Annotated in this window: 45 protein-coding genes and 4 tRNA genes (2 of these 49 running past the window's edge); 22 read left to right on the top strand and 27 right to left on the bottom strand. The window is 34.8% G+C overall.

All coding sequences use genetic code 11. The annotated features are described in order from the left end of the window. From J3U59_RS05790 to J3U59_RS05760, 7 genes are all read right to left on the bottom strand, one after another. On the bottom strand, window positions 1–1104 hold the 5' portion of the coding sequence (locus tag J3U59_RS05790) for an ABC transporter permease (protein WP_267333485.1). 39 nt of this gene lie to the left of the window's left edge; the window shows 1104 of its 1143 coding nt (coding positions 1–1104); the start codon lies at window positions 1102–1104; its stop codon lies beyond the left edge, outside the window. A gap of 19 nt (window positions 1105–1123) precedes the next feature. Beyond that, entirely contained in the window at window positions 1124–2413 is a 1290-nt protein-coding gene (locus J3U59_RS05785; protein WP_267333486.1) for an ABC transporter permease, read from the bottom strand. 21 nt (window positions 2414–2434) lie between these two features. Beyond that, window positions 2435–3685 (bottom strand): Fe-S-containing protein, encoded by a 1251-nt coding sequence (locus J3U59_RS05780; RefSeq protein WP_267333487.1) that lies wholly within the window; start codon window positions 3683–3685, stop codon window positions 2435–2437. A gap of 102 nt (window positions 3686–3787) precedes the next feature. After that, window positions 3788–4351 (bottom strand): iron transporter, encoded by a 564-nt coding sequence (locus tag J3U59_RS05775; protein ID WP_065634676.1) that lies wholly within the window; start codon window positions 4349–4351, stop codon window positions 3788–3790. A 128-nt stretch (window positions 4352–4479) separates the two neighbouring features. After that, the gene (locus J3U59_RS05770; RefSeq protein ID WP_267333488.1) at window positions 4480–5676 is read right to left on the bottom strand and encodes an FTR1 family iron permease; all 1197 of its coding nucleotides are present in this window, start codon (window positions 5674–5676) and stop codon (window positions 4480–4482) included. Between the two features lie 12 nt (window positions 5677–5688). Then, entirely contained in the window at window positions 5689–6318 is a 630-nt protein-coding gene (locus J3U59_RS05765) for a nitroreductase family protein (RefSeq protein WP_267333489.1), read from the bottom strand. A gap of 365 nt (window positions 6319–6683) precedes the next feature. Continuing rightward, on the bottom strand, window positions 6684–8102 hold the full coding sequence (locus tag J3U59_RS05760) for a hypothetical protein (RefSeq protein ID WP_267333490.1): 1419 nt from the start codon (window positions 8100–8102) through the stop codon (window positions 6684–6686). Window positions 8103–8966: 864 nt separating this feature from the next. Between J3U59_RS05760 and J3U59_RS05755 the strand changes: the two genes are divergently transcribed. Next, the gene (locus J3U59_RS05755) at window positions 8967–9893 is read left to right on the top strand and encodes a TIGR01212 family radical SAM protein (protein ID WP_267333491.1); all 927 of its coding nucleotides are present in this window, start codon (window positions 8967–8969) and stop codon (window positions 9891–9893) included. Window positions 9894–10487: 594 nt separating this feature from the next. Here the strand turns inward: J3U59_RS05755 and J3U59_RS05750 are convergent. After that, on the bottom strand, window positions 10488–11426 hold the full coding sequence (locus J3U59_RS05750) for a DMT family transporter (RefSeq protein ID WP_267333492.1): 939 nt from the start codon (window positions 11424–11426) through the stop codon (window positions 10488–10490). 735 nt (window positions 11427–12161) lie between these two features. Between J3U59_RS05750 and J3U59_RS05745 the strand changes: the two genes are divergently transcribed. Genes J3U59_RS05745 through J3U59_RS05735 form a run of 3 tightly spaced genes read left to right on the top strand, consistent with a single transcriptional unit; the run spans window position 12162 to window position 15732 of the window. Beyond that, a complete protein-coding gene (locus J3U59_RS05745; protein WP_267333493.1) occupies window positions 12162–13292 on the top strand; it encodes a glycosyltransferase family 4 protein in 1131 nt (376 codons plus the stop codon). Next, window positions 13279–14082 carry a lipopolysaccharide core heptose(I) kinase RfaP gene (rfaP, locus tag J3U59_RS05740; protein ID WP_267333494.1) on the top strand — a complete coding sequence of 268 codons (804 nt, stop codon included), beginning with the start codon at window positions 13279–13281 and terminating at the stop codon, window positions 14080–14082. The genes J3U59_RS05745 and rfaP overlap by 14 nt, the downstream gene beginning before the upstream one ends. A gap of 15 nt (window positions 14083–14097) precedes the next feature. After that, window positions 14098–15732 carry a DUF2813 domain-containing protein gene (locus tag J3U59_RS05735; RefSeq protein WP_267333495.1) on the top strand — a complete coding sequence of 545 codons (1635 nt, stop codon included), beginning with the start codon at window positions 14098–14100 and terminating at the stop codon, window positions 15730–15732. 111 nt (window positions 15733–15843) lie between these two features. On the opposite strand, the gene J3U59_RS05730 is transcribed toward J3U59_RS05735, so the two are convergent. The 5 genes from J3U59_RS05730 to nfsB all read right to left on the bottom strand — a co-directional run bounded on the left by J3U59_RS05730 (window position 15844) and on the right by nfsB (window position 24729). Further along, a complete protein-coding gene (locus J3U59_RS05730; RefSeq protein ID WP_267333496.1) occupies window positions 15844–17436 on the bottom strand; it encodes a hypothetical protein in 1593 nt (530 codons plus the stop codon). A 411-nt stretch (window positions 17437–17847) separates the two neighbouring features. Then, window positions 17848–19515, bottom strand: a complete 1668-nt coding sequence (gene ettA / locus J3U59_RS05725; RefSeq protein WP_267333497.1) for an energy-dependent translational throttle protein EttA — start codon at window positions 19513–19515, stop codon at window positions 17848–17850. A 445-nt stretch (window positions 19516–19960) separates the two neighbouring features. Then, a complete protein-coding gene (locus J3U59_RS05720) occupies window positions 19961–21595 on the bottom strand; it encodes a hypothetical protein (protein ID WP_267333498.1) in 1635 nt (544 codons plus the stop codon). Window positions 21596–22109: 514 nt separating this feature from the next. Next, window positions 22110–23660: a hypothetical protein gene (locus J3U59_RS05715; protein ID WP_267333499.1), complete on the bottom strand. Its 1551-nt coding sequence runs from the start codon at window positions 23658–23660 to the stop codon at window positions 22110–22112. 424 nt (window positions 23661–24084) lie between these two features. After that, window positions 24085–24729 carry an oxygen-insensitive NAD(P)H nitroreductase gene (gene nfsB / locus J3U59_RS05710; protein WP_267333500.1) on the bottom strand — a complete coding sequence of 215 codons (645 nt, stop codon included), beginning with the start codon at window positions 24727–24729 and terminating at the stop codon, window positions 24085–24087. A gap of 343 nt (window positions 24730–25072) precedes the next feature. Here nfsB and J3U59_RS05705 point away from each other — a divergent pair, with 343 nt between their 5' ends. The 6 genes from J3U59_RS05705 (at window position 25073) to J3U59_RS05680 (ending at window position 32629) form a co-directional block, all read left to right on the top strand. Next, complete coding sequence (locus J3U59_RS05705) at window positions 25073–26725, top strand: hypothetical protein (RefSeq protein ID WP_267333501.1); 1653 nt, start codon at window positions 25073–25075, stop codon at window positions 26723–26725. 319 nt (window positions 26726–27044) lie between these two features. Beyond that, on the top strand, window positions 27045–28592 hold the full coding sequence (gene leuA / locus J3U59_RS05700; protein ID WP_267333502.1) for a 2-isopropylmalate synthase: 1548 nt from the start codon (window positions 27045–27047) through the stop codon (window positions 28590–28592). Between the two features lie 62 nt (window positions 28593–28654). Continuing rightward, complete coding sequence (gene leuB / locus J3U59_RS05695; RefSeq protein WP_065633829.1) at window positions 28655–29734, top strand: 3-isopropylmalate dehydrogenase; 1080 nt, start codon at window positions 28655–28657, stop codon at window positions 29732–29734. A gap of 64 nt (window positions 29735–29798) precedes the next feature. Next, window positions 29799–31208: a 3-isopropylmalate dehydratase large subunit gene (leuC, locus tag J3U59_RS05690; RefSeq protein ID WP_267333503.1), complete on the top strand. Its 1410-nt coding sequence runs from the start codon at window positions 29799–29801 to the stop codon at window positions 31206–31208. An 11-nt stretch (window positions 31209–31219) separates the two neighbouring features. Then, window positions 31220–31822 carry a 3-isopropylmalate dehydratase small subunit gene (leuD, locus tag J3U59_RS05685; RefSeq protein ID WP_267333504.1) on the top strand — a complete coding sequence of 201 codons (603 nt, stop codon included), beginning with the start codon at window positions 31220–31222 and terminating at the stop codon, window positions 31820–31822. Window positions 31823–31864: 42 nt separating this feature from the next. After that, a complete protein-coding gene (locus J3U59_RS05680; protein WP_267333505.1) occupies window positions 31865–32629 on the top strand; it encodes a class I SAM-dependent methyltransferase in 765 nt (254 codons plus the stop codon). Between the two features lie 35 nt (window positions 32630–32664). Here J3U59_RS05680 and J3U59_RS05675 read toward each other — a convergent pair whose 3' ends face one another. The 9 genes from J3U59_RS05675 to manD form a co-directional block, all read right to left on the bottom strand. Then, window positions 32665–34080: an RNA polymerase factor sigma-54 gene (locus J3U59_RS05675; RefSeq protein ID WP_416379581.1), complete on the bottom strand. Its 1416-nt coding sequence runs from the start codon at window positions 34078–34080 to the stop codon at window positions 32665–32667. Beyond that, a complete protein-coding gene (gene lptB / locus J3U59_RS05670) occupies window positions 34080–34805 on the bottom strand; it encodes an LPS export ABC transporter ATP-binding protein (protein WP_267333507.1) in 726 nt (241 codons plus the stop codon). Before lptB ends, J3U59_RS05675 begins: the two co-directional genes overlap by 1 nt. Window position 34806: 1 nt before the next feature. Then, a complete protein-coding gene (lptA, locus tag J3U59_RS05665; RefSeq protein ID WP_267333508.1) occupies window positions 34807–35358 on the bottom strand; it encodes a lipopolysaccharide transport periplasmic protein LptA in 552 nt (183 codons plus the stop codon). A 3-nt stretch (window positions 35359–35361) separates the two neighbouring features. Continuing rightward, window positions 35362–35925, bottom strand: a complete 564-nt coding sequence (lptC, locus tag J3U59_RS05660; protein ID WP_267333509.1) for an LPS export ABC transporter periplasmic protein LptC — start codon at window positions 35923–35925, stop codon at window positions 35362–35364. 99 nt (window positions 35926–36024) lie between these two features. Continuing rightward, on the bottom strand, window positions 36025–36303 hold the full coding sequence (gene yccX / locus J3U59_RS05655) for an acylphosphatase (protein ID WP_267333510.1): 279 nt from the start codon (window positions 36301–36303) through the stop codon (window positions 36025–36027). A 502-nt stretch (window positions 36304–36805) separates the two neighbouring features. Then, a complete protein-coding gene (locus J3U59_RS05650) occupies window positions 36806–37489 on the bottom strand; it encodes a GntR family transcriptional regulator (protein ID WP_267333511.1) in 684 nt (227 codons plus the stop codon). 137 nt (window positions 37490–37626) lie between these two features. Then, the gene (locus J3U59_RS05645) at window positions 37627–39108 is read right to left on the bottom strand and encodes a mannitol dehydrogenase family protein (RefSeq protein WP_267333512.1); all 1482 of its coding nucleotides are present in this window, start codon (window positions 39106–39108) and stop codon (window positions 37627–37629) included. A 26-nt stretch (window positions 39109–39134) separates the two neighbouring features. Further along, window positions 39135–40469, bottom strand: coding sequence for an MFS transporter (locus J3U59_RS05640; protein WP_267333513.1), 1335 nt, complete (start codon window positions 40467–40469; stop codon window positions 39135–39137). Window positions 40470–40500: 31 nt separating this feature from the next. Beyond that, entirely contained in the window at window positions 40501–41715 is a 1215-nt protein-coding gene (gene manD, locus J3U59_RS05635; RefSeq protein WP_267333514.1) for a D-mannonate dehydratase ManD, read from the bottom strand. Between the two features lie 288 nt (window positions 41716–42003). Here manD and J3U59_RS05630 point away from each other — a divergent pair, with 288 nt between their 5' ends. Both J3U59_RS05630 and pabB read left to right on the top strand, forming a co-directional pair. Then, a complete protein-coding gene (locus tag J3U59_RS05630) occupies window positions 42004–42573 on the top strand; it encodes an anthranilate synthase component II (protein ID WP_267333515.1) in 570 nt (189 codons plus the stop codon). Window positions 42574–42581: 8 nt separating this feature from the next. After that, complete coding sequence (gene pabB / locus J3U59_RS05625; RefSeq protein WP_267333516.1) at window positions 42582–44327, top strand: aminodeoxychorismate synthase component I; 1746 nt, start codon at window positions 42582–42584, stop codon at window positions 44325–44327. Between the two features lie 49 nt (window positions 44328–44376). On the opposite strand, the gene J3U59_RS05620 is transcribed toward pabB, so the two are convergent. Genes J3U59_RS05620 through J3U59_RS05610 form a run of 3 tightly spaced genes read right to left on the bottom strand, consistent with a single transcriptional unit; the run spans window position 44377 to window position 47859 of the window. Further along, a complete protein-coding gene (locus J3U59_RS05620; protein ID WP_267343939.1) occupies window positions 44377–44961 on the bottom strand; it encodes an ABC-type transport auxiliary lipoprotein family protein in 585 nt (194 codons plus the stop codon). Then, window positions 44961–46598, bottom strand: a complete 1638-nt coding sequence (gene pqiB, locus J3U59_RS05615; protein ID WP_267333518.1) for an intermembrane transport protein PqiB — start codon at window positions 46596–46598, stop codon at window positions 44961–44963. Before pqiB ends, J3U59_RS05620 begins: the two co-directional genes overlap by 1 nt. 10 nt (window positions 46599–46608) lie before the next feature. Continuing rightward, window positions 46609–47859, bottom strand: coding sequence for a PqiA/YebS family transporter subunit (locus J3U59_RS05610; protein WP_267333519.1), 1251 nt, complete (start codon window positions 47857–47859; stop codon window positions 46609–46611). 473 nt (window positions 47860–48332) lie between these two features. On the opposite strand from J3U59_RS05610, the gene recA reads away from it, so the two are divergent. The 10 genes from recA to rarD all read left to right on the top strand — a co-directional run bounded on the left by recA (window position 48333) and on the right by rarD (window position 55986). Continuing rightward, window positions 48333–49379, top strand: a complete 1047-nt coding sequence (gene recA, locus J3U59_RS05605; protein ID WP_267333520.1) for a recombinase RecA — start codon at window positions 48333–48335, stop codon at window positions 49377–49379. A 2-nt stretch (window positions 49380–49381) separates the two neighbouring features. Then, window positions 49382–49885: a regulatory protein RecX gene (locus tag J3U59_RS05600; RefSeq protein WP_267333521.1), complete on the top strand. Its 504-nt coding sequence runs from the start codon at window positions 49382–49384 to the stop codon at window positions 49883–49885. Window positions 49886–50091: 206 nt separating this feature from the next. Next, the gene (alaS, locus tag J3U59_RS05595) at window positions 50092–52725 is read left to right on the top strand and encodes an alanine--tRNA ligase (RefSeq protein WP_267333522.1); all 2634 of its coding nucleotides are present in this window, start codon (window positions 50092–50094) and stop codon (window positions 52723–52725) included. Window positions 52726–52866: 141 nt separating this feature from the next. Further along, window positions 52867–53067 (top strand): carbon storage regulator CsrA, encoded by a 201-nt coding sequence (gene csrA / locus J3U59_RS05590; RefSeq protein WP_065633847.1) that lies wholly within the window; start codon window positions 52867–52869, stop codon window positions 53065–53067. Window positions 53068–53191: 124 nt separating this feature from the next. Next, window positions 53192–53284: transfer RNA gene (locus J3U59_RS05585), tRNA-Ser, on the top strand. A 21-nt stretch (window positions 53285–53305) separates the two neighbouring features. After that, window positions 53306–53382: transfer RNA gene (locus J3U59_RS05580), tRNA-Arg, on the top strand. 19 nt (window positions 53383–53401) lie between these two features. Beyond that, window positions 53402–53478 (top strand) — tRNA-Arg (locus J3U59_RS05575). Between the two features lie 19 nt (window positions 53479–53497). Further along, a tRNA-Arg gene (locus tag J3U59_RS05570) sits at window positions 53498–53574 on the top strand. A 154-nt stretch (window positions 53575–53728) separates the two neighbouring features. Further along, window positions 53729–55021, top strand: a complete 1293-nt coding sequence (gene serS / locus J3U59_RS05565; protein WP_267333523.1) for a serine--tRNA ligase — start codon at window positions 53729–53731, stop codon at window positions 55019–55021. A 68-nt stretch (window positions 55022–55089) separates the two neighbouring features. Beyond that, window positions 55090–55986: an EamA family transporter RarD gene (rarD, locus tag J3U59_RS05560; protein ID WP_267333524.1), complete on the top strand. Its 897-nt coding sequence runs from the start codon at window positions 55090–55092 to the stop codon at window positions 55984–55986. 44 nt (window positions 55987–56030) lie between these two features. Here the strand turns inward: rarD and pflA are convergent, their stop codons facing one another. Next, complete coding sequence (gene pflA, locus J3U59_RS05555; RefSeq protein WP_267333525.1) at window positions 56031–56807, bottom strand: pyruvate formate lyase 1-activating protein; 777 nt, start codon at window positions 56805–56807, stop codon at window positions 56031–56033. 255 nt (window positions 56808–57062) lie between these two features. After that, window positions 57063–57671 carry the end of a formate C-acetyltransferase gene (gene pflB, locus J3U59_RS05550; protein ID WP_267333526.1) on the bottom strand. 1674 nt of this gene lie beyond the right edge of the window, so only the last 609 of its 2283 coding nucleotides appear in the window; its start codon lies off the right edge, out of view — the gene reads right to left on this strand; the stop codon is at window positions 57063–57065.

Raw genomic sequence — 57671 nt, 5'->3', positions numbered from 1 at the left:
AGCACGTTTTACCGGAATTAAACATGCTATTACCGTAACAAGAGCAGAAATAATAATTGTTGTTGGAATAAGATAAAACTCAATAATTATTGATCGCCCAAAGACATTAGTACTAATAACTTGTGCAAAAACAAGCCCACAAACTACACCTATCATGCCACCAATGATACCTAATACCAACCCTTCAGCTAAAAACTCTTTAGCTATGCTTTGATTATTTGCCCCAATTGCTTTTTTGAGTCCAATTTCTTTACGGCGCTCCATCACAACAGTCATCATCGTTGTCGCAACGCAAATCATAGTAAGCACTAACACCACAAAAGTGACCAAATAAAGTAATGATGAGAGTTTACCTAAAACTGAAGACTCTGATTGTGTTACCCATTTTATTAAATGGGGATCGATAGTATTAATGTGGCTTTTGATTGTTTCAACATAGTGTTTTAATTCTGCTTCAGTAGCAGTTATACTCACTTCAACCACTTCAGCCTGATCGGATTCTTCAAGTAGCACTTCTAAATCATGTAAATCAATAAATATAAATCCATCTTCGGCTCGCCCTGTTTTAATAATGCCTGTAATTTTAAGATCTTCATCAAAGCGCGAATCTTGTTTAGATTTACCCGAAATCGGCATCGTACTGCCAATTTTCAGTTTGGTAAAATTAGCAATATCGGTACCAATCATGATTTCATTCGGATTTTTAGGTATGCTTCCTTCGATTTGCCAATAAGGGCTAGTTTTGGTCACTTGTTCGAAGTTAGTACCCACAATGGTATAAGGATGCTGATTGCTACGAATAGCATCATAACGAAAAGGCGTGACGCCTAAAAGCTTGTCTTGAGGAAGTAAATTTACTGCTTGTTTCACATCAGCAAGTGGCATAGTCGGTTGATTATTAGCGGGCATAAATAATAAATTTGCGCCATAAGAACGAAACTCTTGCCCCATTTGACGCGGAATATCATAGCATAGTGTTATCATTCCAAGTAAAACAGTAGCACCAATAGCAACCCCTAGCAATGCAATCATAATTCGCGAACGGCGACGAATGAGTGAGCTAAAAATGGTTTTGATAATAAAGCGTCTATTTTTATTCATCATAAGCGACTTACCTTTGTTTTTATCGACCATGTAATACATCTGTTGGACGTAAAAACATCATTATTCGTAAAGCGGGTAAACTACCGACAAAGGTAATTAAACCGACCATAATTAATACTAACGGAATAATAATCATTTTCGGCTCGACAAATGAACCAAATACCGTGTGACCAATAATTTGAGCAAACCCCAAGCCAATAAAGTAACCAAAAACTCCACCTAACAAGGCAATAATCAATATTTCAGTTAATATCAGCATTGCGACCGCTGTATTTGTTGCCCCTAATGCTTTAAGTAAACCAATTTCAGTGCTTCGCTCAATAACATTGGCAGTAACTAAATTTGAAATTGCCAACGCCGAGCAAATTAACGATAAAATGGTTAATAGCAACATAAGTAATTGTGTTTTTTGCAGTATAGAACCTTCAGATTCAGCGACTTGCATAATCGCTTTAACCCGAACATCAGGCATTAATTCTTCAAGTTGATAAGCAATTGAACTAATGTAAGCGGTACAATACCAAGTATCCCATTCAGTTCTTGATAAACTATTTGGATCTTGTGCTGCTTTACGTGCCAATTCGTTTTCTGGTGTGGTTAATGCACTCACTTCAACTCGTTCAACAAGCCCTTCTTTATTTGCTAACTTTTGGACCACCGGCAAGGAAACATAGAGCTGTGAATCTTCTACGCCACCACTGTGGAAAATATTATTAACTGTTAACGTTAATGAATTATTTGTTTGTGGAGAGGTAATATTGATGGTATCACCTAACTTTAAATTCCACTGTTTAGCGACAGTTTCGCCCACCATGACACCTTGTAAATTATCATCTTTCATGGTGTTACCTTCAATTGTCCACCATGATTTCATGGCTAACATACCGGTATCAACTTCATCCCCAGTTGGAATAGTCAGGTGTTTATTAAACCAAGTGCCCACAATGGTAATAGGTTTGCCATTCAAATTAGCTTGAGCTGTTAGATAGGGAGCAAAATCGACAATGTTATAAGCCCAGAAGATCATCTTAATTTTGACTAAATCATCTTGTTTAATGTACTGCATAGCTTGTTGTTTGCCATTATTATCGTCGAGTTGGTACATTTCACTAACAAGCGCTGTTCCGCGAGGGACAATATTTAAATTAGCACCATAAGCCTTTAACTCTTGATTCACTTTATCACCAACATCAAACATAACATTTAACATGGCTGTTGCAAGTGAAACACCAAGTGCTACTGTCAAAGCAATTAAAAATAATTTCTTTTTTTGACGCACTAATACACTAATTAACATTCTGCGAAACATAAACTCTTCCTTTGGTAACCTTTACTTAAAGCGTGCTTTTTCCGCTTCTAGGTTTGCGGGACGAATAACCATATTCCCATTAATAATTTCATACTTAAGTGGAACAGGATTACAACCACCTGAAAAACCAATCGTTGCAATATTCATCACGACATCACATAAAATACAGACAACTTGATTACCGCGTTGATAGTAACCACTTGCACCGCAAATATCACAGGCATCAAAACCCACACCATAGGCGTTTTCGCTTTTTTTAATCACAATAAAACGAACTAATGTACCATCGGTAGCCTTGTAACCATATCGATGTAAATTACCATCATTGACATTATCTAATGGAATAACAATTAAACCATCGGCATTAGGGGAAACTGGTTCAGCAGGCGTAAGTTCAACACCTTTTTCAAAAATGTAACGTGCTCTTGTTACCGTATAAGCAGTTATTGCTGCACCAGCAATTAGTAATAACGAAGTACGTCTATCACTACGTAACTGTGCGTTAAGTTTACGAATTTGCGCTGGATTGCTGCCAACTAATGACGTTGTTTTGGATTGGATATATAACGCTATGGCTAATAACAACACTATTGCCATAAAAATAAAGATAAAGAAATTAACGTGACCTAATACAAAAATCACCAATTCCATCATCCATTTTTGTGGTTTAATAAATCGCCTTACAATTAAAATTTGGATCAGATTGATACTATTTTGAATCGTAAATATAAGCAAAGCGATCAGAATCGTTGTTTGAACGAATTTATTTGATAAACGCCTACATAGACGGAAGGTAAATACAGCGATTAATCCAGCAATGAGTAAAGCAAAGCAATAACCAACCCATTTGAATAAATAATCGTTATTAAAGATAGACTCCATCCCAACTGAAAATTCAAAGGGATAAAGCATTAAATTCGGTAAAAATTGTGCAGCAATTAATCCAATAGCAAGCACAGATAGTAGGGTAAATAAAATTTTGCCGAGCTGGCAATTGATTGGTGTTTTTAGTATTGCGCAGATAAACAACGGTATCGCAATTATCATCCACAAGGTGATGATGCCAAGGTCATAAAACTCACGAACAGCAAAACCTGTATTTCGCTTCAAAATAGCATAAATTAATGCTGCAAGTAGTCCTATTATAAAACCGAAGGTAAAAATTTTGTTATTATAATTAGGTATTGCTCTAACTATCATCGCACTTAACAGTGCTAATACAACAATGGGAACAAAAGTATTATCGGTGATTTTTATAAGGTATTGAAGCATATTAATTGCCTAATGGTTACAACCTATTATGGCGAGTGAAAACCTCGCCATAATAAATACTACAAAATATTAAGTATAACTGATACTATTTTTTAAATATCATTACCATGCTCGAGGAATATAATCAAAATCCCAAGAAACTTCAATTGGTTTAGTCCAAAAACGTCCTTCGACTCCGGTTTCTTTATCTACATGCAATAAATAACCTTGTTTTTCTGGATTTTCGATAGTAAATGTGACTTTATATTTACCTGCACCATCAAGTTTAATATTGTTACCATAATGCGGACCATCTGATGCGTTCATTGGCATAAAGTTACCTTCGATGGCTTTATCACTACCTTGTTTTTGGATCTTATATTTAACCGTTAAGTAAGGAACAAAATCGCCAACACCATAACCAAGTTTATTGCCTTCTGCTGCTGAAATATCTGCTTCAATGTGCATATCAGATTTTGATGCAGGTAAACCACCCATGCCAGCTGGCTCCATATCTACAGGTTGAAAATAAACCGCACCAATATGTAATGGTCCAACTGTCACTTCATCACCGATTGGAAACTCTTCAAAACCTTTTTGTTCACCTGGAGCAGGTGCTGCTGCATACGCAACAGATGATAATGCAAGTATTGACGAAATACCCGCAACTAGTACTAATTTTTTCATTGAAAACTCCTTTACTTTTATTTAATTACTTATCATTAAAGCAATCACTACTTTCTTTGCTATTTAAATTGACTTCGAAATATCATTAATCAACATCTAACCAACTTTTAAGCAACAAATTAAATGGATCAAACGTTTTGTTTATTATGTTTAGCTTTTAAATAAACCACTGATATGATAACAACTAATATCATAAATATTTGTGGTATTAACGTTTCAATGGTTGGATAAATCCCTAAAATATCGATTGAATGCACAAAATCAACCGGCGTTACAGGAATTATATCGGCTTCTTGTAACTCTTTTACTCCACCTCCAGCAAAAGCTATAGCCATAATATACATTAGTGTACTTGTGCCAATAAAAAATGGTCTAATTGGTAATTTCATGGTACCAAAACGAATTAGCATAAAGATAATAGCAAGCACAATACAACCTACAGCTAAACCATACCACACCATATCCATATGATCTTTAGCTTCAGCCAACATTGCTTGGTAAAATAAAATAGTTTCAGCACCTTCACGGAAAACAGCTAAAAAGGCGGCAAATCCCAATGCAAAACGACTACCCGATGAAACTGCCGTTTGCACTTTACCTTCAACATAGTTTTTCCATGCTTTTGCTTCAGCCTTTGAAAACATCCAATTACTGACAAAAAATAGCACGACGGTGGCAAGTAACATTGCAACACCTTCTATCATTTCTTGATTAGCGCCACTAATATCAAAAATAGAGTGAAGCGCAATTGCCGCTAAAACACTGGCAAATATTGCAAACAACGAGCTCATGTAAACAACTTTAACCATAGGTAAGTTGCCTGAACGCACTAAATAGGCCGATATAGCAGCAATAACTAAAATAGCCTCTAATCCTTCACGGAAAATAATAATAAATGAAGCTAATAAAATACTCCAACCGCTCTCTTTTTTACCATCGAGCTCATTGGCATCTTCATGTAGCATTTTTAATAAAACGTCGATTTCTGCTCGTACTGTTTTATTTGGTGCACCATCAGTCATTAAACGTTTTATTTTAGCAAATTGGTATTCGGTATCGGTACCACGTTTGCCAGAAATATATGACATCACAGCCCTTTCGACACCATGCTTTTCATAAAAACCAAAATAGGCGTTATTTACGCGCTCTTTTGCTCTATCACTGTCTTTCATAAAATAGATATCGTAGGAATCATTGAGTATGCTATCCATTTCATCAATGATAGCATTCCAGCTTTGATATTTTTTTTCAGCAGCGTAAGAAGAGGGAGCAAAAACAATCACACTTGTAATTATCAACAATACTACTGCAAGAAATCGTTTCACTTTTTATTCCTTTTATTTTCCTAGTAACATAATACCAATTGGTTTACTATTTTCAGGCAATTGCAACGCTTGGGATATGGCATCTGGTTTAATAGAATGGATATATCTGGCGCTTAATTTTAACGCAGCAGCACTAAGGTAGATGTTTTGACTCATTGCACCCACAGCTATTTGGGCAAAATCATTAGCTTGATCTGCTGGCGTATCTGTAAGGGAGTTTTGATCGAACACAAAAATTAAAGAATAAGCTGCACGCTTGGTAAAGTTTTGCATCGCAATATCGGCACGGATGTCTTTATTATTAATTTCACGTAAATATTGACCATCCCATTCATATAAAAAGGTCCCTTTTTCACTAGCAACATACAAACGAACATAAGGCGCTTTACCATTCGCCATTGGTACCGTCCACCCTGTTTTACCACGATTTAAGCCACTTGCAGCCCAAAGCACTGTGGATAATTCATCATCGGATAAATTACCTATAGGAAAACCACCACCGGGGGTTGAAGCTCGTTTTTTTAGACTTTCAAATAGCCCCATTCCATCTTTGGTTTGAGGATTGGGTAAAGAAATATCTCCATAACATAACGATATTGAAAATATTGATGACAATAAAACAATAACTAATTTGCGCATCATGCAAGGCACAGTCCACCTCTAGCTAACTTGTAATGATTGCGATATCTTATTGCTAATAATGTTAATGATCAACAACAAATAATAATAATTATCATTTGACAATCAAAAAATAGTTATAATTTATTTTTAATAAGATAACTTAATATTTCAGTGGGAATTTTTATTTGATTTGATTTTCAATGTTTTACTTATACCTATCAATACTTGAATTGGTTATATTTTAACCTTAATTTGCGATTTGCTCCGACGCCAATATGGCTTTTATACCAATTTTTGCTATGCAAAAATTGGTATAACGTCGCAAATAAACCGATAGATAATGTAACTAAATTAGCTAAATTAAAAGAAATAACATAACTATTGAATTACCAATCCATCCAATCTGGGGTAAAACAAAAAGTAGAATAAATAATTGTTTGACCTAACTGCGCCGATATATTTCCATCTCTTGGACGAACAACTAAATAGTCCCAATCATCAATAGTTTTTTGTTGAAGCCTTCTACCTGTCCAATAATAATTATCTAAATTAACATTTAAACCGTAATTGGTTAAATTTCCCCATTCACTAAAAACACCACCATTAATATGACGCCAATAACGCCCACCATCTGTTGTTGTATGAATATTCGGATTATTTAACCCAGATATATATCTTGTTACACCTTCAAACATGAAAGAACCAGATGCAGTCGTAAAGTCAACCGGATCGGGTAAACGATATTCTTGAGCCGTTATTGTTTCTTGGCGACCTGGTTGACCATCAAGCGCAAAACACCAGTTAGCTTGTCCAGCACTCGTTTCTAGTTTATCTTTATCGCGAACAACAAACCATTTTTGTAATTCAAATCCATATTCAACCACCTTCACACCATTCAAATTACCTTGTATTTTAAAATTCGCAGGTAACACCGAGGGTTTACGTGCAGTTGCACCATGTTCACTAGAGGTCGGTGCAGGCCCATTTAATGTTACCCTTACACTGTCTTTTGTAATATTACTTACAGTTGCAGTAATATCACCCACTTTTACTGTTGGCCAATTTAAATTATCCATCCCATTGGTTATTAATAAATCGAAATACACACCATTTCCAGCTAAAGTAGGGAAATTTTGATTATAATTTCTTGATAAACCCGATTGTGTTATAAATCCTTTTGATGTATCCCACATATTGATTGGACCAGCAAAAATACCCGTGCTATTTTCCATACTACCCGGCCTAGCATAACAAGCATATGGCTGAGTATCATGAGGATAGATATAATATACAGCAGAGTCTTTTACATACGTTTTTTGATTTGGAATTCCAAAAGCAGTTTTTAGTTGAACACCATCATTCGAATCAATTGTTATGGTCAGTTTATAAGGGGCAAAACATTTTGAAGGTAATTCATTTAAATCAGAGGCTTGTAATTGTAAACCATTTTTATCTTGCCAATTGGCATTTATCGCACCTGATATTGTAAAATCGCCATCACCATCAATATCTTGTGCTAAATTGGTACCTAAAGTATAGTTTACCGTATCGGGTGTTACAATGGTTTGAACACTTTTAAACGTATCGCCTGGATTATTAAAATAAATGGCTTGGACTCTATCCCAATTACCATTTTCGTTTAATTTCATCATATTTCCAGCTGGATCACTTAAATAAACATCATTACCAATTTTGATAGTTAATAAATTATCATTAATACCGTTAAATAAAATAAATGGAGAAGATCCTCTGATAGTGGAAGAAGTTTTAGCGGTTAATGCATCGACAATTGGCGTATTAAACATCCATAAACAAAAACAAATAACAAGTGAAACTATTTTAAGGGTAGACCAACTAACTGAGAATACTAATGTGTTGAAAGAGGAATGAAAATTTGTTGTTTTAACAATTTGATTACGACAAATTACTAAAAAGATTAAATCATCAAAATTAACGATGCCCGATGCCCGATGCCCGATGCCCGATGCCCGATGCCCGATGCCCGATGCCCGATGCCCGATGCCCGATGCCCGATGCCCGATTTTGAATATATTTTATCATACTTTTCCCAATCAGTATATTTATTTAATATTTCTTATGAAAATTCAAGTAAGTAAATTGAAAGCAATATTATCGTTTTAATACAAAATAATTAAATAATCATTTTGAACTATCATAAATCAAACTAAATTTATTGTAATAAACTTTTGTGTAAAAATTTGTAAGCTATTTTGTAATCTACCTTATTATTCATATAATTCGATAATTGGCTTTTTTTCATATTGATTAGTTAAAAAATATTTAATTTTAAGACTTATATTGTTAATGAACTTTTTCGATGAATAAAATGTTTAACATTGTTAGTAACAGCAAGCAATATATTGGTTAACTCGTTGTATTATAAAGCCATAACGAACTCCTCACGTTTCTGTACTTATAAATCTCATTTGTGACTTTTTTAATTGATTTATAAAAATTCTTTGCTTTTAATACTGATTATATTATCTAAATAAACTCAAATCTGCCTTTGACACAAGCTTTAAGTAACGCTCATTGGTTAAGTAAAATGGGTTAGAGCTAACCAGATTATTACATTGGGATTTTTGTTATATCTTGATGTTCAATAGCTATCTTCGTAGAATGGGCAAAATTTTTATTTTGGGTTTGTTATGCAATTACATTTAGTGGTTAATACCTTTGGCGCTGATTTGCAGCGACGTTATGGTGAAAAAATTTACAAACTCACGTTACATGGTGGATTTACCTGTCCTAACCGTGACGGTACTATTGGTCAAGGAGGGTGTACATTTTGTAATGTCGCCTCCATTATTGATGAGTCAATTCAAGTTAAGTCGATTGCAGATCAGTTAACTTCACAAGCTCAGCAAATGAAAAAATCGAAACGTTACCTTGCCTACTTTCAAGCTTATACCAGTACTTATGCCGAAGTTGAAATCTTAAAAAATATGTATGAAGAGGCGCTAAATAGTGCTGATATTGTTGGGCTTTGTGTGGGAACCCGCCCTGATTGTGTACCCAATGAAGCACTTAATTTATTAGCTAATTATCAAGCTAAAGGCTATGAAGTTTGGCTAGAGCTAGGTTTACAAACCGCACATGATAAAACGTTGCATGCAATTAATCGTGGACATACCTTTACTGATTATCAGCAAACAGTACAAAAAGCACGTAAGCTGGATATTAAAGTGTGTACCCATTTAATTATTGGTTTACCAAAAGAGAGTAAACAAGATAATTTAGTGACTTTAGATCAAGTGCTTAATTCTGGTGTGGATGGTTTAAAACTGCATCCGTTACATATTGTCGAAGGCAGTATTATGGCTAAAGCGTGGCGTGCAGGTCGGCTTGATGTATTATCTTTGGAGCAGTATGTCGATATTGCAGGTGATGTTATCAGGCAAACCCCAGCGGATATTTTATATCACCGCATCTCGGCTAACGCCAGAAAACCGACCTTACTTGCCCCTGATTGGTGTGAAAACCATTGGCAATCGATGAATGCTGTCGATCAAAATTTACGTCAATTTGGCGTGCAAGGAAGTGCCATTGGTGACAGTTATTGTTTTAAAGCATAAAAGAGTTTAATGGATAATATCCAGATAGTTAAACATGCATTAAGTGATTTACTAACCGAAAATATTGCTATTAATTAATTGTAAAATATTTTGCCAGCAATTATCAGTAAACCATAGATGGAAAACGATTAGCTACAGTGAATTTATTGCCCATAGGCAATTACTGCATAGTGTAGTCAAATAATTGTCGTTATAGATGCAATAAGTCAATCCGGGGATCAGGTTTACACCCATCATTTTGTTAAAGTGACAAAATAGACAAACGTATCAGTAAATTTGAGGTTTTTACTTTATTTGAGATCGCCAATCACAAAATCATCATTTGTAATGAATAAACTCGGTAATTTTGTGGTAATAGTGATGATAAAGATCTAGGTGCCTAACATTGATTTTAGGTTGGTTAAAATATTGAGTTCAATCACCATAAAAATAACTAGGCGGCGAGTTATCTTTTTTGTTAATCAATGAGATCGGCTTAAGGCAATTATGTTTAACAATTGGTATAAAACATTCGGCACACAGGCCGAATGAGTATAATGCTTCAATTCCAGCAGTATAACTATCTCAAATTTTATTGAAAAAATTCGTTAATCTTTATTGATTATCTGCTGTTTTTCCTCGCGTTATTAACTTTTTAAAAATGCTGAGCGGTAATTTAGTTATAGCAAAACCACATAACATAATGATTGTACAAATAATAAAACGGGTTGAAATGATTTTATGCTCATAAATAGAGGAAATCAAAATTGCAACGACTGGAAAAATAATAAAAATGAATGATAAAACAACAGGGCTCATTCTTTTCAACAAAAAGAAATAAGCAATAAAACCAAACACCGAAGCAAAAATACCTAAATAAATTAATGCGAGCCAACTAGTTAAAGAAATAAGTTGGAAATTGTTTTCTTCAAACAAGAAACTTAACAAGCACAGTACAATTCCAGCGACGCCGATAGGTAAGGTATTAAAAGTAAATACATTGATGCCTGCACCTGCTTTTTTGGAGTATACATACAAAAAACCATGCATCAATGCTGCTAAAAGTATTGATATAACACCTAAAAAATCGGTATACGAAAGAATAAATCCTTCAGAAACTAAAATATATATTAAGCACAAAAAGCCTACTGTAATACCGATTAATTGATTCAAATAAATCTTATCTTTTAAAATTATTTTAGCAAAAATAATAGAAAAAATAGGCATAGTACTAAATAGAAGTGATGTTAAACCTGACGATACATACTGTTCACCAAAACTAATTAAGAAATAAGGAATAGTAAAGTAAAATAGGGTTAATAACAGGAAAAAATGTAATGATTTTCGAGGAAACAATATTGGTGATTTAGCGATAATAGTAATTAATACTAAAAACGGAAATGCAATAACAAAACGTAAACCAGCCGCTAACAGTGGGTTAACGGTTTCAACAGCAAACTTAATGCCAATCCATGTTGTTCCCCATGTAAAACAGACAACAATAAATAACAATAAAATAATATATTTATTGTTAAAAAAAACGTCCTTATTCATTTTAAATTTTACTAACCAGATTATATGTAATAGATTTGGCAATATAATATAAAATGCATAAGATTGTAAACATCAAAGTATCTCAAGAATTAATAAGCATTTTTTACGGTCAAACGTTTTACTTTCGTTAACTTTGTATCGATAAGCAAATGGTGATTGAGTTATTTTGTTTTTAAATATTTGGCAATTAAAATTCTTTCACTAAATTAGTGGATATTTAGATCAACTGAGAATAAACAAGATAAATCGTCTAAAAGCAAGTCTTGCTTTAACCAGATTCAAGCTAAATATACGTTCATTTTAATTAGATATTAATCATCATTAACTTCTTTTTACCCGTTAAAAATAACTGATTTTTCAATACCAATAAAAGATTATGGTTAAGTTTGATCATAAGCTGCAACATAGAATGACACTGATCCTATAACAACTATCATTATTGATTTAACGTTACCTCTTACCTCTATTTTTTGCTTATAGGGTGAAGTAATATTAATAATATTGAATTTTTTGTCGATAACAGAATGTTCAATAAATGTGATGAATCTTTGTGAAAAAGGATTCATCATTCAAATGATTTACACTTATCGATTATTTCGCTATGAATAAGATTACTCGATACTTATAAACTCGTCTGTACTAAGCATTGTGATAAGGCTCACTACTAAAAATCAAACTTTGCGCAACAATCAATACTGAGTATATAATACCCCTTTATTACTCGAGGCAATTTGCATGCAATTAGCTTTTTGTATCTATAAATATTTTCCTTATGGCGGTTTGCAACGTGATTTTTTGCAAATTGCTAAGGCTTGTTGTGATCGTGGTCATAAGATCCGTGTTTATGTCATGGAGTGGCAAGGCGATATACCTGATGAATTTGAAGTTATAAAGGTCGCCAAAAAGGGCTTTTCAAACCACAGCCGAAATCAATCTTATTATAATTGGGTTAAAGCTCATCTTGAGTCCAACCCTGTTGATTGTGTTGTCGGTTTTAACAAAATGCCTGGCTTGGATGTCTATTTTGCTGGCGACACATGTTTTGCCGAAAAAGTAGCACACAAAGGTTTGCTTTATAAATTATCTAAACGATGTCAACACTATTTAGCTTTCGAAGATGCAGTATTTAATGCCGCTCATCATACAAAAATAATGGTGCTAACTAAACAGCAAATTAGTGATTTTGAAAAATATTATCAGACTCAACCTTCACGATTTTATCTGTTACCACCGGGCATTGCATCGGATAGAAAATACCAGTTAGCATCGCCTCTTAAAGGTCAACAATTTAGACAAGCCAATCAAATTGCGCTTGATGCTTTTGTGATAGTGCAAATTGGATCTGACTTTAAACGTAAAGGGGTTGATCGTTCGTTAAATGCTATTGCCTCCTTACCCATTGAGTTGAGGCAAAAAGTAATTTATTTAGTCGTTGGGCAAGATAATGCGCAACCTTATCAAAAAATGGCTAAAGCTTTGAATATTGGCAATCAAGTCAGGTTTTATTCTGGCCGTAATGATATCCCTGATTTTCTTTTTGCAGCCGATCTATTATTACACCCAGCAAGGCAGGAAGCTGCTGGCATGGTATTAATTGAAGGTTTAGCCGCAGGTGTACCAGTCATTGTCTCTGGTATTTCTGGTTATGCTTATCATGTCTACGATGCCGATGCTGGTTTTGTACTGATTGAACCTTTTGTGCAAGCAGATTTAAATTGCGCGCTTGACAATGCGATAACCAATCAAGCGCAACGATTGATCTGGCATAATAATGCTATATATTACGGTCAAACTACTGATTTATACCACTTAGCTGAGCGTGCTGCCGATATTATTTTAGATTGTGATAATCATGAACGAAATTAAACTTAAATCACCTTTTGCACAATTATGGAAAGATAAAGATCCCTTTCAAGAAGTTGAATTAATATCGGGAAAAGTTTATCGGGAAGTAAAACAACGTAAAACATTAAATTTCCAATTTAATGATGAATCTTATTTTATTAAGATTCATCGAGGTACAACAGTTAAAGAGATTGTTAAAAATCTTTTATCACTACGTTTGCCTGTTTTAGATGCTAAACAAGAATGGGATGCGATTGCTCGTTTAGAACAAGCCAAAGTTAATACTATGGATGGACGAGCATTTGGTCGAAAGGGCCTAAATCCCTTAACTCGCCATTCATTTATTGTTACTAAGGATTTAAACCCAACCATTAGTTTAGAAGACTTTACAAAAACATGGCTAACTTCGCCACCCAATTATCATTTAAAACGTTCACTAATTATCTATTTAGCTAATATGACAGCAAGAATGCATGCAGCTGGTGTTAATCATCGTGATTGTTATTTATGTCATTTTTTACTTGATATACCATTATTTGAACATCAAAAACAGATTAAGTTATCAGTGATTGATTTACACCGAGCTCAAACACGTAATAAAGTGCCTAGACGCTGGCGTGATAAAGATCTGATCGGACTTTATTTTTCATCAACGAATATTGGCTTAACAAAGCGCGATATTTGGTTATTTTTGAAAGTCTATTTCAATAAACCCCTAAAAACCATTTTGCTTGATGAGCATAAATTAATTAGCAATACAGAACAAAAAGCAGAAAAAATACGTAAACGCACCGAGAAGTATAATCTTTAACAATAAGGAAATACGATGTTTATTGAACAAATTGATATAGTAGGATTTAGGGGTGTAAGTCAATTATCGTTAAAATTTAATACAGAAGCAAGTGTGCTGATTGGTGAAAACCGATGGGGGCGATCGAGTTTAATTAGCGCTTTAATGTTATTGTCGCTAGACAATAAATTTTATGAATTTGTTGATTCTGACTTTTATCGTGATAAAGATAAACCTAATGACAATCATATCAGTATTAAAGTAACGTATTGTCAATCCTATGCCAACGAGTTCAATAATCAAGCTTATCAAGCATTATTGCCTGTTACTTATCAATCTAAAGAAGATCAATTACGACGGATAACTTATCAAATCACCGCCAAACAACAAAATAGTAAAATTGTAACTCAGCATCTGCTAGTCGACCAAAACAATAATCCTTTTACTATTGAAGATCATAAATTGCTGATTGCTATTGTTCTTAATCTTAATCCTGTAATGGCATTGAAAAACACCTTAAGTGCAGATGATTTACCCATCACTAACCAACCTTTATCAGAATACTTCATTAATGAACTGTCTAATCAATTAAAGCAACATTCAGCCTCGATTAGTGAAGAGGAATTACAACGAGGATTAAAAGCTGCACGTGCTTTGTTAGAATACTATTTTATCGATCCAGCTCAACGTTATCGTTATAAACATTTACCACAAAAAACAAGCCCACATCGTGAAGATTGGAATTCACTTGAACGTATCAATAATGCTTTAGATAATATTAATGATGATTATTTACGAACCGCTTTATTAGGTATTTTTGATTCAATTGTTTACGCTAAAGGTGACAATCCCCTTTCACCTAGCTCGATGCCAATTCTCATTTTAGAAGAACCTGAAAGCCAATTACATCCCATTATTTTATCGGTTGGTTTTCGCCTGCTTAAACACCTGCCAGCACAAAAAATTATTACCTCAAACTCCAGTGACTTAGTATCATTATTTCCATTAGAGAGTATTTATCGGTTAATCCGTCTACCCGGTCAAATTGTGACAAAATATGTTGCCCCTCATTCACTGAGTGCTGATGATAGTCGCCGTATTTTATTTCATGTACTTTATCGTCGACCATTAGCGCTTTTTGCTCGTTGCTGGTTATTAGTTGAAGGTGAAACAGAAGTATGGTTGTTGCGTGAATTAGCCGAACAAAGTGGTTATCATCTAGGTTCTGAAGGTGTGCAATTACTAGAATTTGCGCAATGTGGTTTAAAACCTTTAATAAAATATGCTAATAAGATGGGGATCCATTGGTATGTGATTACTGATGGCGATATGGCTGGAAAAAAATATGCCGATACGGTTAAATCGCTCACCCCACAAAATGAAGATTCGAATGACTATCTTACGATATTACCGGCAAAAGATATCGAGAATTTTTTGTTTAAACATGGCTTTAGTCATGTGTACAAACAGGCAGCTTATAATACAATTGAACATATCGATATGCCTGTATCTAAAATTATTCAAAAAGCCATCCATAAAAGCTCAAAACCGGATTTAGCTATTGCTGTTTGTGATGATGCAAAATCTAGAGGTATAGATGCGATACCAAGCTTATTAACCCATACTTTCGCCAAAATAATTCAGTCATCAAAAGATTTTATTCAACGTTGAAAACAATAAGCTCATAAATTAGATAAAACGCCACCAAATTTGATTGGCGGCGCAGTTAAATTATGAAAAAACACTGTATTATAGCGTGAATAAATTATTTTACTCATACTTTCAAGGAGACACACAAACAACACGATGTGTTAATGTTGATGGCATATTATAGCCGATATAACCTTGTGAATACATTCCATTATTAATATCATAAATCAAACCATACATATTGGGTACAGCAAGTGATGTCCAGTATATACCTGAACCATCCCAATTTTTTGCAGCAGGATAATCAGTAGACGTGTTACTCAGATACCCCCATTCATTCATTAAACCACCAACCCACTTATCACCATTTTTATAACTGATTTGACGACGATAAGAGTTACCCTGACCTGGAATTCCATTCTCCCAGCCATATCCATTTCCATTAGTAAAATCTTCAACTCCTGGTATTCGATAGGTAGCCCCCAGATTATTACAAAATGCTTTGGCATTTTCGTAACCATTTGCCTGTTCAATCTTAGTTATGTACCAACGCTCGATTTTAAAATTATAAAGCAACTGACTATGATTATTATCAGAATAGAGTTTAAACTCTGAGGGAGTAAAAGATCTATTAGTAGAATCTTGGGTTGGTCCATTTAATAGAATTTTTAATGCCAACTGTGGCTGCCCATTCCAATTCTGTGTCTGTTCTACAGTTAATGACAAATTAACGGTTTTATTACCATTTTCAGGGAAAACGGTAGCACCATTTGCAGCAATAACTTGATTTGGCGTAATACCTGCTAATAATAAATAAAAATGAAGACCATTTGAACCGGTTGTAGGAAAGTTATTTGCAACATTATCAATATTATCGACTCTAAATCCTTTCTTACTCACCCAATTTGGTCCATATGACTGATCCATAGAAAAGTTGGGCTGAGCATAACACACATAAGGCATATCTATCTTTGGGGTAATATAGTAAACACTTGTTGCAGCATTAAAACGCGTAGTATTCGGTATGCCATACTGGGTTGATAATAGACCATCAGTTGTTTGAATATTGAGTTGATAAGGTGCATCACAGGGATCTAATGCTGTAATTGTATTATTACTAATCATACTGGTAACATTTTGCCCTTGCTTATTTATCCATGAAAGCGTTAACGATCCGGTAGCCGTTACGTTGCCATCACCATCATCATCCCCCCAATAGTTATATAATTTGATTAAACTGTTTAAAGCAACACTCGGATAATTACTATTCCCCTCTTTTTTAAGTGGAACAAATGTTTTTATATTAACAAAATCTAACTCTCCTTTATTTAAAATAATTGGATTTGTCATAGTTGAATCATTAACGATCGCATTTGGATATAAATGTGCCATATCACCGGATGACACATACTGACGACCATCTGGTAACGTTACACTTAACAAACCTTCTGTACTTGTTACTTTCGTTTTACCTTTATCAAAAGTTAAATAAGGTTTACTACCATTAATCTTGTTAATGGTCACCGCAGTTAACGCATTAGCGTTAACCGTAAAAATCATAGATATTAAGCTAACAACAGCAATATAAGAGCTAAAATTGTTTTTTGCTAATGGGATTTTTTTAAAAAGAATAATCCATCTAAAAAAGATAAATAACACTAATTGGTGAGAAAAAGTTAAGATAATACTGATGAAAAATAAACAAACTAGTTTGATACTATTCATTGGCAACCTATTATTAAAAAGTTTTTATTTAGAAAAATATGGTGTTTTCCTCTATATTAATTTTAGATATCCTTATCATAACCTGTTCAATATCGACCAAAATTTAAATATCTTTAATTTTTTTTCAAATTATTTTGAGAATCAAAATTTACATTACGTTTTAGCTATGATTATTTGAGCGTTAATATTGAAAATCATTATGTGTTAATCATTCAATATGATGAAAAAATGGATAAAATTTCAATAGATAGATGAGGGCAAAAAAAGTTAGAAACTATCTTTTAAATTAATTAAAAGACACGTTTGGTGAAAAATGCTTGGAAAGTATTTGCTTAACGAATATGGATATAGTTGATATCAATGCTAAAGGATTTCCACTGCAGTAAACAGCAGAAACCCTGCAAAACATGATTATTTTGTGATTCTTTTGTATTTGGCACGTCTCGGCTCTAAGGCTTCTGCACCTAAGGTCCGTTTTTTCCACTCTTCATATTCGGTAAAGTTACCTTCAAAGAACTCAACATGCCCTTCGTCTTGGTAATCGAGAATATGGGTTGCAATGCGATCTAAGAACCAACGGTCATGCGAAATCACTAATGCACAGCCCGGAAACTCCAATAACGCATTTTCGAGTGCTCGCAGTGTTTCGACATCTAAGTCATTGGTTGGCTCGTCGAGTAACAGTACATTGCCACCAACTTGTAATAACTTGGCTAAATGCACTCGTCCACGCTCACCACCAGAGAGTTCACCGACTCGTTTTTGCTGATCAACGCCTTTAAAATTAAAGCGTCCAACATAGGCTCGGCTTGGGATTTCAAAATTACCAATACGCATAATATCTTGCCCATTGGATATTTCGTCCCACACTGTTTTTTTATCATCCATGCTGTCACGAAACTGATCGACTGACGCCAATTGCACCGTATCACCTAAAGTAATGGTACCTGAGTCAGGTTGCTCTTTACCCGATAGCATTCTAAACAGTGTTGATTTACCCGCACCATTTGGACCAATAATCCCAACAATCGCGCCTTTAGGAATACTGAATGAAAGATTATCAATCAATACCCGATCACCATACGACTTGGTTAAGTTATTCACTTCGATCACTTTATCGCCTAAACGTGGCCCTGGTGGAATAAACAGTTCGTTAGTTTCATTACGTTTTTGGTAATCATTACTGTTTAATTCTTCAAAACGTGCTAAACGGGCTTTACTTTTTGCTTGGCGGCCTTTCGGGTTTTGGCGCACCCATTCCAGCTCTTTTTCAATCGATTTGCGGCGCGCTGATTCGGTTGCGGCTTCTTGAGCTAATCGCTGATCTTTTTGTTCAAGCCATGAAGAGTAGTTACCTTCCCATGGAATGCCTTCGCCACGGTCAAGCTCTAAAATCCAGCCGGCGACATTATCTAAGAAATAACGGTCGTGGGTTACAGCCACCACTGTACCTTCATAGTCATGTAAAAAACGCTCTAACCAAGCCACCGATTCAGCATCTAAATGGTTAGTCGGTTCGTCGATTAATAACATATCGGGTTTTTCCAGCAATAACTGACAAATGGCAACACGGCGACGTTCACCACCGGATAAATTCTCAATTTTGGCATCCCAATCAGGCAGGCGTAGCGCATCGGCAGCGCGTTCTAGTTGGTTGTCCAGATTATGTGCATCTTGCGATTGTATAATTGCTTCAAGTTCAGCTTGTTCTTTAGCAAGTTTATCAAAATCGGCATCAGGATCAGCGTAAGCTGCATAAACTTCATCTAACCTTGCTAATGCCTTTTTGGCATCGCCAACGGCTTGTTCAATTGCATCACGCACAGTTTGTTTTGGATCTAATTTCGGTTCTTGTGATAAATAACCGATTTTAATACCTGGCTGTGGACGCGCTTCACCCTCAATTTCGGTATCAACGCCCGCCATAATACGTAATAACGTTGATTTACCTGCCCCATTCAAACCCAGCACACCAATTTTTGCGCCAGGGAAAAAACTTAAAGAAATATCTTTTAAAATATAACGTTTAGGAGGAACAATCTTCCCCACTCGATTCATTGTATAAACATATTGCGCCATAAAACATCATCCGCTTATTGGGTTAAACCTAGTAAAAGAGACCTTTTACTATAAAAGTATGGCGTATATTGTAACGATTCTGACAATAGGGTCTAGGGTTATTTATAACAATTAACTGATTAACTAGTGATGGAGCGAGTTATTCACCGCAATTGATAGGCTACTTATTATTGACAATATTTATCTGACTTAAATAATAACAAGTTCATCAATAGGTTAACAAAAAAACAACTCTTTCACATAACAATTTTACCCGTTTGACGACTCAGCAAAAGTAAAATCTGAGACAATGGGGCTGGATTTTCGAAATAACAGTTTTACGACCTAAGTGGTATTTTGACTATAATTGTAATGTAGTTAAATACCACGTTATGGGCAATTTGTCAGATTATCAATATCTAACCTGACAAACGACTAACAACATATAATTTATTAGGTAATTCTTTTATCTTGTAGGGAGTGTGCTAATTCCATTTTCGCCCCGGCAGAAAATTTGTGCTGATTGACCTTGACCAAGATCAAAACCGTCATCCTTAACGCTTCCCAACAAACCATAATCGATTACAGCAAATGGCTTGTTTGTACGATACATTTCAGCTGTCCAAAGATAGGTTCCGAAGTAATAAGGCCCGCCCCATTCACTCATAAAAGTACCTAAATCTCGAGCAGCGGGATATTTGTTGGAATCAACACTTGCGTTAGCTGTCCATTCTGGTGTGTTAGCTTGTAAAGAGTTGGTCAATTCATCTCTTCGATACAGATATTTTTGTCGCCAAGCTTTGCCTGCTTCTGACATATCATTAACCTGAGCGGATGTTGTTTTCGGTATTGCTTGACCATCTATTATTCTTCTACATTCATCGTAGGCTAAATACCCATCAAATATATCTAAAAATCCTTTTACTTTCGTAGGTATTATTGCCCATTTTTGTGGTATAGGGAGCGTAATTTTACCGATGTTTTGCCAAGTTTTGCCTTTATCAGCACTATATTCCATATTAATCGTTAAGGGTGTTGTGGGCTTAGTGACACTGTCATAACGTACTTGGCAATTTGCACCTAAGTCTTTACTTGCGACCGGAGATTGCAATGTAACCCAGTTAGTACTATTGCTGCTATCTAGTTGACAGCGATACAGACTTTGATCGGCTCCCGAGCCGATTAACATGAAAGCTGCATCTTTAAAACCGGTTATTGGTTTAAATTGTTCAGCTTTAAATCCACCACCTTGTTGCAAGTTATTCGACGATGGGCTTGTGCCAGGATCCCATACCTCTGGGTTATAACCATTAGGATACTTAGTCATGTAAGAACTATTCTTATAAACATTCATATTTGGTTGAACAAAGCATAACTTAGGTCCCCCATCAAGCATAAATTGGTAAGTAATAACGGGTTGGCTACCATAAATGTTTTTATTAGGTTGACCGTATTTAGTCGATACCGCAACGTTTTGAGCACCCATTTTTAAAAAGTAAGGTCCTCCACACACATTAAGTTCACGACTTAAATCAGTTATCACGTTATTATTATCATACCAGGTTGCTGTTAGTGTGCCTTCGATGGTTGTGTTTTCAGTAAGGGAGGCATCACCATCATCATCACCAACGTTGAATTGTGATAATGCACTTGCCTGACCATTAGCTGGAACCATCGTAATGATATCAGAAAATTTAGTTCCTTCTGGTACTTGCAAGGGTTTACCACCAAAAGAGATCGATTCACTTACATCAACGATTTTTAATGCGTTATTATTTTCTGTTGTAGGCATTCTAAAACCAAGTAATTCATTCAATCCTTTGATTTTAGTCCCTACATTTCCGTCTTGATCTGATTTTAATTGTAAATAAGGCGCACTACCTACAATGGTTTTAGCTGTCACATTTGATAATGCTTCGGTATAAGGTGAAAAAAAAATAAATAAAAAATGAATAACAATAATAGATACCATTGAGTTAAGTTTTAGGTGTATAACCTTATTGGAAGGGTAAATCCGTTTAAAAGTTAGACGCCATATTAATTGATTAAAAATATTAAATTTAAAATTAATAAAAAATAAGGAAATTAATTCTCGCTTCATTATAAATAACCTATAAATAGGATATTTATCATCTATGAAAAATTTCCTAATTTTAAACATACATCGAACCTATAACATTAGTTATCACTTAACGGTATAACAACACAGTGTTGATTGTTTTTAATTTTCACATATTTGAATATAATAATCTATAAATAATTGTTTAAATTTGTAAATCAATAAATTAATTGACAAGCATAATTCAACACACAATTGATAAAGATTATAGTGATATGGAGTTGAATGACTATAAAGGATTAAAGCCATATCAAAAATGATAATAATATTATTTTTTATGAAGAATTATTGCGTCGAATGAATGAATCGACATAACAATTTTACCCGTTTGACGTTTGACAACTTAGCAAGAGTAAAATGTGAGACAATGGGCTGGATTTTCGAAATAACAGTTTGACTATAATGGAGTTAAATACCACGTTATGAGCAATTTGTCAGATTATCAATATCTAACCTGACAAACGATTAATAAAATATAATTTATTAGGTAACCCTTTTATCTTGTAGGGAGTGTACGGATTCCATCTTCGCCCCGGCATAAAATTTGTGCTGATTGAGCTTGAGAAAGATCATACCTATCATCCCAAATGTTTCCCATGATAGAGACTGCAGAAAATGGCTTGTTTGTACGATACATTTCAGCAGTCCAAATAAAGGTTTTATTATCTGGAAACATACCCCATTCACTAACAAAAGTACCTAAATCACGAGAAGAGGGATATTTGTGGACATCATCTATTGCTTTGGCTGTCCCTTCTGGTGTGTTAGCTTGTAAAGAATTGGTCAATTCATCTCTTCGATATAGATATTTTTGTCGCCAAGCTTTACCTGCTTCTGACATATCATTAACCTGATCAGATGTTGTTTTCGGTATTGCTTGACCATCTATTATTCTTCTACATTCATCGTAGGCTAAATAACTACTCCCCAAAAAATCTCTAAATCCTGTTACTCGCGTAGGTATTATTGCCCATTTTTGTGGTATAGGGAGCGTAATTTTACCGATGTTTTGCCAAGTTTTGCCTTTATCAACAGTATATTCCATATTAATCGTTAAGGGTGTTGTGGGTTTAGTGACACTGTCATAACGTACTTGACAATTTGCACCTAAGTCTTTACTTGCGGTCGAAGATAGCAATGTAACCCAGTTAGTACTATTGCTGCTATCTAATTGGCAGCGATACAGACTTTGATCGGCTCCCGAGCCGATTAACTTGAAGGTAATACCTTTAAAACCGGTTATCGGTTTAAATTTTTCAGCTTTAAATCCCCCACCTTGTTGAAATACACTTGACGAGCTTGTACCAGGATGCCATACCTCTGGATTATAACCATTAGAATATTTAGTCACAGAATAATCATCATTAGAAACAATCATATTTGGTTGAACAAAGCATAATTTAGGCCCCCCCTCAGGCATAAATTGGTATGTAATAGCGGGTTGGCTACCATAAATGTTTTTATTAGGTTGGCCGTATTTAGTCGATACCGCAACGTTTTGTGCACCAATTTTTAAAAAGTAAGGTCCGCCACACGAATTGAGTTCACGACTTAAATCATTTATCACGTTATTTTTATCATACCAGGTTGCTGTTAGTGTGCCCTCTACGGTTGTGTTTTCAGTAAAGGAAGCATCGCCATCATCATCACCAACGTTGAATTGAGATAATGCATTTGCCTGTCCATTAGCTGGAACCATCGTAATAATATCAGAAAATTTAGTTCCTTCTGGTACTTGCAAGGGTTTACCACCAAAAGAGATCGATTCACTTACACCAATGGGTTTTAAGGCGTTATTATTTTCGGTGGTAGGCATTATAAAACCAAGTAATTCATTCAATCCTTTAATTTTAGTCCCTACATTTCCGTCTTGATCTGGTTTTAATTGTAAATAAGGCACATTGCCTGCAATTGTTTTAGCAGTAATATTTGATAACGCTTTGGTATAAGGTGAAAAAAGAATAACAATAATAGATAACGTTGAGTTAAGTTTTAGGTGTATAACCTTTTTAGGAGAATTAATCCATCTAAAAGTTAGAAGCCACATTAATTGATTAAAAATATTAAATGCGAAATGAGTAAAAAATAAGAAAACTAGTTTTTTCTTTGTTATGAATAGTTTACAAATAGAGTATTTACTATATATGTGAAAATCCTTAATTTTGAACATATACAAAACCTAAAATCCAAATCCTTATTGAATGTTAAATGACAATCATATTGATTATTCGTTATTTTTTATTTTTACATATATGAAAACAATAATCTATAAATAACTTTTTTAAATTGAACAAACAATAAGTTAATTTATGCGAACAACTCAACACAACAACACAATATCGATATAGCGTAGAAAAAGTATAAAAGGATTTGTGAGCATATCAAAAACGATAGTAATATTATTTTTTATTGAGAATTATTGCGTCGAATGAATGAATCGACACAACAATTCTTAATGTCAAAGCGGCAAATTATAGAAAAGTGAAAAGTTGTTCTTTCGGTAAACGTGATTTTGGTCGATGTGCGTTGCCATCATCAGCAGCGCGATAGCCTAATGTCGCAACTACAACACTTTTCAATCCCTTACTTTTAAGATCTAAAATTTCGTCAATTTTAGCTGAATCATATCCTTCGATAGCCGTAGAATCAACACCAATTGCCGCAGCAGCAAACAAAAGTTGCCCCAATGCAATATAAGTTTGCTTTTCTTCCCAACACTGTTGCGATTCAGGGGTTGCACTATTTAAATTAACAAAATAACGTCGACCTTGATCTTGCGATACTTTTAAATCTTCAGAAGGCAGACGACCGTCTTTTTCTTCTTGATTCAGTAGATTCACTAAATGACTTTCATCCAATGGCACTTTTATACAAAAAACAATAGTATGTGACGATCCTGTCACGCGTGGCTGATTAAAATCAGGAAAAGCAGGCAAAATCTTATTTTTTGCTGTGTCTGACTCAATCACATAAAAATGCCATGGTTGAGAATTTACCGATGATGGACTGTTTCTTAAAACAGTTAAAAGTTGCTCAATAATAGCTACAGGTATCTTTTTAGTAGGATCATAATGTTTAGTGGTATAACGTTTTTGCGAAATTTCGACGATATTCATATTTTTGACTCCACCTTATTGGTTAATGATGAACGATAACTTATTTTTTAACTAAATTAATGATTTTCTATTCATTTTAGAATACTATTAATTACCACTTGAATAACAAATTCAACCGATCTTTACTTATCTCTATGCTCCTATATAAAAATGCGTATTATTACACTTCATTTTTTTATAAAAAAACAAATAATAATTATAATTTTCATTTATATCATAGAGTTATTTAACAACAAAACGACACCAATATCTTTACAATAAAAAAAATAGAGAATATTATCTAGCACAATTTTAAAGGCTTTACAGTTTATAGTGATATAAAAGTACCGTTACGGAAAATGTGATGTTTAAAAGTAAACATATATTAACAAAATTATGTGCAGCAGTCTTTTTTTCAAATATTTTTTATTGTTTTTCAGCCAATGCATTAAGTGCCACATCTGTTCAAGTCATAAATGGCACAGAACCTTATATTTCAATAGATAATAATCACACACCAGCAAACATAACTGATTTACTTTGGATTGCAGTAGAAAACGATCAAACTAATGGGACAGAAGAAGTTAACAATGAAAATTCAACTCAGATCGACACGCGAATAAAAAATCCTAATTTAACTTATTATATTCCTGATTTTGATTCATCCCCCGATAAATTAATTGTACTTCCTAAGTCTGTTGAAACTTTTGAAAATATAATAACTTTATTAACTGATTATAATGCAAAAGAAGTGGATATTTTTACTATTCTAAACGATCATCAATATGTTAAAGATGACGATGGTGATAATGGATTTAATGCTAGTGGAACCATGTCTCTCACTATAAAAGATAACAACAATAATACTATTGAGCCAAGCGAAAAATTAAATAATTGTATTGGTTACTACGCGGTAACATTAGCCACAACAGAATCACAGCTTTCAACCACATTTGGGGTACCTAATATTAGGACTTATCCAAGTGTAAATAAAACCTATTATGTCACATCTTCCTCCAAGGATGTGCCTACGATTTGCTGGCTACAACCATCTTTAGAAAAAGGTAATCCACCAGAATTTGCTTATACAAAAGAAGAATACGAAGCGAATTATATTCAGAATACTTGGGAACAAGATATGCCTTGGTGGGATGCCAATAAAGGTTTTTTGCCTCGAGGTTCGTCTGAAGAAAGTTATAATAAGTTTCCTACAACTGCTGCCAATAAATTATATTTTAATGTCGTACTTGCCGGTGCAAACTGGAGTCAAATTTCTTATACTAAAAACCCAACAACATCGCCCATTAGTTTAAAGCTTAGTGGAAAAGATAACGTGCTTCGAGTTGAGTTTACAGGACCCAATTTTTCAGAAAAATTAAAAAATAATATTTCAGCTGCAAATAATACAGTATTTTCTTTAACTGTCGGCAATAAAACTATTTATAGTTTTACTATCACTCAATGGTACCTGATTTCTGAAAATGTAGTTTTTAAAGATCAAAAATCTGCCAAACATTATTGTAGTTGTCAAAACCCAAGAGTCGCGCTGACTTATAGGCGATCATTAACTAATGCAAAAAGTTGGGATTATTTTTTTGGAGAAAATGAAAGAAATAATTACAAACGCACGGTTGGAACGCTTTTATCTGAATGGGGGAATACGGTAAATGAGGTTTATCCAAGCGATTCAACACTTTCAAATGCGCTATCTAATTACGCTTGGACAGATGAACAAGACTACGATATGGGTATAGCTGAGCCGCTAAAATCTAAATTACGAAATTTTAATCCTTTTGATGAAGATAATGGTGATGATGATGAACAAGGCACCTTATATCCCCCACCAATACCTGATGATGGTGACGATGAACTATTTCCAGAAAACGAATGTGATCAAGACCCCATAGATTGGTCTTTCGAAGGAACAAAATTCTATGGTGTTGATTTAACCAACGGAAGTATTGCTTCATTCGATAAAGATACTCAAGGCTTAAAAGCTATCTGCTTTATCGATTAACTGAATTTTGCTAATTAAAATCATAATATTTAATGACCTTTTAAGATTAGATATTGACATTAACTATGTTCTTTGATAAAAATATTGGCATTATTTTGACCAATATAAATTTAGAGATTCGTTTTAATGATTAGAACAACTACTCTCCTCACTAGCTTACTCCTCGCATTATTTTGCGCGGATTGCTTGTGTGTTGAGTAATGAGATAATTTATTAAACAACTCGACAAATTAACAAGAACCCGCGCTAAAGTGCGGGTTTTTTGTTTTCATAACTTGAAATACCGTAATAGCGCTAAAATATAGATAAGGAATAAACAATGAGCGATCAAGTCATTATTTTTGATACCACACTACGTGATGGCGAACAAGCTTTACAAGCAAGTTTAAGTGTCAAAGAAAAACTACAAATAGCGCTAGCTTTAGAAAGAATGCGGGTGGATGTGATGGAAGTTGGTTTTCCTATCTCATCCCCTGGTGATTTTGAATCAGTACAAACGATTGCTAAAACAATTAAAGATAGTCGTGTATGTGCATTATCTCGCTGTATAGATAAAGATATTGATGTTGCAGCAGAAGCGTTAAAAGTTGCCGATCAATTTCGTATTCATACTTTTATGGCAACTTCAACCTTACACGTGCAAGACAAATTAAAAATGACATTTGAAGATGTCGTTGAAAGGGCTGTGCACTGTATTAAACGTGCACGTAATTATACTAATGATGTGGAGTTTTCTTGTGAAGATGCAGGCCGTACCCCAATTGATAACTTATGTCGGATTGTTGAAGCAGCAATTCAAGCAGGGGCAACAACGATCAATATTCCGGATACTGTCGGTTATACTGTCCCTTATCAATTTGGTGGCATTATTCGTACCTTATTTGAACGTGTCCCGAACATTGATAAAGCGATTATCTCTGTTCATTGTCATGATGACTTGGGCATGTCGGTGGCTAACTCGATTAGCGCGATTCAGGAAGGTGCTAGGCAGATTGAAGGCGCGATGAATGGTTTGGGTGAACGCGCAGGTAATACAGCTTTAGAAGAAGTCATTATGGCAATTAAAGTTCGTCAAAATATTCTAAACGTTCACACCAATATTAATCATCAAGAAATCTATCGTACCAGCCAAATCGTCAGTCAAATTACTAATACACCAATACCGGCCAATAAAGCGGTTATTGGTAGTAATGCTTTTGCCCACTCCTCCGGCATTCACCAAGACGGTGTGCTTAAAAATCGTGAAACCTACGAAATCATGACACCTGAATCTATTGGTTTAAATCAAATCCAATTAAATTTAACTTCACGCTCGGGTAGAGCCGCGGTAAAACACCGACTTGAAGAGTTAGGTTATCATGATAACGATTATAATTTAGACCAAGTATACGAAGCATTTTTAGAGCTTGCAGATAAAAAAGGACAAGTGTTTGATTATGATTTAGAAGCCTTAATTTTTATCAATCAATTAAAAGATGAACAAGAACATTATGTGTTGGACTACTTTAATGTTCAATCAGGCTCTACTGTTGTTTCAACTGCATCAGTAAGTTTAATTATTGGCGATCAAAAATTTTCAGATGCAGCAACGGGTAATGGTCCAGTTGATGCAGTTTATCAAGCAATAAATCGTATTACTGGCGAGCCAATAACGATAGTTAAATACCAATTAGCGTCAAAAGGGCAAGGTGAAAATGCTTTAGGGCAAGTTGATATCGTTGCCGATTATAAAGGTCGCAAATTCCATGGTGTGGGATTAGCAACAGATATTGTCCACTCCTCTGCATTAGCATTAATTAATGTATTAAATAATGTTTATCGGGCAAATCAAGTTGCACAACAAAAACAAAAATTGCATCATGATTAACATATTAAATTATGTTGTTTTATAAATACTAAATATACCAATTAAATTGTTAAGGAATAAAAATGTCACAAAATTATCATATTGCAGTGTTACCTGGTGACGGTATTGGCCCTGAAGTAATGAAGCAAGCTTATAAAGTACTCGACGTTATTCGCCAAAAATACAATCTTTCAATAACTACCAGTGAGTATGATGTTGGTGGCGCCGCTATTGATATCCATGGCTGCCCATTACCAAAAGAGACGCTTGAAGGTTGTGAAAAAGCTGATGCGATTTTGTTTGGTTCAGTTGGTGGTCCAAAATGGACAAACTTACCCCCTGATCAACAACCAGAACGCGGCGCATTATTACCATTACGAAAGCATTTTAAATTATTTGCTAACATGCGCCCTGCTAGTTTGTATCAAGGTTTAGAAGAATTATGTCCTTTACGGGAAGATATTGCTAAACGTGGTTTTGATATTTTATGTATGCGTGAACTAACTGGTGGTATCTATTTTGGTTTACCTAAAGGTCGTGAAGGTTCTGGTCCTCAAGAGCGCGCCTTTGATACAGAAGTTTATCACCGTTTTGAAATTGAACGTATAGCTAAAATGGCGTTCGAAGCTGCCAAAATTCGTCGTAAAAAAGTCACTTCTGTTGATAAAGCTAATGTACTACAAACATCAATTTTATGGCGTGAAGTTGTAAACGAAGTCGCTAAACAATATCCAGATGTCACACTTGAACATATGTATATCGATAATGCAACCATGCAACTTGTTAAAGATCCTTCACAATTTGATGTCATTTTATGTTCAAATTTGTTTGGTGATATATTGTCTGACGAATGTGCAATGATTACCGGTTCAATGGGGATGCTACCATCAGCAAGCCTTAACGAGCAGGGTTTTGGATTATATGAGCCTGCTGGTGGGAGTGCACCGGATATTGCCGGTAAAAATATCGCAAATCCAGCTGCACAAATTTTATCGTTAGCACTACTCGTGCGTTATAGTTTAAAACGTGATGATATTGCCAAAGCTATTGAAAATGCGGTTAATAAAGCTTTAGAACAAGGAACCCGTACTATCGATCTTGCTCGTGGTGGTAGTTATGTTTCAACCGATGAAATGGGTGATACCATTTGTCGTTTAATTTAATTTTTAGACTAAGGGTTAAGCAATCATATTAACCCTTTTAAAGAATATTAAAGGAATATAAGCAATGTCTACAAAACCCAAAACATTGTATCAAAAACTATATGATGCACATGTTGTTTACGAAGCACAAAATGAAACCCCTATTTTGTATATCGATCGCCATTTAGTTCATGAAGTTACCTCACCCCAAGCCTTTGATGGTTTACGTGCGATGAACCGAAAAGTGCGCCAGCCACACAAAACATTTGCAACTATGGATCACAATACTTCAACCAAAAGTAATGATTTAAGTGCGTGTAGTGAAATGGCTCGCATCCAATTAACAGAATTAGCAAAAAATGCTCAAGAGTTTGGCATTTCGTTATATGGTTTACAAAGTCCGTTACGTGGGATTGTCCATGTTGTCGGGCCTGAGCAAGGGATGACTTTACCAGGAATGACCATTGTATGCGGTGACTCCCATACAGCTACCCATGGCGCATTTGGAGCGCTGGCTTTTGGTATTGGAACATCAGAAGTTGAACATGTATTAGCGACCCAAACCCTAAAACAAGGTCGAGCGAAAACCATGAAAATTGAAGTCAAAGGTCAGGTTGCCGACGGCATTACCGCTAAAGATATTATTTTAGCGATTATTGGTAAAACGACCAGTGCTGGTGGTACAGGACACGTGGTTGAGTTTTGTGGTGAGGCGATTAAATCCTTATCAATGGAAGGCCGGATGACATTATGTAATATGGCTATTGAAATGGGTGCTAAAGCAGGATTGGTCGCACCTGATGATGTCACTTTTGAATACTTAAAAGGTCGCCAATTTTCACCTAAAGGAGAAGATTTTGACAAAGCCGTGGCTTACTGGAAAACCTTGAAAACCGATGAAGGAGCGCATTTTGACCGTGTAGTCACCCTTGAAGCAAAAGATATTGCACCACAAGTCACATGGGGAACAAATCCAGGGCAAGTAACCGCTATTGATAAGCAAGTACCCAATCCACACGATTTTTCCGATCCGATCGAAAAACAGTCTGCTGAACGTGCATTAGCCTATATGGGATTAACTGCTGGAACTAAGATGTCTGATATTAAGATCAATAAAGTATTTATCGGATCTTGTACGAATTCACGCATTGAAGATTTACGCGCTGCGGCTGCTATTGCTAAAGGACGAAAGGTGGCACAAGGTGTACAAGCCTTAGTCGTGCCTGGTTCTGGACCAGTCAAAGAACAAGCAGAAGCTGAAGGATTAGATAAGATTTTTATCGATGCCGGATTTGAATGGCGCTTACCGGGTTGTTCAATGTGCTTAGCGATGAATGATGACAAATTAGCACCAGGCGATCGCTGCGCGTCAACCAGTAACCGTAATTTTGAAGGGCGTCAAGGTCGTGATGCTAGAACCCATTTAGTGAGTCCTGCAATGGCGGCGGCGGCTGCCATTACTGGTCATTTTACAGATATTCGTAAACCATTTTAAGGAGACTTGTCATGGCAAAATTTACAAAACATACAGGTCTAGTTGTGCCATTAGATGCAGCTAACGTAGATACGGATGCTATCATTCCTAAACAATTTTTACAAAAAGTCACGCGTACCGGTTTTGGTAAACATGCTTTTCATGAGTGGCGATTTTTGGATGATGCAGGTCAAAAACCTAATCCCGATTTTGTACTGAACAAACCGCGTTATAAAGGGGCAAGTATTTTATTAGCGCGCGAGAACTTTGGGTGTGGTTCATCACGAGAACATGCACCATGGGCACTTGCGGATTATGGTTTTAAAACTATTATTGGTTCAAGTTTTGCTGATATTTTTTACAATAATTCGTTTAATAATCAGTTATTGTTAGTGAACTTATCGGAAGAAGACGTTGACGAACTATTTAAAATAGTTGAAGCCAATGAAGGAATTGAATTTACAATTGATCTTGAGAATGAAGTTGTTATCGCTGGAGATAAGCAATATTCATTTAAAATCGATGCATTCAAACGCCACTGTTTATTAAATGGTTTAGATAACATTGGCTTAACCCTGCAACATGAAGATGCTATTAGTGCATTTGAACATAACATACCGTCATTTTTAGCATAATTTTAACTTTGGGCACAAAAGTGCCCAATACCGAGATCCCCTATGGCAACACATCACGATAACGTAAAACAGCAATTTGGTGAGCAAGCAAATGCTTATCTAACAAGTAAGGTACATGCTCAAGGTCCTGATCTTGAATATTTGGATAAGTTTCTTATCCCCTATTCTGATGCCCAGTTACTCGATATGGGATGTGGAGCCGGTCATGTCAGTTTCATTGCAGCAAAATATGTTAAACAGGTTACGGCATACGATCTATCTGATGAGATGTTATCGGTGGTTGCTTTAACTGCGCAAAGCCGTGGTTTTAGCAACATTTCAGTCAAACAAGGTTATGCTGAGTGTCCACCCTTTGCCGATAACCAATTCGATATTGTGGTAAGTCGTTATTCCGCACATCACTGGCATGATGTCGGTAAAAGTCTACGAGAGTTACACCGCATCATCAAACCTAACGGAAAATTAATCATAATGGATGTTGTGTCACCTGGCCACCCTGTTTTAGATATTTGGCTACAAACTATTGAAGCTATGCGTGATACTTCTCATGTTCGTGATTATACTCCAGGTGAGTGGTTAACATTCTTAACCGAAGCAGGTTTTAGCATAGATAATATAAAACGCCATCGCTTAACCTTGTCCTTTGACACATGGGTTAAACGCATGCGAACACCTGAACGCTTAATTGATGCAATAAGGCTGTATCAAGAAACTGCTGCCAACGACACAAAGACCTATTTTGAACTTCAAACAGATGGATCTTTTACGACAGATATGATGATTATCGAAACAACAAAATTAATTTAGTATTAATTGTTGATAGTGACCAAACAATTTTATCCTTAAAGTTGTTTTCTTTGATTTGATGAAGGTATTGATAAAGCTTCACGGTATTTTGCCACAGTTCGACGAGCAATAATAATTCCTTGTTCTTCAAGAATTGACACTAACTTGCTATCACTCAGTGGCTTTTTACTATCTTCGCCTGAAATATACTTTTTAATTAATGCTCGAATGGCGGTAGAGGATGCTTCACCCCCAGAATCGGTATTTACATGGCTAGAAAAAAAGAATTTTAACTCAAATATGCCACTTGGACATTGTAAATATTTTTGGGTCGTTACGCGGGATATGGTTGATTCATGCATATCAATTGCCGCCGCTACATCCGATAGAATCATGGGTTTCATATACTCTGCGCCATGCTCAAAAAACTGCTGTTGATGTTCAACGATAAATTGGCTTACTTTAAGTAACGTTTCATTGCGATTTTCAACACTTCTGATAAACCAATTGGCATCTTGTAGATGTGATTTTATGTATTGGCTATCACTTTCACTGGCTAACTTTTCCATCGCCGCATACTGCTGGTTAATACGCAGAGCCGGTACTGTATCAGTATTCAAATCAACTATCCATTTGCCATTTACTTTTTTGACTAGTACATCTGGGATAATATAATCTGGAGGGGTCGTGTTGACAGCATCACCTGGATAAGGATGTAAATGCTGAATAAAATTAATCGCTTCTTTTAATTGTTCATCACTGGCATTTAATACTTTTTTTAAAGTTCTGTAATCATGAGTTGCCAATAAATCAAGATAATTATCAATAATTTGTTTAACTAATGAAGGAACTGTTACATGTTGAGTTTGAATTGATAAACACTCTTGTAACGATCTCGCACCAACGCCTATTGGATCAAAATGCCAGATTCGCTTTAAAACCGTTTCAACTTCAGTCAATTCAATTTCACTATTACCCTGCTCTTCTAATATTTCATCTAACGTAACTGTTAAATAGCCGCTTTCATCAATCGCTTCAATAATCGATACCGCAATGGCGCGATCAACATCGCTAAAAGGCGTTAATTCAAGCTGCCATTTTAAGTAATCATGCAATGTTTCATGCGTTTCGCCTTGATAAATAGGCAACTCATCATTACGATAGTCAGAATGCGTGCCCGATGGTGTACCTGCTGTGTAAATATCATCTAACGAGGCATCTAATGGTATATCTTCAGGGATCTCTTGACTATCTAACGCTTGTCGAGTATCGATATTTTCATCTGAAGTATTTTGTTCAACACTGATTTCATCATACTGATCAGCCACTTCTAACAAGGGATTATTTTCAAGTGCAGTTTGAATTTCTTGTTGTAGTTCTAAAGTTGACAACTGCAAAAGTCGAATCGCCAATTGTAATTGTGGTGTCATCGATAGTTGTTGAGAAACTTTCAGTTGTAAACTTGGTTTAATCATAATCGGAATTCATTTCCTAAGTAGACTTTTTTAACATATTCGTTACTTAAGATACTATTTGGTGTTCCTTCAGCAATTAAATGACCTTTATTAACAATATAAGCACGCTCACATACATCAAGGGTTTCGCGAACATTGTGGTCGGTAATCAATACACCTAGCCCTCGATCACGTAGATGCTTAATAATATTTTTAATATCAATAACAGAAATAGGGTCGACACCAGCAAAAGGTTCATCAAGTAAAATAAATTTAGGATTGGCTGCCAGCGCCCTTGCAATTTCAACCCTACGCCTTTCACCACCCGATAAAGACTGACCAATACTATCGCGGATATGGGTGATATGAAACTCTTCAAGCAATTCTTCAGCCCGATTTAATTTTTCATTTTTATCGATATCTCGACGCGTCTCTAAAATCGCCATAATATTATCAATTACAGATAGTTTTCTAAAAATAGACGCCTCTTGAGGTAAATAGCCAATCCCTTTTTGCGCTCTTTCATGTAGAGGTAAAATACTGATATCATGATCATCAAGATAAATTTTACCTGCATTCAATGTGACTATTCCTACCACCATATAAAACGTTGTTGTTTTACCTGCGCCATTTGGCCCTAGTAATCCAACAATCTCACCTGAGTTGACCGTCAAACTGACATCTTCAACAACCTTTCGTTTTTTATATATTTTGGCTAAATTAATCGCCTTTAAAATTGACATATTATTTTTTTATCTCTTTAATTTGACTTGGGATAATAGTACTTTTTACGCGACCATTTTTAGGCTGAGCCATAATTAGCTGTTTTTTAACATCATAGGTAATAACTTGGCTAACTATATGATTATCTTCTTGAAATAACTCTGCCTTTCCTTGTAAAACGACATTGCTTTGTTTCACATTATAAATAATTTGATCCGAATGACCTGTAACAATTTTGTTATTCTCTGGCAATATTTGTTTAAACTTTACTGGATTACCATAAGCGGTAATTTTCTGTTTTGTCGAATCTTGCATATCAGTTATCACAACTTTATCTGCCCAAATAGTTAATCCCTCTTGAACAATTTGCACATGACCTATAAAAGTAATAATATTTTTATCAATATCAATTTGTTGGTTATCGGCATCAATAGTGATCGGTTTATTATCAACAAACATCTTTTGATCCGTTTTGGTTGGTGATGTTGGTTCGGCTGGTTCTTGTGCAAAACAAGCAAACGATGTTGATAGCATAAAAAATAATGGAAAAAGTAGCTGTTGTTGCAATTTCATGTTCTATTTTGCCTCGGTATTATAATATGTTTTAACATTCTCAAGTATGTTTGCAGTCTTTGCTTGCAAATCGCCAGCTAATCCTAGACCTGTTGAGTAAAAACCAACACCTTTGATAGTAACTGGATCTTTAGACGTTACAAGTTGTGTATTTAAATCAATGACAGCATTATCGGTATTAACACGCTGTAATTGAGCATTGGGGGTCAAATTATCCAATTGAACATCATTATAAAGATAAATGTGTTTATCATTAGTCAATGTCGCAGTTTTGGCTCGAATATGCCATGTGACAGTGTGGTCTTGATCATAAAGCGTTAAATTTGGAAGATCAAATTCCGTATTATTTGAATCATCAAAATGTCGTACTTTGCTAGATTCAATCTTGTATACAATTTCGCCTGATAAATCATACACATCTGTTGTCATGTCATCGCTCTGATAAATTGGCGTATCAGTTAAATTAACAGAGGATTGCGTGGTTGCGTCATTGTCTTTTTGATAATTATAATAGACGCCAACTACCACAATAATAAGCAAGATACAGATTATATTTTTTTTATTCATAACATACATTAATCACGCAAATAAGATTGATCAATAATAAGGAAAAATCATTATCTTGAAGTTTAATATTTTTTCCATTTTACTTTATTTTTTATTAAATTAATATCTGACATTGAAAGAAGTTAATCCATTTTCAGGTAATAATTCGCAACTTTTTATATTCGTAATATGAGCGGAAGCTGGTCCTCCCTGCTCAAGCCATTGTGTAAACTGAGTAAGTTGTAAATTATCGCCTTGTATGACAATTTCGACATTACCATTATCCAAATTTTTAACATATCCTAACAGACCAAGCTTTTGTGCTTGTTGATAAGTAAAAAACCGAAATCCTACACCCTGAACAAGGCCGCTAACACATATTTTAATTCGTTTTATCATATTAAAACCGAGTATTTTTATTTTAAAGTTGACAAAAATTAATCGCAAGGTAATGGCCATTAAAATAGGTAAACCATTATTTTATTCCTGATAATAAATCAACAATGATAAAATAGAAATCGGTAATTGATTAAATACATCATTATGTTCAAATCACCAATAAAATTAAATGATAAATTGATTCATTATTTAATCTAACTTTAAAAGTTTTGATAACAAAATGCATACCAATTTATCTATCAGTGATAGCCACATTCAGTGGCATTTAAAACAACTTTATCAGGGATAACTAAACCAGAATTTTTTGTTATCCATAATATTATCTAATCAGACAATAATCATGAGTCATTACGGTTAAGGAAAGGGTTAACACTTAACATACAATATTTGCCGTAAAACTGATAGGTTATGCATTAAGCTACTACTATTTATTGGTATAATTATCAAATGCTCTAAAATTTTTAAAAATTGTATTAGACAAAATAAATTTGACTAATATAAGTTAATCAACAAACCACATATTATGTTGTTGTGATACAATTTTTATTGTTTTTAATATCGTTGCTAAATGCTCATGAAGCGCAAGTGTAGCCATTTCCGGATCATGTTTTTTTAATGCAATAACAATTTTTTCATGCTGTTTAACTAGTTCTTCTGGTGGGGATATATCTTCTAAAGTAAGGTATCTTACCCTGTCCATCATTGCTTTGATATTTTCGACGGTTTCCCATGCCATAGGACAATCAATAACATTCATTATAATCTGATGAAATTCATCATCTTTTTCAAGAAAATAACCAATATTTTTATGTTTGTTAGCATCAATTTGTTCTTTTAGATTTTTTTCGAGTAATAAAAGATCTGAATCACTAATTTCTTGTGCTGCACGTTTAATAATTGCACACTCAACAGCATCGCGAATAAATTGACCATCAATGACTTTTTTAACTGATATTTTCGTTACAAAAGTGCCACGTTGTGGAAGAATTTGGACCAATCCAGCTTCTGCTAGTTTAATAAAAGCTTCACGAACCGGTTGGCGTGAAACATTAAATTGACTTGAGATATCTTTTTCAGACAATAAAACACCCGGTAATACTTGGCAAGTGATGATTGCCTTTCTTAATTGACGATATATTTGTTGATTAACAGGTTCTGAGACAGTTAACACTTCAGATTTGAACATATATGTTTTTCAAATAACAAACTAGCATGGAAAGAATAGTAGGGGATTTTTGAATATAAGAAAAGTTTTTTATTTAATAATAAAAGTGCAATCATCTAATGATCATTGCACTTTGCTATTAATTATTGTTAGTGGAATTAAAAATTTTGAGTGATTTGTTTAACTGTTTGTTTTGCGCCTATATCGCGTAAAGAAAGATAAGCGTTAGTTATCTGCTCAATAAACAATGGATTTGTTGGTAGATCCTCTCCAAAAACATGTGTTAAAGATAACAGCGCATTAACTCGTTCTTGATTATCAGAACTGTTTAAAACCAACGCTTTTAATTGTTCGGCTGCTGGATCGCAAACGTCAATAACGTTACCATTATCATCCACGCCACTCACATAACGCATCCAAGCAGCAATACCCAAGGCTAAACAATCAAATGGAGTACCATTAGCCAAATGATAACGAACAGAATCAAGCATACGTTGTGGGAGTTTTAACGTTCCATCCATTGCAATTTGCCATGTACGATGTTTTAAACCGGTGTTGCGATAACGTTCAAGTAATGAATCAGCATAAGCTTTTAAATCAACACCTTTAACCCGTAATGTAGTTGCTTGTTCATTTAACATTAAATGTCTAGCTGCTTTTACATAATTAGGATCTTGCATGCACGCATCTATATGCAAATATCCAGCTAAATAACCTAAGTAAGCCAAAAAGGAATGACTACCATTTAACATACGTAATTTCATCTCTTCATAAGGCAATACATCATCCACTAATTCTGCCCCTGCTTTTTGCCACTCAGGACGGCCAGACACGAAATTATCTTCAATCACCCATTGTCTAAATGGTTCACCAGCGATACCTGCCGAATCATCAATACCACCAAGTTGTTTTTTTATTTTAGCCATTGTTTCTGGCGTTGCCGCAGGTACAATTCGATCAACCATCGTTGATGGGAAAGCCACATTATCCGCAATCCATTGCGCTAAATTTTCATCTCGCTGCTTAGCCAAGGCTAACACAACATTACGAGTAACATGTCCATTTTCTGGCATATTGTCACAAGACATAACGGTGAAAGGTTTTAATCCTTGATCTTTACGTAAACGTAAAGCTTCTACAATAACACCAGGAAGCGATTTAGGTGTATGTGGATTAGCAATATCATGATTAATCAATGGATTATTGGTATCAATTGATGCTGTTGAGGGTAAATAGCAATAACCTTTTTCAGTTACTGTGATCGACACAATCGCAATTTCTGGACGAGTCATCACATCTAAGACTTTGTGTATTCCATCAATATCTGCATGTAATGCTTCTTTTGCAATACCTACAACACGAGTATTCCAGTTATCATAAGACATTTCACAAACACTAAATAAAAAGTCTTGCTGTTTTAAATCTTCAATCTGTTTTTCACCACCGATTAAATTAACTTCACAATAACCCCAATCGCTATTGTGTTCATTAGCTAAAATATCAGCAAAGACCGCCTGATGAGCACGATGAAATGCCCCAAAACCAAGATGAACAATTTTGGTTTTAATTTTGCTTCTATCATAAGTTGGGACAACTACCTCTTTAGGTAGTTGTGATAAAGTTTGATTAGATAATTTCATAATAAATCTCTAGTTAAAAAATATCATTATTTTGCAGTCCATTGCTGATATTCTTTTTTAATTTTATTTGGTGCAGTTTCTGGTAATAATGCAATACCGATTACAGATACAATACCTAATAAACCAACATAAAGTGCAAGCCCTGTATAATGACCATTATATATTTGTAATATTTTAACTGCGCAAAGTCCTAAAATACCACTTCCTATTAATGAACCTACTTGCCAAATTAATGCAATACCACTGCAACGTATTGCTGTAGGAAATAATTCTGGAAAAAATGAAGCTTGTGGGGCATAGCACATCGCATGACCAATTGGTAAAACTACGATCATTGCAATTTGAATCAATATATAATTTTGTGTATTTACCATTAAGAAAAATGGAATAATAAAAATCACCTGAATAATCGCACCTAATATGTAAACTTTCTTTCTACCCCATTTATCAGATAAAGCTCCCATTAAAGGAATTGTAAAAATCTCAATCACAACAGCCACAATAATTGCATCTAATACATAACTTTTATTTAGATTATTGACATTCACATAGGCTAGAACGATCACAGTAAACATAGCGAATGAACAAGCTTCGATAAGCTTAGCACCAACACCTTTTATAACTATACCTGGGTAATTTTTCATGACATCTTTTAATGGCATTGAAGATTCAACAGCTTTTGTTTCTCTAATTTTCTCAAACACTGGCGATTCATCAATTCTTAAACGTATAAAAAGTCCTAAAATTACTAATAGTAAACTTAATAAAAATGGGATTCTCCAACCAAAATCCATCATTTGCTGCTGCGAAAGAATAGAAGTTAATAAAGCAAAGAGTGCAGATGGTAACAAAAAACCAAGAGGCGCACCTATTTGTACCCAACTTGAAAAGAAACCACGCTTATTGGGAGGTGAATATTCAGCAGTCATCAATACAGCACCGGCTTGTTCACCCCCAACACCAAACCCTTGTAATACACGAATCAAAATCAAAATTACAGGTGCAGCCCAACCAATAGAATCGTATGTGGGTAACAATCCAATAACAAAGGTACCTAGACCCACAATCAAGATAGTAATAACTAATGCTTTTTTACGTCCTACTTTATCTCCCATATGACCAAATACTATTCCTCCGATTGGTCTCGCAAAAAAGCCAACAGCATAAGTAGCAAAAGCCGCAAGTGTGCTAATAAATGGGTCATCACTTGGAAAAAACAATTGACCAAAAAATAGAACTGCAGCTGTACCATAAGCAAAAAAATCATAGTATTCGGCTGCAGTACCTATTGATGAAGCAATAGCTACTCGTTTAATAATATTACGATTTTCTTTTTCTTTAATATTTTCTAAAGTTGACATATTAATTCCTTTAGTTTGCTTTATAACAAAATTACCAATTCCACAATGTGCCATCTTCAAGACGAGCAATTGGCAAATAGGCTGGGTTGTATGGATATTTTTGCGCTAGTTTTTCATCAAAATCGATACCTAAACCTGGTTTGTTACTTGGGTGCATATAACCATCAATAAAGGTCCAGTTTGGCGAGAAGACTTCTAACATCTGCTCTGAGTAACCCATAAATTCTTGAACACCAAAGTTAGGTACCCACATATCAAAATGAAGTGCAGCGGCATGACAGATTGGTGATAAATCTGATGGACCATGTGAGCCAGTTCTAACTTGATAAAGCGACGCAAAATCAGCTATTCGACGCATATGAGTTATGCCGCCTGCATGGGTTATTGTGGTTCGGATGTAGTCAATAAGCTGTTCTTCAATTAACTGTTTACAGTCCCAAATACTGTTAAATACTTCACCTACAGCAATGGGGGTTACAGTGTGTTGACGAATTAAACGGAAACATTCTTGATTTTCGGCTGGTGTTGGGTCTTCCATCCAAAATAGGCGATAATCTTCAACACTTTTACCAAATCGAGCCGCTTCAATTGGTGTTAGACGATGGTGCATGTCATGCAATAAATGTTCGTTAAAACCAAATTTATTCCTCACTGCCTCGAATAATTTTGGTGTGAAATCAAGATATTTGTCGGTTGCCCAAAACTGTTCTTCTGGATAGTTACCTCGTGTTGCCGGTTCATAAGCTAAGTTTTTACCTTTACTTTGACCGTAGGTGGTTTTCATTCCCGGTATGCCACACTGCACTCGAATGGCCTTAAAGCCCATTTCTTTATGTTTAGCATAATCATCTAATGCTTCTTCAATATCTTTACCTGTAGTATGGCAATACACCATTACACCGGTGCGAGAAGCGCCACCTAATAATTGATAAAGGGGCATATTGGCAACTTTACCTTTGATATCCCATAATGCCATATCAATTGCTGATATCGCTGACATCGTCACAGGGCCTCGACGCCAATAGGCCCCTTTATAAAAATATTGAAAAATATCTTCTATTTGACTGGCATCTCGTCCAATTAATTGTGGGCAAAGATGATCTTTAAGATATGATGCGACGGAAAGCTCACGTCCATTGAGCGTCGCATCACCTACTCCATATACACCCTCATCTGTTGTAATTTTTAATGTGACAAAGTTTCTGCCAGGACTACAAACAAAAACGTCTGCTTTTACGATTTTCATTGAATACCTCATAATTAATTTGTGTAGTAACAAATTAATCGATTAAATACTACCATACAAGTAGAGTTGTATGTATTTGTGATTACTGTCACAAAAAGAGACTCAATTTGGTAAAAATTCAAGAAAAGCTAACTGGTTGATATCAAAAAATAAGAGTGAAAATAAAACATCAATTGAAAAGAACATCTCTTTTTTTAAAAGTTGTTTGTATAATGAAGGCACCCATGTGATTTTTGATTAACGCAAATTTGTAATAACGTTAATGACTGATAAAAAGTGGATACTATTTTGATTTTACTCATTGATAACTATGATTCTTTCACTTTTAATATTTACGACTACTTGTGCCGAGTGGGTGCTAATGTAAAAGTAATTAAAAACGATGAAATGTCGATTACTGAATTAAAACAACTCGATTTTACTAAAATCGTTATTTCACCAGGACCCGGAACGCCGAATCAGGCAGGCATATCACTTGAGGTTATTGCCGAATTTTCTAATACCTGTCCAATACTTGGAATTTGTCTTGGTCACCAAGCTATTGCCCAATACTATGGGTATCAAATTGGAAAAGCGCCACAACCAATGCATGGCAAAATTGATAAAATAGTTCATGATGGTCAAGGGTTATTTAAAGACATTAAAAACCCCTTATCAGTTGTTCGTTACCACTCCTTAATTGCCTATGATAATTTACCTTTAGATAAATCCCCTCTTATGATTACTGCGCGCAATAAACAAGGAATAATTATGGGATTACGTCATAAAATATTACCTATCGAATCCGTGCAATTCCATCCTGAAGCAATTAAAACTGAGTTTGGTTTACAAATCATTTATAATTTTGTACATAGGTAAATAATAACATGAGAATATATATCGACTTCGAAGGTCAGCATAAGTATTTTTGCAACCCAATCTCGATAATAAAGACTAATGATACCTCATTAGTCAATCAACATTTACAGGAGATCGAAGGATTTATCCAACAAGGCTATTATGCTGTTGGTTATTTAGCTTATGAAGCAGCAATGGGATTAAATCAATCAAATCAAACCAAAATTAATCGCCATAATAACCAAGATTTACCTTTACTGTTATTTGGTATTTTTGATCAGTATTCCATTGTTGAGTCTTTACCATGTCAAGATTACACCCCACAATCACTTGAATTGATGAGTGACACTACAATTAATGAATATCAACAAAAGATCAATTATATCCGTGAACAAATTGAATTGGGCAATACCTATCAAACTAACTATACGATCGCATTTAAAGCACCTTTTACACAATCGCCCCTTGATTACTATCATTTTTTACAAAAAAATAATTTTGCCAATTATTGTGCATATTTAGAATTTGATGATTATCACATTTTATCGATATCACCCGAGCTATTTTTTAAAATAGAAAACAGATTAATAACCACAAAACCGATGAAAGGGACAACGAAACGAGGGATAAATCAGCAACAAGATGCCCAACAATTATCGCAATTAATGTCAGAAAAAAATCTCGCTGAAAATATGATGATAGTCGATCTGCTGCGCAATGATTTAAGTCAAATATCAGAGCCAGGATCTGTCACTGTTCCTCAATTATTTACTGCAGAAAAATATCCAACTGTTTGGCAATTAACTTCAACAATTCAGGGAAGATTAAAAGAAAATATTCGGTTATATCAGATTTTTCAAGCTATCTTTCCTTGTGGTTCAATCACTGGTGCACCAAAAACAAGTACTATGCAAATTATTGCCAATATTGAAAATTCACCACGTGGGGTTTACTGTGGCACAATCGGCTATATTAATCCATATATGCAGCAAGCAACATTTAATATACCAATACGAACATTAACTATTCATAATCAACAAATGAGTTATGGCGTTGGGGGTGGAATTACATGGGATTCAACTGCAGAAGATGAATACGACGAAATCCTCGCTAAAACAGCTATATTAACCCGTAAATCATCAATTCCTGATGCGATTATTGAATCTTTGTTACTTGAAGAAGGCCAATTTTTTTTATTAGAAGAGCATTTAGCTAGACTTGCTGATTCTGCTAATTATTTTGATGTTCAATGTGATACAAAATCAATAGAATTTCAGCTCGTTGAGTTAGCAAATCGGTATCGCAAAGGTAACTATAAAGTCAGGTTGTTATTGAAAATTGAGGACGGTAGTTATCACTTAGATATTGATAAAATTGATTGTGGTATGTTGTTAAATAAAATAACGTTGGCGCCAAATTGTGTCAATAGTAATAATGTTTATCTGTACCACAAAACAACGAACCGGCAACATTTTGTGCATATTACCAAAGGACATGAGTATATCAATTTCAATGAAAAAGGCGAAATTACCGAATTCGTTAATGGCAATATTGCCTTATTTATCAATCAACAGTGGGTTACCCCTGTTGTCAGTTCGGGGTTATTGCCCGGAACGATGCGACAATATTATATAAACAATCACCATTTGGTAGAACAAGTCATCACTAAAGCCGACCTATTAAAAGCACAAAAAATTGCTTTTATAAATAGTGTGCGTAAATGGGTGGAAATAGATAATAAAGTATTTAATCAATTCAAACACGATTTAACTTAAATAACGATTCATATTCCGTCATATTACTGACGGAATATGAATTTTTAAATTAACGCGTGATTGAATTAGCAAAATCTTGCTCTTCTTCTTGCCAACCTTTAGATAACGCTTTAACCAATGCATCATAACCATTGGTCATAAGAGCAACATGGCGTTCAAAGGGTTTTGTCTCAATGTTATTATGACTATCTGTTATAACCCATCTTCCTTTGATAAGGGCATCGCCTGAATAACTACCATGAAAACCGTCAATAAAGAGTTTTACCGTTAAAGTTGGTGTTGACAGTGATTTACTGGAAACTAAATAATCAGGAAGAAAAACACTTAAGTCTTGAACGACGCGATCTTGAAGTTGTTGCGATAACGTTGATGCCCAAAGATGGTTTGATGCAGTTACATATTTAATATCGTCTGTTTGCAAAACAATTCCAGGCTTATTTAAAAAATTTGCCACATCTACCGTTTCAATCCAAATAAAATGCTGAGTTTTTTTCATTGTGTGTGACGTTTGCTCAGGTAAATCACTCGCTAATTGAAAATAGCTTTTGCTTGGCGCATTAGAAGAACATCCCACTAATAAACTCAGTGATATTGCAACAACAATTGAGATTAGGTGTCGTATTATTTTAACCATCATTTTTTACCTTTAGCTTTAGGTTCTTGATCTTTCTTATTCGGTGCAGAAAAAATCAATGCATTACTTTTATCATTGAGGGTATTAAGTAATGGCGTTAATTCATCCATCATTTGTTGCACTTTTTGTAGACTTTCTTTCATTTGATTATTTAAATCAGAACCTGGTTGTAATCCTTTCATGGTCTCATTTAATGAACGCATTGCCTTTTGAAGATCTTTTGGCATATTTTGCATTTCTTTGCTTGCCATAATTTGATTTATCGAGTTCATTAACCGCTCGCTTGAAGCAAGTGATTTATTAAATTGAGACATCGTGTTATTAAGTGGTAAATTATTAAAATTATCAAGTAATTGTATAATTTTAGCTTGTATTTGAGCAATGCCTGTTGATGTGGTGTCAATCGTATCGTAACCAAATTGTTTTGACTTTTTAACATCATACTTATTTTTTAAATCGGAATAGAAATCCAGATCGATATAAAGTGCACCAGTAAACATATTTGATGTTTTCAAAGATGCCCTTAAGCCATTTTTTTGCTCATCCATAATAAGTGTAGCAATATCTATCTTCTGATCTACAAGTTCCGACAAGCGATCTGGTTCAATCCTTATCAGAACAGGAACTTTTTGATTAAGAATTGAAGATTGTTCTAACATTTCTGGGGTATAAAATGGAACCTTCGAAACTGTTCCTAATCGAATACCATGATATTCGACCGGTGCACCTTCAGAAAGCCCTGATATTGAATCAGAGAGCATAATAAGAAATTCTTTATATTCAGTATACTGTGAATCTTGAATGGATTTTTTATTTTCATATAACTTATATACAGAATATTGCTCAGCAGGTGCGCCTAATTTTGATCCATCCGGTAGATCAAAACTGATGCCGCCAGACAATAAAACATCCAATGAAGGCACATTTAAACTCGCACCCATTGATGATAACGTTAAATTAATACCACCTTCTTTCCAAAAACGTACGTTTTGGGTCACTAATGCATCATAAGGTTGAGTGATAAAAATTTGATATTTCATTTTTCGTGAATTAACATCAAACTGTGATGTTTCAACATTCCCAACACGATAACCATGAAACATAACCGAAGCACCACGAGGAACAACACCATTTTGATCACTTTCTAAATTCAACCGTATACCTTTGATACTAGGGTCAGATAACGGTGGTGTATCTGATAAAATAAAAGGATTATTTTTAAAGCTATGTGTATCATTACCTGATGCTAACTCAATATATACACCTGACAAGATAGTGTTCAAACCGGTAACACCATCTCGACCTATCTCGGGTTTCACAACCCAAAATATTGAATCATTTTTAAGTAATGGTTTCATATCGTTATAGATTCGACCTTTAACCACCACTTGGTTGTAATCATCCGATAGGGTTACTTCATCAACAATACCCACATCGACACTGCGATTTTTGATTACCGTTTTACCTGCAACAATACCACTTGCATCTTTAGCAAGTAAGGTAAATGGGGTGCCACGGTCAGCATAATGAGAATAAATAATCCAAAGCCCAACAACAGCAGTGACAATTGGTATTATCCATATTGCTGAAATAGCTCTGATTTTAATTATTTTTGCTAATTTACTTGTTGTTACCATATTGTTCCTATTATTCTATTTTTTTATTCGATGTACGATCCCAAATTAATCGAGGATCAAAATTTTGTGATGCAATCATGGTAATAATCACCACTGTTGCAAAAAATATTACGCCTATGTCGGGGTAAACACCCATCATTTGCTGATTTCTAACCAAAGAACAGACAACCGATACCACAAAAATATCAATCATTGACCATTTGCCAATAAATTCAACAACTGTATATAGTTTCTTCATTTTTAGACAATTATGTCTATGTTTTTTCTTGGCTGCTAAAGCAAAATAACAAAGCCAGCTAAGCGAAATAATTTTCAAAATCGGAATAACTACACTGGCGATAAAAATGACTAATGCAACCGGTATATCACCTGCTTGCCACATATAAATAACACCATCAAGAATGGTAGAACTTGATGGCGAACCAAAAACAACTGTTATCATAATTCCAAACAAATTAGCTGGAATATAGATAATTAACGATGTCACTAATAAAGCAATAGTCCATTGTATTTTATTTCTATTTCTTGTTTGGCTTTTTTGTTTACAACGAGGACATTTGACATAATGTTCAGGTAAAATCGCTTCACAATAATGACACAGTTTTAAATGCTGACAAATTCCTGTCTTACCTACTTTTAATTCATCACTCGCAAAATTATTGTTATGGATTTCGTTCCAAATCGTTTCTGGTGAAAAAATCACATCAGCTTTTATATAAAAAAAGACAAACAAACAAAAGGCCCAAAAAGTTTCAGTTACACCAATGCTACCGTAACTCATTAACTTAACAAAACTCACCAAAATACCGGTTAAAAATATTTCAGGCATACACCAATGTTGTAATTTTTCATAAGCAATTAATAGATCTCTTTTTCGATATTTTGACAATGGCAATTTAGAACAAAGGACAGTGATAATAGCAAGATTAAAAATAGGAAAAGCTAGAACAAATACAATAAATAACGCAGATAGATAACTGTACCTGTCAAAGAACATAATACTAGGAATATCTAAAATACTCACACCATTAAAATTGCCTACTAAGCGTATATCAATAAAAACAAATCTGCAAGCAATAACAATCATAATCAAAGAACAAACTGCATACATCATTGCTCTAAATTTCATATTAATATTTTTTTTTATCAACGTTGTGTTGCAGCGAGGACATACGGCTTTGTGTCCTGACGTGACTGGTGAAAGTTCAGTGAGTAAATCACAATTTGAACATAATACGTAATGAGGTTGAGCGATGGTCATTATTTTCCTTAATTACAATAAATAATAGCCTTAATTGATAACGTTTTTTCTAGTTAACATTATATTTCATTAAAAAATTGATTCATTAATTCGAAAACAACTATTGGGAATAATTACTTCAACACACTACATATAATGGTTAAGATGTTTCGCTGCTAATCATAACAAATGGTTTTTTTTTATGAAAGTATTACCTAAGCAAATTGCTACAATTTGATGATAAAATTAAATCTATCCTAACAATAAAACTCTAGTTAACTGTATAAAATTTTAAAAGCCATATTTGATAAAAGTTGAGATACAAGCATCTTTAAACCCAAACTTTACTCTATTATTTCATTATCAATAAGTAAAATATTATCAATTAGTTGCTACTATTAATTAAATGCTTATTAAACATAAAAAAAACTTGATACTGTATAACAATACAGTATAATGTACATCAATATCCTTACTAATCGGAATTTTATAATATGAACGAAAACAAACAACGTGCACTTTCAGCAGCATTAAGTCAAATAGAAAAACAATTTGGTAAAGGTTCAATTATGCGTTTAGGGGATACCCAAACGTTAGATGTTGACGCGGTTTCAACTGGTTCATTAGGGCTTGATATCGCATTAGGAATTGGCGGGCTACCAATGGGTAGAATTGTCGAAATCTTTGGACCAGAATCATCAGGAAAAACTACATTAACTTTATCTGTTATTGCGCAAGCACAAAAAGAAGGGAAAACGTGTGCTTTCATCGATGCTGAGCATGCTTTAGATCCAATTTATGCAGCAAAATTAGGTGTGCAAGTTGATGATTTATTAGTTTCACAACCCGATACCGGCGAACAAGCGCTTGAAATTTGTGATGCATTGGTACGATCTGGTGCTGTAGATGTCATTATCGTCGACTCTGTTGCTGCTCTAACACCAAAAGCAGAGATCGAAGGTGAAATGGGCGACTCTCATATGGGATTACAAGCCCGCTTAATGTCACAAGCATTACGTAAATTAACTGCTAACATTAAAAATGCTAATTGCTTAGTCGTATTTATTAACCAAATTCGTATGAAAATTGGTGTTATGTTTGGTAATCCAGAAACAACAACCGGTGGTAATGCCCTAAAATTCTATGCCTCTGTGCGTTTAGATATCCGTCGCACTGGTGCGGTTAAAGAAGGCGAAGATGTGATTGGTAGTGATACCCGTGTAAAAGTCGTTAAAAATAAAGTGGCGGCGCCATTTAGACAAGCTGAATTCCAAATTCTTTATGGATGTGGTATTTCAAAAGAAGGTGAATTAATTGATTTAGGTGTAAAACATAAGCTTGTTGATAAAGCTGGTGCTTGGTACAGCTATAACGGTGAAAAAGTTGGTCAAGGAAAAGCTAACTCTATCAAGTTTTTACAAGAGCATCCCGAAATCGCCCAAGAACTTGAAACCAAATTACGAGATTTATTACTAAATAGCCCTGCTGTTTTCTCTGCTGATGAGGACGAAGTTTTATCAGAAGAAGATAACAACTTTTAGTTATGAATAAAAAAATCAATAAGTCAATTTTAAATAAAGCTGTGCAATTACTTGCACAGCGCGATCATTCATCTTATGAATTACACAACAAAATAGTGCAATTCTTTGCTAAAAAGATACAATGCTCAGAAGATGAATATCATGAACAGTTAAATCAATTAAAAATAGAAACCTCTGAGGTTATTCAATATTGTATCGATCACAATTGGATGAATGATAGACAATATATCGAAAAATATATTGCTATGCGTGCATGTAAAGGTTATGGTCAATATAAAATTGCATTAGAATTAAAACAGCGTGGCCTAGACGTCGATTTGAGCCGTGAACTATTACAAATAACAGATATTAATTGGAGTGAAATTGCTCATCAACAATTATTGAAAAAGTTTAAACACATTGATATTAAAGAAGATTATCGCCAAAAACAGAAAGTAATTCAATTTTTAACTGCTAGAGGCTATAGCCAAGATAATATTAAAACCGCATGTAATTTATTGACTTAAGTTTGTATAATACCTAGAATATAATACAGTTAAGTTAAACACAGCCCATTACAAAGAAAGCTCACTATATCATTTTTATTTTTCCTTATATTTACTTGTTATATTAGTTAGATTCACCGCAGTATAAAGAATATTTACTTTTCAACTTTAGTTGTAACGGGTATATTACTATGTTTAAAAATCTATCGTTTAATATGGAAGCCTAAATGAAAAGCACTGCAGAAATTCGTCAAAATTTTCTTGACTTTTTCCATAGCAAAGGACACGAAATTGTCGCAAGTAGTTCCCTTGTTCCACATAATGATCCAACTCTTTTGTTTACTAATGCAGGAATGAATCAATTTAAAGATGTATTTCTTGGAATAGATAAGCGTTCCTACACGCGAGCAACTACAGCACAGCGGTGTGTACGAGCTGGCGGAAAACATAATGACCTTGATAATGTAGGTTATACTGCACGACATCATACATTTTTCGAAATGTTAGGTAATTTTAGTTTTGGTGATTATTTCAAACATGATGCGATTCATTTTGCTTGGGAGTTATTAACCAGTAAAGAATGGTTTAATCTTCCTAAAGAAAAATTAACTGTCACTGTTTATGAAACTGATGATGAAGCCTACTCTATTTGGCAAAACGAAATTGGTATACCTAAAGAACGTATTATCCGCATAGGTGATAACAAGGGCGCACCTTATGCTTCAGATAATTTTTGGCAAATGGGTGATACAGGGCCCTGTGGACCTTGTACCGAAATATTTTACGATCATGGCGATCATATTTGGGGAGGACCTCCAGGTAGTGCTGAAGAAGATGGTGACCGATTTATTGAAATCTGGAACATTGTATTTATGCAATTTAATCGCCATCCTGATGGGACTATGGAACCTTTACCTAAACCGTCTGTCGATACCGGTATGGGATTAGAACGAATTGCAGCAGTTTTGCAACATGTTAACTCTAACTATGAAATTGATTTGTTCAAAAAACTCATTAAAGATACGGCTCAAATCATTCAAACTAAAGACTTAGAAAGTAAATCACTACGTGTTATAGCGGACCATATCCGTTCTTGTGCTTTTCTAATTTCAGATGGCGTAATGCCTTCTAATGAAGGTCGAGGCTATGTATTGCGTCGTATTATTCGACGAGCAGTACGACATGGTCATATGCTTGGTGCAAAAGATATTTTCTTTTATAAACTAGTTAAACCATTAATTGAGGTGATGGGCAGCGCTGCAACAGAATTAGCGCATAACCAAAAAATGGTTGAAAATACCCTTAAAACCGAAGAAGAACAATTCCTAAAAACTCTTGAACGTGGATTATTTTTACTCGATCAAGAATTAGGTAAAATAACTGGTTCTGTGTTGCCGGGTGAGATTGCCTTTAAACTTTATGATACATATGGCTTTCCATTGGATTTAACAGCCGATGTATGTCGAGAAAAAAACATCACAATTGATGAAGATGGATTTAATAAATGTATGGAAGAGCAACGTAAGCGAGCTCGTGAATCTAGTGCATTTAGTGTCGATTACAGTAATGTTATTAAGCTTGATGATAAAACCGAATTTTTAGGTTATCAGAAAACTGAAGCTTCAGGTAAAGTGATTGCCATTTTCCAAGGTGGCCACAAAGTCGAAAGTATTAATGAAGGTGATGAAGCCATCATTGTTCTAGACAAAACACCTTTTTATGGCGAGTCAGGTGGACAAATTGGCGATAAAGGCGTGTTAACTGCTGCAAATGTTGAATTTAAAGTTATCGATTGCCAAAAATATGGTAAAAGTATTGGACATATAGGCAATATTACTAAAGGATCATTAAAAGTTGGTGATACAGTAACAGCAGCTATTGATGTTGAACTTAGGGAACGTATTCGTCGTAACCACTCAGCCACACATTTATTACAAGCGGCATTACAACAAATATTAGGTAAGCATGTTCATCAAAAAGGTTCCTTGGTTAATGATAGTTACTTACGTTTTGACTTTTCGCACAATCAAGCAATTACAACAGAGCAACTGATTGAAATCGAAAATCTGGTCAACCAACAGATACGTCGCAACTTACCTGTTGAGATAGAATTAATGCCAATTGATCAAGCAAAAAGCAAAGGTGCAATGGCATTATTCGGCGAAAAGTACGAAGAAATTGTACGCGTATTAACGATGGGTGATTTTTCAATCGAACTTTGTGGTGGTACTCACGTTAGTAGAACCGGTGATATAGGTTTATTTAAAATCACTTCTGAGTCGAGCATCGCTTCTGGTGTAAGAAGAATTGAGGCAACATCTGGGCAAAATGCGATGGAATACATCCATTATGAAGCTAATTTGTTAAATCAAATTGGATCACTGATAAAAAGTGACAAATCGACAATTTTAACACGAGTTGAACAATTAATTGATCAAACTAAAGTGTTAGAAAAAACTATTGAGCAATTGAAGGCTGAAAAAGCTAGCCAAGAAAGCCAACAATTGTTAAATCAATGTGAAAAAATCAATAATAAGAACTTACTAATTGCTAAACTTGATAACGTCGAAGCTAAGCTATTACGCACAATGATTGATGATCTTAAAAATCAATTAAAAACAGGTGTCATAGTTTTAGCTGCTGTCAATGATGGCAAAATCAATTTAGCAGCTGGTGTAACTAATGACTTATTAGGCATTGTTAAAGCTGGCGAATTAGTTTCTCAATTAGCATTAAAAGTAGGTGGTAAGGGCGGTGGGCGGCCTGATTTCGCTCAAGCAGGTGGAATGGATCTTTCGGCGTTACCAGAAGCTTTATCTTCTGTAAAAAAGGAAATCAGTAATAAATTACAAGCAAGTTAGCCAGATATACTCAAGTGAATATTAATTAAACATTAGAGTGTATTCTGTAAAATTCCGTCTTTCTGTCTCACCGATGGAAGGCTGACGAAGCTATATCTTAAAATTGTTTGGATATATACTTAACTGATATTAGGAGATCTAATGTTAATTTTAACTAGGAGAGTAGGTGAAACATTAATTATTGGTGACGATGTAGTCATTACTATTTTAGGCGTCAAAGGTAACCAAGTCAGAATTGGTATCAATGCCCCTAAAGAAGTTTCTATCCATAGAGAAGAAATATATAACAGAATCCATCATTCGCAAGACAAAATTGATGAGATATCTGAGCCCAAAGAGTAATATTGGGCAGGAAATAAACAACTAGTGCGCGCAAACGAAAAAATGTTTGACTTATTTTTTCTAGAACGTAATATGTGCGCCACACATTGTGATTTTGTTGTTGAAACCAAATCACAGTTGTTTTGGTGAGATGGCCGAGAGGCTGAAGGCGCTCCCCTGCTAAGGGAGTATGCGGTCAAAAGCTGCATCGAGGGTTCGAATCCCTCTCTCACCGCCATTTTTAAAAAATTTAAAATATGCATCCGTAGCTCAGCTGGATAGAGTACCCGGCTACGAACCGGGCGGTCAGGGGTTCGAATCCCTTCGGATGCACCATTTTAAAAAATTCTAAAACGCATCCGTAGCTCAGCTGGATAGAGTACCCGGCTACGAACCGGGCGGTCAGGGGTTCGAATCCCTTCGGATGCACCATTTTTTTACGAACTTACACGCATCCGTAGCTCAGCTGGATAGAGCACTCGGCTTCGAACCGAGCGGTCAGGGGTTCGAATCCCTTCGGGTGCGCCATTTCGGTTGAATCCCAGCATAATTCTAGTATACTAAGCTCACAAACTTTATATCTTTTATCAATCTACTTTTTTATTTATATATGTTGTTAGCTAGATTAAAATAACGGTTCAAGTAGATAGATAGCTTTAATAAATAATAATGGACTTTTTTTATGTTGGATCCAAACTTACTTCGAAATGAATTAGATCTTGTTGCCCAAAAATTATCTCGACGCGGATTTAAATTAGACGTTGAAACACTAAGTCAACTAGAAGAAAAACGAAAAGTTTTACAAGTTGAAACTGAAAATTTACAGGCTGAACGTAATGCCCGCTCTAAAGCTATTGGTGAAGCAAAAGCTCGAGGTGAAGATATCACGGCTGTACGTGAAGAAGTCAATAAACTTGGTGAAAAGCTCAATACCGCAAAAGCAGAGCTTGAAATCTTACTTAACCAAATCAAAGATATTGCATCAAATATTCCGAATATTCCTGATGATTCCGTTCCTGATGGCAAAGATGAGAATGACAATGTCGAAGTATCTCGTTTTGGTACACCAAGAACATTTGATTTTCCTGTGCTTGATCATGTTGCATTAGGTGAACGTTTTGGTGGGCTTGATTTTGCTGCTGGTGTAAAACTTACCGGTGCACGTTTTGTTGTTATGAAATCACAAATTGCACGTCTACATCGAGCAATAACGCAATTTATGCTAGATCTTCATACTGAGCAACATGGTTATGAAGAAATCTATGTGCCTTACCTCGTCAATAAAGCAACGCTATTTGGTACCGGACAATTACCAAAATTTGCAGGTGACCTATTTCACACTAAACCACTTGATGAAGAGGCCGAAAGCAGTAATTATGCATTAATCCCGACAGCAGAAGTACCCGTTACCAATTTAGTGCGAGATGAAATTCTAGATGAAAGTGTATTACCATTAAAAATGACGGCTCATACGCCTTGTTTCCGCTCTGAAGCGGGTTCTTATGGTAAAGATACCCGTGGCTTAATTCGAATGCATCAGTTTGATAAAGTGGAGCTTGTTCAGATTGTCAAACCTGAAGAGTCCATGAAAGCATTAGAAGAGCTAACTGGGCATGCTGAAAAGGTATTACAGCTACTTGAGCTGCCTTATCGAAAAATCGTATTATGTACCGGTGATATGGGCTTTGGCTCATGTAAAACCTACGATCTTGAAGTATGGGTGCCAGCTCAAAATACTTATCGCGAAATTTCGTCTTGTTCAAATATGTGGGATTTCCAAGCTCGTCGAATGCAAGCACGTTATCGCAATAAAGCAGATAATAAAACTTACCTAGTTCATACCTTAAATGGTTCTGGATTAGCGGTAGGACGAACTCTTGTTGCGATTATGGAAAACTATCAACAGGCTGATGGATCTATCAAAGTACCATCAGTGTTAGTACCCTATATGAATGGCGTAGAAGTGATTGGTTAAAGATAAATCAATTTAGCTTAAGATAGCGCTACTAATAGCGCTATTTTTTTATTAATTTAGGTGAAAAAATGATAAAAGGTGTTGTCCTTTCAATACTTGCATCATGTCTTTTTGGATTACTTTATTATTATCCAGTATTACTACAGCCGCTTTCGGTTGTCGATATTTTTTGCTGGCGATTATTAACGTCTTTTCCAGCAATTATTATTCTTATCTGTTTTGAAAAACAATGGTCAGCTATTGCTGATCTATTTTTGCGAATAAAACAACGACCAGTATTACTTTTAGGATTGATAGCATCCTCATTACTTCTGACCATCCAAATGCTTATTTTTATTTGGGCACCGCTTAATGGCCATGGTTTATCTGCATCTTTGGGATATTTTTTATTACCCTTAGCGATGGTTATTTTTGGCAAAGTTTTCTATGGAGAAACATTAACATTTTTTCAAAAAATTGCTGTCACGTTTGCCGCTATTGGTGTCTGTTTAGAAATTTACACAACAAGCGCTTTTTCATGGGAAACAGCCGTGATAGCACTTGGTTATCCAATTTACTTTATGACAAGAAGAAAACTAAAAATAGAAGGCATATCAGGGACCTTTTCAGATTTTTTCTTCATTTTTTTAGGTTGTCTTAGTTATTTTATTTTCAATTATAACGTACAACAAATTATTCATGATTTAACCCATTTTCATATCTTTATCCCTATGCTGGGGATAATTACCGCTATTGCCTTTGCTATGTATTTTGTTGCCAGAAGGTTACTACCTATGGGCTTATTTGGATTGCTCGGCTATGTAGAGCCGGTTTTACTAACTTGTGTTTCTTTATTATTCTTACACGAATCTATCTCATCACAGCATATTATTTCATATGGATTTATTTGGTTATCTGTTTGTGTTTTAGCGTTGGAAGGAAGTATATTTGTACTAAGAGCGATAAAGCGAAAAAGAATTCGTTAATTAAACAGCCACAAATTTTGTAGCTGTTTAATTTAAGGATGATGTTACTTACTAAATGTCACGGGTTGACCATAGCTTTCTATAATAGATTGAATCCTATCAAGTGTTTCCCTTGGTGGGGCTTCAACGCCTTCCAATTGATACTTATCACCAAACGTTTCCCATTTGTAAGCACCAAGTTTATGATAAGGTAATAACTCTACTCGTTCGATATTACTCATGCCTTGAATAAATTTACCTAACAAATGTGCTGAGTCATCATCATCTGTCCAACCTGGAACAACAACATATCGAATCCAAGTTTTTTTATTAATTTTTTGTAAGTATTTGGCGAACTCTAATACACGTTTATTTGATACACCAACTAACTTTTGATGTATCTCATCATTCAACTGTTTCAAATCAAGCATAACCAGATCAGTCACGTCCATTAACTCTTCTAGAGTATGATCGATCTGTCTAGCATAACCATTGGTATCTAAACAAGTATTAATGCCCTCTTTATGGCAAGCTTTAAACCACTCAGTAATAAATTCAGACTGTAATGTCGCCTCTCCACCTGATGCGGTAACCCCACCACCATTAGGCATAATAAAGCTTTTATAAGAAACTATCTCTTTCATTAACTCATCAACTGTCACTTCCTTGCCCGCTTTTAAATCCCAAGTATCGCGGTTATGACAGTATAAGCAACGCATTAAACAACCTTGAAAAAAAACAATGAAGCGAATTCCCGGTCCATCAACTGTACCAAAAGATTCAAAAGAATGGATACGACCTTTAATCGGTTGTTTTGTTGTCATAATAATATCTTGTTCCATAAATGTTCTCTAATAATTACTCACATTGCTTTTATATTTATTTAAGTATTTTAACTCATATAATGTTATTTTTTACCAATTACATTAATTGAATATACTCTTATTTGTTGCAATTATACAAAATAAATACTAACAAGTATTAAATTTATCCTATCTATTAGCAACATTTCTATAAGTGGATAACCAATAATTCAATTGGCAAAAAAATAGCGCCCAAATTGGACGCTATTTAATGCAAATCATCAATTAACTAAATTACATTGATTGTGTAAAAGTACGTGAAATTACGTCTTTTTGTTGCTCTTTAGTTAATGAATTGAAACGCACTGCATATCCAGAAACACGAATAGTTAATTGTGGATATTTTTCAGGATGCTCCATCGCATCTAATAATGTTTCACGGTTAAGTACGTTCACATTAAGATGTTGACCGCCTTCAATAGTTGCTTCATGGTGGAAGTAACCATCCATTAAGCCTGCTAAGTTACGTTTACGTGCACTATCATCTTTACCTAACGCATTTGGAACGATAGAGAAAGTATACGAAATACCATCTTTAGCATAAGCAAATGGAAGTTTAGCAACAGATGTTAATGAAGCAACCGCACCTTTTTGGTCACGACCGTGCATTGGGTTAGCACCTGGACCAAATGGAGCACCAGCACGACGACCATCAGGTGTATTACCAGTTTTCTTACCATATACAACGTTTGAAGTAATGGTTAACACTGATTGTGTAGGAATTGCATTACGATAAGTTTTAAGTTTTTGAATTTTCTTCATGAAACGTTCAACTAAATCAACTGCGATATCATCTACACGTGGATCATTGTTACCAAATTGAGGGTATTCACCTTCGATTTC

Origin of the sequence: Gilliamella sp. B3783 (assembly GCF_026536125.1) — a bacterium.
GTDB lineage: Bacteria > Pseudomonadota > Gammaproteobacteria > Enterobacterales > Orbaceae > Gilliamella.
The sequence above is the reverse complement of the archived record's forward strand: the minus strand, read 5'-3'. Positions and strand labels throughout refer to the sequence as shown.

What these genes read in the sequence shown, in the direction of transcription:
- J3U59_RS05715 (WP_267333499.1), bottom strand. Translation starts at nt 23,660, where the DNA reads ATGTGGCTTCTAACTTTTAGATGGATTAATTCTCCTAAAAAGGTTATA.
- J3U59_RS05785 (WP_267333486.1), bottom strand. Translation starts at nt 2,413, where the DNA reads ATGTTTCGCAGAATGTTAATTAGTGTATTAGTGCGTCAAAAAAAGAAA.
- J3U59_RS05760 (WP_267333490.1), bottom strand. Translation starts at nt 8,102, where the DNA reads ATGTTTAATACGCCAATTGTCGATGCATTAACCGCTAAAACTTCTTCC.
- csrA (WP_065633847.1), top strand. Translation starts at nt 52,867, where the DNA reads ATGTTAATTTTAACTAGGAGAGTAGGTGAAACATTAATTATTGGTGAC.
- rfaP (WP_267333494.1), top strand. Translation starts at nt 13,279, where the DNA reads ATGAACGAAATTAAACTTAAATCACCTTTTGCACAATTATGGAAAGAT.
- J3U59_RS05780 (WP_267333487.1), bottom strand. Translation starts at nt 3,685, where the DNA reads ATGCTTCAATACCTTATAAAAATCACCGATAATACTTTTGTTCCCATT.
- J3U59_RS05650 (WP_267333511.1), bottom strand. Translation starts at nt 37,489, where the DNA reads ATGTTCAAATCTGAAGTGTTAACTGTCTCAGAACCTGTTAATCAACAA.
- J3U59_RS05765 (WP_267333489.1), bottom strand. Translation starts at nt 6,318, where the DNA reads ATGATGCGCAAATTAGTTATTGTTTTATTGTCATCAATATTTTCAATA.
- lptB (WP_267333507.1), bottom strand. Translation starts at nt 34,805, where the DNA reads ATGTCAATTTTAAAGGCGATTAATTTAGCCAAAATATATAAAAAACGA.
- J3U59_RS05680 (WP_267333505.1), top strand. Translation starts at nt 31,865, where the DNA reads ATGGCAACACATCACGATAACGTAAAACAGCAATTTGGTGAGCAAGCA.
- J3U59_RS05755 (WP_267333491.1), top strand. Translation starts at nt 8,967, where the DNA reads ATGCAATTACATTTAGTGGTTAATACCTTTGGCGCTGATTTGCAGCGA.
- leuB (WP_065633829.1), top strand. Translation starts at nt 28,655, where the DNA reads ATGTCACAAAATTATCATATTGCAGTGTTACCTGGTGACGGTATTGGC.
- nfsB (WP_267333500.1), bottom strand. Translation starts at nt 24,729, where the DNA reads ATGAATATCGTCGAAATTTCGCAAAAACGTTATACCACTAAACATTAT.
- pabB (WP_267333516.1), top strand. Translation starts at nt 42,582, where the DNA reads ATGAGAATATATATCGACTTCGAAGGTCAGCATAAGTATTTTTGCAAC.
- J3U59_RS05750 (WP_267333492.1), bottom strand. Translation starts at nt 11,426, where the DNA reads ATGAATAAGGACGTTTTTTTTAACAATAAATATATTATTTTATTGTTA.
- leuC (WP_267333503.1), top strand. Translation starts at nt 29,799, where the DNA reads ATGTCTACAAAACCCAAAACATTGTATCAAAAACTATATGATGCACAT.
- J3U59_RS05620 (WP_267343939.1), bottom strand. Translation starts at nt 44,961, where the DNA reads ATGGTTAAAATAATACGACACCTAATCTCAATTGTTGTTGCAATATCA.
- recA (WP_267333520.1), top strand. Translation starts at nt 48,333, where the DNA reads ATGAACGAAAACAAACAACGTGCACTTTCAGCAGCATTAAGTCAAATA.
- J3U59_RS05745 (WP_267333493.1), top strand. Translation starts at nt 12,162, where the DNA reads ATGCAATTAGCTTTTTGTATCTATAAATATTTTCCTTATGGCGGTTTG.
- J3U59_RS05645 (WP_267333512.1), bottom strand. Translation starts at nt 39,108, where the DNA reads ATGAAATTATCTAATCAAACTTTATCACAACTACCTAAAGAGGTAGTT.
- rarD (WP_267333524.1), top strand. Translation starts at nt 55,090, where the DNA reads ATGATAAAAGGTGTTGTCCTTTCAATACTTGCATCATGTCTTTTTGGA.
- J3U59_RS05730 (WP_267333496.1), bottom strand. Translation starts at nt 17,436, where the DNA reads ATGAATAGTATCAAACTAGTTTGTTTATTTTTCATCAGTATTATCTTA.
- leuD (WP_267333504.1), top strand. Translation starts at nt 31,220, where the DNA reads ATGGCAAAATTTACAAAACATACAGGTCTAGTTGTGCCATTAGATGCA.
- J3U59_RS05600 (WP_267333521.1), top strand. Translation starts at nt 49,382, where the DNA reads ATGAATAAAAAAATCAATAAGTCAATTTTAAATAAAGCTGTGCAATTA.
- J3U59_RS05610 (WP_267333519.1), bottom strand. Translation starts at nt 47,859, where the DNA reads ATGACCATCGCTCAACCTCATTACGTATTATGTTCAAATTGTGATTTA.
- yccX (WP_267333510.1), bottom strand. Translation starts at nt 36,303, where the DNA reads ATGATAAAACGAATTAAAATATGTGTTAGCGGCCTTGTTCAGGGTGTA.
- ettA (WP_267333497.1), bottom strand. Translation starts at nt 19,515, where the DNA reads ATGGCGCAATATGTTTATACAATGAATCGAGTGGGGAAGATTGTTCCT.
- J3U59_RS05735 (WP_267333495.1), top strand. Translation starts at nt 14,098, where the DNA reads ATGTTTATTGAACAAATTGATATAGTAGGATTTAGGGGTGTAAGTCAA.
- pqiB (WP_267333518.1), bottom strand. Translation starts at nt 46,598, where the DNA reads ATGGTAACAACAAGTAAATTAGCAAAAATAATTAAAATCAGAGCTATT.
- lptA (WP_267333508.1), bottom strand. Translation starts at nt 35,358, where the DNA reads ATGAAATTGCAACAACAGCTACTTTTTCCATTATTTTTTATGCTATCA.
- J3U59_RS05705 (WP_267333501.1), top strand. Translation starts at nt 25,073, where the DNA reads ATGTTTAAAAGTAAACATATATTAACAAAATTATGTGCAGCAGTCTTT.
- manD (WP_267333514.1), bottom strand. Translation starts at nt 41,715, where the DNA reads ATGAAAATCGTAAAAGCAGACGTTTTTGTTTGTAGTCCTGGCAGAAAC.
- alaS (WP_267333522.1), top strand. Translation starts at nt 50,092, where the DNA reads ATGAAAAGCACTGCAGAAATTCGTCAAAATTTTCTTGACTTTTTCCAT.
- lptC (WP_267333509.1), bottom strand. Translation starts at nt 35,925, where the DNA reads ATGAATAAAAAAAATATAATCTGTATCTTGCTTATTATTGTGGTAGTT.
- J3U59_RS05720 (WP_267333498.1), bottom strand. Translation starts at nt 21,595, where the DNA reads ATGAAGCGAGAATTAATTTCCTTATTTTTTATTAATTTTAAATTTAAT.
- J3U59_RS05640 (WP_267333513.1), bottom strand. Translation starts at nt 40,469, where the DNA reads ATGTCAACTTTAGAAAATATTAAAGAAAAAGAAAATCGTAATATTATT.
- serS (WP_267333523.1), top strand. Translation starts at nt 53,729, where the DNA reads ATGTTGGATCCAAACTTACTTCGAAATGAATTAGATCTTGTTGCCCAA.
- leuA (WP_267333502.1), top strand. Translation starts at nt 27,045, where the DNA reads ATGAGCGATCAAGTCATTATTTTTGATACCACACTACGTGATGGCGAA.
- J3U59_RS05775 (WP_065634676.1), bottom strand. Translation starts at nt 4,351, where the DNA reads ATGAAAAAATTAGTACTAGTTGCGGGTATTTCGTCAATACTTGCATTA.
- pflA (WP_267333525.1), bottom strand. Translation starts at nt 56,807, where the DNA reads ATGGAACAAGATATTATTATGACAACAAAACAACCGATTAAAGGTCGT.